This window comes from Haloferula sp. BvORR071 (genome assembly GCF_000739615.1).
Classification (GTDB): Bacteria; Verrucomicrobiota; Verrucomicrobiia; order Verrucomicrobiales; family Akkermansiaceae; genus Haloferula.
In genome coordinates this window covers 1-57,671 of sequence record NZ_BATP01000039.1, presented here as the reverse complement: position 1 = coordinate 57,671, position 57,671 = coordinate 1, and the positions used below count along the sequence as shown (strand labels likewise).

Sequence of the window (57,671 nt, the reverse complement as noted above, 5' to 3'; positions counted from 1 at the left end):
TAGACAAAGAGTCGGGTATTGTTGCGGGTCTGCTGCTGGGCTCCATTGGTGTCCTGGACCAGCGCGCTCTGCATCAGGGCCAGAAGGCGCTTGCCGTCCGGAGTTACCGAAACACCTTCCAAGCCTTGGTTGTTGCGGCGGCCGCTGGCCGGCGGATTCACCGAATCGTAGTTCGGCGTGCCTGCGGGCTTGAAGGGCTGCGCCGCCGTCGGCAGCTGGGTCAGACCGGTGATCTGCTTGTCCGGATTGAAGCGGGCGATGTAGGTGCCGTATTCGTCCCCGATGTAGCCGGAGCCATCCGGGAAGAGGTACAGTGCTTCCGCATCAATGCTCAGCAGCTTGGTTTGCGCACCGCCGGGGCCATTCGCCGCGGTGGCCGTGCCGACCGTCTGGCCGAAGAGCGTGCTGGTGCCATCTGGGTTGAAGCCGGTGGTGAACTTTTCAACACCGTTATCCAGATAGGTGAACTTGGTGGTATCGATGTAGCTCGGTGTAATCTGGGTCTGGGCGACGGGTGCGGCACCGGTGTAGGGCGTGAAGTTGAAGTCCACCCGGTGAACCCGCGCGGCGTAGTTCGAGAAGATCGTGCCGCTGTTGAAGCCGCGGTCCGGCAGCACGTTGAAGGTGCCGTGGAAGCGACCCGCTTCACCATCCCAAGACCAGTCGGTGATGAAGAGCCCGGAAGCCGCGCCCTGAGTTTCACCGAAGCTGTCCAAGCTATCGCCACTCAGGCGGCCTGCGCCAACCAAGCCGTGGTTGATGAAGCGTACGCTGCCCAGGCTGGCCCCGGGTGTCGGGGTGGTATGCGGAGTGAGATAGGTCGCGGAAGTCCCGGGGGCGGGAGGCAGGGTGCCCGGAATCGGAAGACTATAACTGGTCTCCGTGCCATTCAGCGTGCCCGCGGCGGCAAGGTAATCGACGCCTTCAAGCGCCGGGCTCCAGTGCTGGAGGTCAGTGGAGACCTGCAATACGCCGCTCACATCCGTAGCCCCGGTCAGCAGGCTGAAGCCGAGCTCCAATCCGGAGCCGCCCTGCATCAGGGTCAGGACATTGGCTCCGTCGCTGGAGTCATTGGGGTTCAGGCCGAAGAAATACTCCTGGCCGTTGCTGAGGCCGTCGCCATCGCTGTCCGCATTGAAGGATGCCGCCGGATAGCCATGGAGCGCCAGCCAAGCCGGGAAGCCGGTGAGGCTGGAGTTGCTGATACCGCCGGGCGAACCGATCTCCGCAGCATCGTTTTGGGCGATGAAGGCACCATGCGTTCCCGGCACGCTCAGGGCCGAGATGAAGGCCGCATCGATACCCGCCGCGTTGTCGAAGGTTGAGAAAGGCGAGACGTTGTCGGCAACGCTGAAGTAAACGCTGGCGCGCAGTTGGTTGGTCGGATCGTAGAGGTTGACCTGATCGGCGCTCGAGCTGAGGCCGATGTTGAGGCCCGAGTAGTAGCCGACCTGAAGGCCAGCCGGGGGATTTGAGCCGAACCAGGTGCGTTTGAAGGTGCTGATGGTGGCTGGCGCGGTGGTCGGGCTGGTGGCCTCCAGGAAGACCGCCGATTCACCCGGGGCCAGTTCCGGAACACCATTCAGGCCCAATGCTCCGCCCAGTGGGGAAGCAGAGCTATCATCCACCTTCCAGCCGCTGAGGATCACCGGCCGTGCGCCTAGGTTCGTGAGCTCGAACCAGTCGGCAGCAGCGGGGCTGTTGGAGCTCGCCCATGAGGCTACCTCGGAGATGATGATCTCGCCGGTCGTGCCGGGGGAGCCAATCTCGTTCGAGTCACTCGCCGCGACGAAGGCACCGTAGACGCCCGGGACGCTGAGCTGCGAGATGGCAGTACCGTTGAGGGCGGCGGCGTTGTCGAAGGTCGCAAAGACCGGGCCGGGAGAGGACGCCGCGAAGGTGACGTTGTTCCGCAGGGTGCCGCTGGCATCGTAGAGATTCACCGCATCGCCACCCGAGCTGAGACCGAGGCCCACGGAGTCGACGAAGCCGATCTGCAGGCCGGCCGGGGCCGTGCCGTTGAACCAGGTATTGATGAAGCTGGCGGTCTTATCGGCCAGTTGGGAGGCGGTGATGTCGGTGAAGAGGATCACCGACTCGCCCGGCTTGAGCTGGCTCACGCCGACGATCGGACCCGCTGCGGCGAAGGAGTTGGAATTGTCATCGATCTTCCAGCCGCTGATATCGGCCACGGCGTTCGTGGTGTTCGTAAGCTCGATCCAGTCGCAGGCCGCGGGGCTGTTGCTGCTCGCCCAGGCCGCCACTTCGGAAACCACGACAGGCGGGTAGCTCGAGTCCTCCGGCTCGATATTGATCACCGCCAGCGTGTAGGAGGTGGTAGCATCCGGGGTGGCACCCAGCGTGGTGTCGTCCACCGAGATCGTGATGCTGTAGCTGGTCTTGGTCTCGAAATCGAGAATCGTGCCCGGCTTGAGGTAGAGGCTGGAGCCGGTGATCTGGAAGAAGGCGGCATCCGGCCCGCCGATCGTCAGGGTATTGGTGCCCAAGCCGTCGTCGCTCACCACGACGTCACCAACCTTCACCGCGGTGCTGACCGGAGTGTTCTCCTGGACCGCGGTGGTGGCATTGGTGATCGCGATGGCGGTAGGGGCCGCATTCGGGGCGGAGGTCGGCTGATAGACCCAGAGCTCGGGGTGGTTGATGTTGCCGCCGCCGTTCTCGTTCACCACGTAGATGGTGCCGTTGCTGTCCATCGTGACGCCCTCATGCTGCTGGGCAGCGACGGAAAGGGTGTCGGCGGGATCGGCGCTGATATTGAGCACGCTGGAGATGCTGCCGCTGCGGCTGATATTGACGATCCGGGCGTCTTCCTGGCTCAGCACCAGCAGGCGGCGGTCAGGCAGGGTGAAGACATCCGCCACGTCGGTCAGGCCCAGCAGGGCGGGATCAAAGAGATCGACCGAATTCTCGGTGGTCGGCGAGCCATTGGTGGCGGTGCCGGCGGCGAAGTCGACGTCCGTGGCGAAGATGCCGATCGGCGACATTTCCTTCAGCGCGATGAAGCCACCGTTCTGGCGGTCATAGGAGACGCCTTCGGTTCCCAGGTTATCGTTGAAGGTGCCGAGCTTGACTGTCTGGGTGCCGGCGCGGGTGAGCGTGGTCCCGGCATCGTAGTGGAACTTCACGAGCTGGCGGTCACGCTCCTCGGTGAAGACGAAGTAGCCGTTTCCGACGTAGGTGATGCCTTCCGTATCGAAGAACTCCGTGCCCTGCGGGCTGCTGCCCAAGGCGAGGGTCATGGTATCGAGCAACTGCCCGGTCTTGCTGACCCGGGTCACCGAGCGGCCGCCGTCGCCCACGATGTAGAGCGAGTCATTGTCCCAGTTGTAGGCCACGCCGGAGGCCTCTTGGGCCAGCAGGTTGGTATTGGGCGTGCCATCCGGCAGCGCGGTGCTCAAAGGCTCCGGCAGCGGGTAGCGGGCCACGCGCACGTAAGTGGAGAGATCGATCCCCTTGTCGATCCGGCCGGGCGAACCGATGTCCGAGGCATTGGTGGCGGAGGCAAAGCTGCCGAAGTTGCTGCCAGTGGCATTCGTGTACTTCGGGGCGCTGACGCTGGAGCGGGGATCCCAGACCAAGGACTGGGTAGCAGTGCCTCCGGCCGCGGCACCGGCGTGCAGGTTGTTTGCCGGGATCGCATTACCATCGGAGCGGACGAAGCCGCCGGTGCCGTAAGTGAAGCCGAAGACCGTGGTCCCAGCGCTATTGTAGAAGGTCACGCCATCTCCGCCGCCGAGGCCGGGGCTGCCGCCGGGGGACGGGAAGACCCGAACGCTGGCTGGTAGTCCGGCACCCCACCAGGTCCGGAAGTTCGCTTCCGAGGCATGGGTGAAAATGATCGATTCGCCCGCGGCGATCACGGTACCGTTGGGCACCGGATTGGCGTTCGAGAAGCTGTTCCCGCCGGTGTAGTCGGTCCAGCGGTAGCCGCTGATATCCACTGCGGCTGAGCCCATATTGGTGAGTTCCCAGAAGTCTCCCGAGTTGGCGGCAGCTTGGTTGGACTGGACTTCGGTCAGGAGGAGTTGCCCGTGGCTGACGCCTGCAAAGGCGACAAAAGTGAGAATGAGGGTAGGAGGTAGCTTCATGGCGACGGTCGCCATTTAGGCGATCCCGTTGCCGCGTCGCCCTTCCTTGCGTGGCAAAGACGCCACGTGACAATTCCGTTGGATGGCACGCGGGTGGATTCACGGGTGACAGGCCCGGATCGCGCTTGCATGCTCCCGCATGGCCATCGAGCGCTACGAAGACTTCTTTCCGACTGTCGCCCCCACATCCTTCATCGCGGCTAGCGCCGATGTTATCGGCCGCGTCACCCTGGGCGACGAAGGCAGCATCTGGTACAACGCGACCGTCCGCGGCGACATCAACGAGATCGTGATCGGCCCGCGCTCCAATGTGCAGGATAATGCCGTGATCCACGTTTCGGACGACCTCGGCACCTATCTGGGCGAGTTGGTCACGGTCGGTCATTCGGCGATCCTCCATGCTTGCACGGTGAAGGATGAGGCCTTGGTGGGCATGGGATCCATCATCTTGGATGGCGCGGTGATCGGCGAGCGCTCGATCATCGGCGCGGGCTCGCTGGTGACTGGCGGCACCATCATCCCCCCGGGCTCACTGGTGATCGGCTCGCCGGCCAAAGTGGTGCGCACGCTTTCCCTGGACGAGCAGGCGAAGGTGAAGGTCTGGGCAGAGAAGTATCTGGTGCAGTGCGCGAAGTTCCGGGCGCGGGCATAGCGGAGGCGGCTCCCGGAGACCGTGGTCTTGTCGCTCTTGGACCACCTACAACCCCTGTCAGGGGAGAACCTTACACGCGAAACTAAAAGTCATTAAGAATTAATAGTTAGGAAAAGCGAATCGTTAGAGTGAATATTGACTTTTGTTAGAGTTTTGGGTTCAGACTGTAGGGTCGCCATGCACACCCACACCCTACATGAACACACCCCTGACTCCCCTGCGGCTGAGGACAATCCTCATCGCAGCCGCAAGCTCCACCCTCCTGCTTCAAGTCCACGGAGCTGAATTGGCATTCGACCTTCTGCCCGAGGTCGAGAACCAGCAGCTTGGCGCGACCTTCGCCGCGGTAGGCGATATCAACGGTGACGGCGTCACCGACATTGCCATCTCCGATCCCGGCTACGCCACCGAAGGTTTCCCTGCCTCAGGGGCGGCCTTCATCGTGAGTGGCAAGGATGGCACCGCCCTGCGTACCTACCTGCCCGAGTTCTCGGCCTCCTCCCAATACTTCGGAACTACCCTCGCGGCCCTGGATGCTGACGGCGACGGCGTGCTCGATCTTGCGGTCGGCGCCCCGGGATATGCTGGCAGCATTGGTGCCAGCGCGGGCACGGTACGGGTCTTCTCCGGTGCCACCGGCGCATTGATCTCCGCGGGCTTCGGCACCGTGGGCTCGCAGTATGGCGTCTCGCTTGCGAATGCCGGCGACCAGAATGGCGACGGCAAGGAGGACCTCTTCGTGGGGGCCTCGACTTATGTGAATGGCAGCTTCCGTGGCGCTGTTTTCATCCAGTCCGGAGCGGATGGATCGACCCTGCAGACCTTGCAGGACAATGTCACCTTCAGCATGTTCGGCACCTCGGTCGCCGCAGTCGGAGACGTGGATGGAGACGGCAAGCCCGACTTGGCGACGGGCACTCCGTCCTACAGACCCACCGGCGGAACTTTCGTCGGGCGCGTGGTGCTGGTCCGCAGCTCGGACTACACCCCCGTGGCGCAACTCATCGGCACGACTCCGAGCGGCCGCATGGGCAATAACCTGGCATCGGCTGGCGACGCGAATGGCGACGGAATCTCGGACCTGCTGGTAGGTTCCCTGAACGGCGGAACAGCCTTGCTGGTCTCCGGCGCGGATCTCACCACGATTCTCGATCTGTCCGTCAGCGGTCTGCCGGCGTCCCAGTCGATCAACGTCGGCGGTGCCCTCGACTTCGACGACGACGGGGTGCAGGACTACCTGATCGGCTCGCCGGCGCTGAATAGTGTGAATGTGGCGAACGCGGGTGGCGTGCGGATCATCTCCGGCGCGGATAGCAGCGTCCTCTTCGAGCAACTCGCGACCACGGCCGCCACCGGCCTGGGCAGCGGCATGAAGGCGCTGCCGGACTTCGGCTTCGCCTTCGGTGAAAGCTCGCTGATCGATGCGGAAACCGGCGGTCGCGGGATCGGCCACGTCTGGACCACCATCAAGGAGGATGTCCCGCCGCCCCCGGTCGATACCGATGGCGACGGCATTACGGACGACGTGGACAGCGTGGTGAACTCGATCATGGATGCCACGGTGAGCATCCTGGGCGTGAACAGCACGGTGCCGAACCGGGTGGACACAAGTGGCAAGACCCTGGCGGACCGCTATGCCGCGGGCCTGCCGGTGCTCAATCCGAAAAAGCCGGGTCCCTATGTCTCCTCACTGGCGCATCTCACCAACGACTTGGTGAAGGCTGGCCTGCTTACCCCGGTGGAAGGCATTCGCATCGTCGCCTCTGGAGCGGTGGGTGTGGTGCTGACCAAGTTCAAGCGCTGAGTCAGCGACCTGACAGACCAAGGATTCAGAGCGCCCCGGGTGAGAACCCGGGGCGTTTCTTTTTGGCAGACCCGTTAGAGACGGACTTGCTGGCGTGCGGTTTCACCAACAAATCCGGCCAAGGACGGAATTTCCTATCCGAATCATCGCCAGCGTGAGGAATTGTTTCAGAGTGGACCGCCTCACCCCGGCCGGCCTCCCCATGTCGATGCGAATGAAAATCGGAAGCTTTTTTCGAAGGTGGCCAGTCCTGCTCGCCATTCAGATCATGGCGGGATTCGCGATGCCAGGTTGCTCCCTGCCGGGGAATTCCGGGGTCGGTTCGCGGGGACAGGAGCGGACGACGATCCGGCTCGAACGGCGGAATCAGTGCCTGGGCCTGCCGGTGGAGATCCAAGGGATCTCCGGGTGCATGCTGCTGGATACCGGCAGCTACGACACCTACGTGAATGTCCGGCTGGCGGATGAGATGGGGGTGAAGCTCCGCAGGTCCGACCTGAAGATTCAGGGCATCGCGGGATCTCAAGGCGGTGTGATGGAAGGCAGGATCTCCGCCAGCGTGCCCGGCATGGGCAAGGGAGCGTTCCAGAGCCTTTCCGGGAACCACCGTTTCCGCGCCATCCCGAGCGAAGCGGTGCCCGGCATGGGCCGTCATCTGGGAATTCTGGGATTGGAGCAACTCGCGGATGCCAATGCACTGGTCGATTGCGGTACCGGCACTCTCACCATCACGGCTGCAGGAGGAGCGCATCCGACGCCGCCGGGTTGGTTCGATGTGCGACTGGTGAAGCACCACTACGGTGCCTCCGGCTTCATGTGGGCGGTGCCGGTGACCTTGGGCAAGACCGAGGGCTTGATGATCGTGGATACCCTGGCGGAGGTTTCGGTGGTAGGTGAGCGCTTTGCCAAATCCGCCGGGATTGAATTGAGCCATTCCAGCTCCGGAGCTTACGGGGCCGGCGGATGGACCGGGTATTTGAAGAAGGGCACGACCCCGAAACTGGTACTGGGCGGAGCGGTGAACCTGGGGAGGATCGAGGTGATGAGCAGCCCGATGAAGCTCCTTGAGGGTTCTGACCGGAATGCAATGGGGAAGGCGGTACCAGTGGTGGGATTGTTAGGAATAGAGCAGCTGGTAAGGATGAGGGCGCGCTTGGATTGCGCAGGCGGGGTGCTGCAGGTGGCGCGGTGAGGGTTCCACAAAGACCCGCGGCTCCGCTCAATTAGCGAACCTCGATCAAACGCTCTCCGTCCTGAAGCCAAGTTTCAATCTGAGGCAGCAGAGGCACAAACCACTCCAGAAGGGCCTGACGGCTGGTGTTGCCAATCCGCAGCCAGAGGATGACCGGCGCCTCTCCTCCTTGGCTCAAGCGATGGGCGAAGTCCTCGTCCTTGGTGACAAGGATGGCCTGGTTGGCCAAAGCATATTGCCAGATCGCTGAGTCGTTTGCCTCGGCTAAAGCCACGTCTATCACATGCTCCGCAATATGACCCCTGGAGGAAAGCATCCGAGCCAGCGCCGGCGGGAGTTGTGCATCCACAAGAAAGCGCATACTCAACGCGCAAGAAGAACCGGATGATCCGCTTCCGCAGCCGCGTAGGCCAAACAGGCTCGGATGTCGGCAGCTTCGAGGTAGGGATAGTCCTCAAGGATTTCTGCTTCGCGCACTCCCGAAGCGAGCAGATCGAGAACATCCTTCACACGGACACGCAGTCCCCGGATGCAAGGACGCCCACCGCACTGCTCGGGATTGAAGGTAATCCGGTCCATCGGCAGGAGCATAGCGTGAGATCGGCCCGAGGTAAAGGACCGCGTCCGGGGTCTCGGATGTGCGTTGCCTCGCGGTAGTTTGCGTCTTGAATAGCAGCACCATGATGCTCCACCACCTCTCCTTCGCCGTCGCCGATCTGGCGCGTTCCGCGGCCTTCTATGACGCCGCATTGAAGCCCTTGGGGTATGTCCGCGTTTGGGACGACGATGAGGCGGTTGGCTATGGTTACCCGGGAGGCGGAGACAAGTTTGCGATCAAGCAGCGGGATAGCGTCGATGTGCCGGGCGAAGGATTTCATGTCGCCTTCGCCGGGTTGTCGCGCGAGGCGATCGATGCGTTTCATGCGGCGGCATTGGTCCATGGTGGGGCGGACAATGGCGGGACGGGTATTCATCCGGAATATGGGGATGACTACTATGCTGCCTTTGTGATCGATCCGGATGGATATCGGATTGAGGCGGCGTTGCAGCGCGGGGCATGAAAGCTCGACTCACTTCTGAAAGAAGCTTGCCACGAAATGACGCTCGAAGAGCGACACTCCCTCACAGCAGCTCCATCTGCCGGTGATCCTCCGGATCGCGGAAGCGGACACCGACGCCTAACAAGCGCACTCCCCTCCCCTCGCTGCGCTGCCAGGCTTCGGCGAGGAGTTCCTCGAAGATCTCCTTGTCCACCCAGGTATGGGCGCGCTCGGCTGTGGTGCGGGTGAAATCGGCGAACTTCATCTTGAGGACCAGCGAGCGGATCTGGCGGTCTTCGTGGCGCACCAGATCGGCGGCAACCTCCTCAATCATCGGGTGCATCACCGGCCGGAGATCGGCGAGGGAGTGCAGGTTCTCACGGAAGGTGTTTTCGGTGCTGAGGGACTTGCGGATGCGCTCGGTCCTCACCTCGCGGATATCGATACCGCGGCAAAGTTCCCACAGCTCCAGGCCCCAGCGGCCGAAGCGGCGGGCCATCTCGATCTTGTCGAATTGCTGGAGTTCCCCGCAGGTGCGGATGCCGATGCTCTCGAGCTTGCCCGCCATCTTACCGCCGACACCCCAGATGCGGCGCACCGGGAGGGCCTTCATGAAGGCATCCACTTCCTCGGGCTTCACCTCAAACTGACCGTCCGGCTTCCGCCAGTCGCTGGCGATCTTCGCGATCATCTTGTTCGGAGCGATACCCGCGGAGGCGGTGAGGCCGCCGGTCTCCTCCTTGATCTGGGTGCGGATCTCGCGGGCGAGGGCGGCGGCGGAAGTGTTGAGATGCGAGAGGTCGAGATAGGCCTCGTCGAGAGAGAGCGGCTCGATCTTGTCGGTGAAGCGGCCGAAGATCGCACGGACCTGGGCGCTCACGGTGCGGTAGAGGTCGAAGCGGGTGCGGACCAGGATGAGCTGCGGGCAGAGTTCGAGGGCCTTGAAGACCGGCATGGCGGAGCGGCAGCCGTACTTGCGGGCCTCGTAGTTCGCGGTTGTGAGGACGCCGCGGCGCGAACTGCCGCCGACACCGACCGGCTTGCCCTTCAGCGATGGATTCTCCCGCTCCTCGATCGCGGCGTAGAAGCAATCCATGTCGATGTGGACGATCTTGCGCATCGCGGGTCGCGGGGAGCATCGCGGCTTGGCGGTCTTGCCGCAAGGCTTGCGAAGTGGCGCGGCCTCTCCTGAGCCGCAGTTGGAAGACTTACGCAGAAGTGCAGATGCGGCGCTGGGATGCGTCGGCCCTCGGCGGCAGCTTTTCTCAGGCTGACTTCACGGGAGCACTCTGTTTTGAGCCGTGCTATGGGCAGATTCCCTCCGGAATGCAGAGGTGATGGTTTGGGTTCATCTCCCCAGTCGCGGCTCTGGAGAGGCCGCGCCACTTCGGCGACGTGAGATCCGGGGTGGATTCGCACCGCCAGAACGGCGCAGCCGTTCCGCTACCTTAGCCGAGGATCCTCCAATCGTAGTTCACGCCCTTGGTGAACGCATGCAGCATGTTCCCGTTCGCATCGATATGGCGGATGGTCATCACCCCTTCGCTCAACGAGAGGTGGCTGAAGCCATTGACCGCGAAAACCTTCGAGCCCGGACGGATCGTTTCCGGAGTCGGATAGATCCGCGCGCCGCCGCCGCCGGAGAGGACGAAGGAGGTGCGGTGATTCGCGAACTCCATGTGCTGGAGGTCGTGATCGTGGCCGCAGAGGTAGATGTGCACGCCGTGCTTCTCCAGCAGCGGCGCGAGGTCCTGCACCAGCTCCTTGGTATCGCCATGGGCGGCATCGGAATAGACCGGGTGGTGCCCGCAAACGACGGTGAAGGGGGCACGCGGCGAGGCGAGCTGTTCTTCGATCCACTTCATCTGGGCCACGCGCTCCTCCTCCGCCATCCAGCAGGGCCGGTCCTTGTGGATCGCGGCATTGATGGTCTGCCAGTTGGTATCCAGCATCAGCAGGGTGACCTGCGGATTCTCCACGGGAAGATCCAGGCGGTAGTACTTGGACGGGAAGGTCCAGCGGGTCGCGCGGTTCAGCGAGGCGGCGTAGCCGAGTTGGACCTGCTCATTGCCGACGGTGTCGTGGTAATCGTGGTTGCCGAGGATCGGCCAGCAAGGACCTGGGAACTCCGAGCCCGGATAGATCGCCGAGAAACCGGACTGCCAGCGCGGGGATTTCACCCCGCCGGGCATCGCGCCGTAGAAATTGTCGCCTAGCAGCAGCAGGCCATCCGGCTTTTTGCCGAGCTGCGCGGCATAGCGGATCATCGCCCGGCCGACCGCCTTCTGTGCGACATCGCCAGTGCCGAAGTCGCCGAGCGCCAGGAAGTCGAGCGAACCGCCAGCCGGAGCGCCTTGGGCCAAGCCGCGGGTGCTCACATTCAGCCCGCTGAAGACACTGGAGCAGAACAGGGTCTTGAGCGCGCGGCGGCGATTCATTTGGAACTTCATGGTGACGAGGAGCTTTCAGGATATCGTGGCAGGGCCCGGCAGGGCAAGATCCGCTAGAGAGCCCCTGGGGACCCCGGGCGGTCCGGTCGGGGCCGCATATACGGTCGCTCCTTACGGAAGGTTTAGACAGGATTTCACCTTGGAAATGCCCGAAGATGAGGCGAGAAGTGCAACGTGCCTGACTTGGTCCGCGTTGAACCCATCGCCCTGCTTCCCACTCCCGCCGGCTGTGCCGTGTTCCTGGGAGACGGCAAGAAATCGATCGTCTTCTACATCGATCTGGCGATCGGGGCCTCGATCAATGCTGCGCTGGCCGGGGAGACGCCGCCGCGGCCACTGACCCACGACCTCTACCTTTTCACCCTGGAGGCCTTCGGGGCCAAGGTCAGCCGGGCAATCATCGTGGCCCTAGACAAGGAGATCTACTACGCGCGCCTGATCCTGGAGGCGGAAAATGAGATCATGGAGCGCAAGATCGTGGAGCTGGACGCGCGGCCGAGCGACTGCATCGCGATCGCCGTGCGCGCAGGGGCTCCAGTGTTCGTGGTCAGGGACTTGTGGGAGTCGCTGGACGACATGTCCTCAGTCCTGCAGGACATGAAGGACAAGGGAATGGAGCTGGGCGGGGGATTGTGATCGCGATGACACATTCGTCGCAATCCCCAGCATAAAACTCCCCTTGCGCAGCTTCAGAGTGATCCTAGTTTTCGGAACTATGCCCGCCACCAGCCTCCCCCACTACTTGTCCGAGGAGATTCTGCTACACCCCGAAAACCGGGAGTTTCCGCCCTTCGATCTAGTCCGCCTGCTCGGAACCGTCTTCAAGCCGACCCAAGGGTGTCGGGTCTGTATTCTGACGGACTTCGACGAACCCGCGGGGCTGATCGACGATTTCAACTTCCTCAAGGAAGAGGGCTTCCCGGTGCAGAAGAAGGCCCACGAGGCCTTTTACTTGGGCCTGAAGAACGGGGCGATGAAGGAGCTGGGGATGCATGGCGGCGAGATGTTCGCCTACAAGTGCACCCACGGCTCGAACCTCGACTTGGAAGACGCGGTCTGGGACACGAATGGGACCAAGCTTTCGCTGGATCGGGACATCTACCCGCACTACGACCTGATCCTCTGCATCTCGACCTTCTCCGCGACCGCCCCGTTGACGGCCAAGGCGAAGGAATTCGGCTTCCGTGGCGCGACGCTGCACGGGCTGAACGACATCATTCTGGGCTCCGGGCTGGCGGTGGATTACCACGAAGTATCCGCGGATGCCGAGAAGCTGCGCCTGGCGATGAACAAGGCGGACGAAGTGGAGATCGATTTCGAGCTGGAGGACGGCCGAATCCTGACCGCTTGGCTCGGCCTGGGTGGGCAGGAGGCCCAGAAATCGCACGGGCTCTGCCAAGGCAAGAAGCCGGACATCGCGAACCTGCCGGCCGGAGAGGTGTATTTCGTGCCACAGGATGCCCGCGGGCATTTCCCGATGAAGTATGAGGACGGCACGCTGGGCCTGCTGACGGTGGAGAACCGCTGCATCCTGCGCTCCGATCTGATCCAGGGAAACCAAGCGACGATCGACCGCCACAACGCGCGCCTGCTGGACGACCCGATGACAGGGACGCTGGGTGAGCTCGGTTTCGGGACGCAGGTGCTGCCGGTCTCCTACGCGGACATCCAAGATGAGAAGGTGCTGGGCACCTGTCACTTGGCGACCGGCCGCGATGACCATCTCGGCGGGGACATCGTGCCGGAGATGTTCAAAAAGCACGAGAACTCGACCCACGACGACATCCTCTTCGCGCCGCACAAGACGCCGAATTTCAACATCAAGCAGGTGCGGATGAAGCGCGGGACACAGCGGGAGATCCTGATCGAGAATTTCCGCCCGGCGCGCTACCTGATGGATGCGCTGGCTGGTTGAGGAAGGCCGGAGTTTCGAGGCAGGGCAGCACGGAGAATCGACAGATTCACCGGCGCCCTGCCAGATTTCCGCTGATGAAGCGCTTCCAACACGTCGAGCTCGGCGACTTGCCGCCGATCCAGTGCAGTTGCGGGACGACCCGACGGGCCTTCGTGGACCAGCCGGATGCGCCCGCCTCCGCGCACTATCTGGAGGTGAGCGATGAGCCGCTGAGCCACTACCACCTGAAGACCACCGAGATCTACGTGGTGCTGGAGGGCGAGGGCTTCATCGAGCTGGACGGCGAGATGGTGCCGGTGAAGCCGCTGAGCGCAATCATGATCCGCCCGGGCTGCCGTCACCGCGCCGTGGGGAAAATGAAGATTTTGAACATTCCGGTGCCGAAGCACGATGATGCCGACTTCCACTACGACGAGGTGGCGCTGAAACCCGGACAAGTAGCGATCCATTGAGCACGAATCCCAATCCCTACGAAAGCGCGCGCCTGCTCGCGGAATACCTGCTGTTCCACTATGGGACGGCGGCTGAAATCCTGCCGGAAACCGCGCCGGCGGGGATGCGGGAGGCCCTCGATTTCGCGGTGCGGACGACCAAGCACTTCTCGCCCGGAGCGGTGGAGCGGACTCTGGACGTGGGCTGTGCGGTGGGGCGGTCCACCTACGAGCTGTCGCGGGACAGCGCGGAGACGCTGGGGATCGATTACTCGCACAATTTCATCCAGGCTGCGGCGGATCTCGCAAAGGGACCGCTGAACTACGAGCGACTGGACGAGGCGAATCTGCGGACGGTGCTGGAGGCCCGCGTGCCGCAGGGGCTGCCGGTGGGGCGGGTTTCTTTTGAGACCGGGGACGCGATGTCCTTGCGGGCGGACCTAGGGGCTTTCGACCGGGTGCACGCCGCGAACCTGATCTGCCGGCTTTTCCTCCCCGCTATGTTCCTGAAGCGGCTGCCGCAATTGGTCCGGCCAGGCGGAGAGCTGGTGCTGGCGACGCCCTGCACCTGGCTAGGAGAGTTCACCCCGCCGGAGAATTGGCCGGTCGGCAGCACACTAGACTGGCTGGGGGAGGAATTGGGGCGGGATTTCGAGCTGCTGAAGGCGGTGGATGAGCCCTTCCTGATCCGGGAGACGGCACGGAAGTTCCAGTGGACGAGCTCGCTAGTGAGCGTGTGGCGGCGGAAGTAGGCCGCGAATCGCGGATAAGACTATGGAGTGCTGCGGCACGCAGTCCCAAGCGGGAACGGGAGGTCTTTTACTTCCTCAGCAGCGGATGCCCGCCCTTTGCCTCCGTGATGTGCGGCGGGCGGAGGTAGACGGGCTGGGGCGGCAGGGTGCCGAGGCGCTCCTTCTCCTCCGCGAAAAGCCGGAACCACGCTTGGGCGAGATGGGCGGCGTCCGGGTGGCCGGGCAGCACGCGGGCCTCGGTTTCGGGAGAAAGGCCAATCTTGCTGACGGATTCGAGGGCGAAGGCCTTCAGGTTGGGATCCGCGCGGAGTTCTTCTTCCAGTTCGGCCGCGGCACAGAGCTCGGGTTCGACGGCTAACAGGCCGTTTTCGATAACCGCACGCCAAGCGCTGCCGCGGCGGGCGTCGCCGATGGCGAGGGATTTCCCGGTCGCAGCCTCGGGCACGGCTAACAGCGAGCAAAGGCCGACGGCCGGGCAGGCGTGGACCATGGCCACCCCCTGCCCTGCCGCGATGCCGACGCGAGTGCCACTGTAGCTGCCGGGGCCGGTGCCGATCACGACTGTGGCGAGCTTTTCGCCCGCTGCGAGGCAGGCCAAGGCCCGCTGCAGGGGCTCGAAGAGCAGGGCATTATGACTGCGATCACCGGTAAAGGATTCGCCGAAGACGACCTCGCTGCCACGCAGCAGGGCCAGCGAGGCACGGGGTGTGCTACTTTCGATAAAGAGTCGGGCGGCGTCCGGCACGGCTGGAAGCTCTGAAATACTCGACCCTACGGGCAATCTGATTCCCCTGAAAATGAGCGGATGGACGGCTTTCCGGGGCGGGCGGGATTCCCCTTGCAGGCCTCCGCACGACCCGCTTTCTTCCGTGCAAATTCAGCACCCGTAACCCGTCCCGTTCCAACCCCATGACCGACTACGCCAAAGGCCTCGAAGGAGTCATCGCCAATGAATCCGCACTCAGCAACGTGGAGGGTGCCGAAGGCCGCCTGACGTATGTGGGCTACTCGATCGACGATCTCGTCGCCAACTGCTGCTACGAGGAGATCGTTTTCCTCCTGTACAAGGGCCGGCTGCCGAAACAGGACGAGCTGGACGCACTGATGAAGCGCCTGCGCGGCGACCGCGAGCTGCCGGCCGGGGTGATCGAATTCCTGAAAAACGCTCCAAAGGACGCCAGCCCGATGGATGTGATCCGCACGGGCGTCTCGATGCTCGGTCTCTACGACAAGCGCGCGACCATCGGTGAGCCGAACCTGGAAAAGGTCGAGCAAGTCGGCCTCTCGCTGGTGGCAAAAGTTCCGGTGATCGTCGCCGCCTTCCACCGCTTCCGCCAGGGCCTGGAGCTGCTGCCCGCGCGCGAGGATCTCTCCGAGGCGGGAAACTTCATCTGGCAGGCCACTGGCCGGGAGCCGACCGAAAACGAGACCAAGATCCTCGACGTGGCTTACACCATCCATGCCGACCACGGCATGAATGCCTCCACCTTCGCCGCCCGGGTGACCGTCGCCACGCTGTCGGATGTTTACTCCGCGATCACTTCGGCAGTCGGCACGCTCAAGGGTCCGCTGCACGGCGGCGCGAACGAGGGCGTGATCCACATGCTCCAGGAAATCGGCGAGCTCTCGAAGGTGGACGAATACATCGAGGGCAAGCTGGCCCGGAAGGAGAAGGTCATGGGCATCGGTCACCGCGTTTACAAGGTGCTCGATCCGCGCGCTCCGCACCTCCAGCGCCTGGGCAAGCAGCTTGCCACCGAACTCGGTGAGCCGAAGTGGCTGCAGATGTCCGAGCGCATCGCCGAGATCATGCGCGAGCGCAAGGGCCTCAACGCGAACGTCGATTTCTACTCCGCCACGGTGTACTACTCGCTGGGCATCCCGACCGATCTCTTCACGCCGATCTTCGCGATCGCGCGGACTTCCGGTTGGACCGCGCAGGTGCTGGAGCAGTTGCGCGATAGCCGCTTGTATCGTCCGCTGACGCTGTATGTCGGGCCGAAGGGTCCGCTGCCGGTGGCTCCGATTGGGGAGCGGTGATCCGGCTCGCACGAGCTTAAGATCTCTTCGCCCTAAGAGGACGACTTATAAGAGCCCGGCACGAAGTGCCGGGTTTTTCGTGTGGGGTAGCTTGCTGAAGGGACGCCTCATGCGAGGTGTGGCTCCTGTTGGCAGAGTGAAGAATGAGACACATCGCCGACAAGGCCTCCTACCCGTGGTTTTGTTGAGTAGTGAGTCGCACCATCCTTCGCTTTGTTCTGATTCCAACAGGCATCGGCGCGGCATTCTTCGTGGTCATCTACGCCTTGGTGGGCGGGATGAGCACCCCCGTTCCTCCGCACATGAGAGTTCGGTCGGACTTCAATTCGATGCGCTCTGCCATACAGACTTACAGGATCAACGCCGGTCAGTATCCCTCGACCGAGCAAGGCTTAAGCGCATTGGTCACCCGGCCCGAGACGAATCCCCAACCGAAGAAATGGATTCAGGTTTTCGTGAAGATCCCGCCTGATCCATGGGGCCGGGACTACCGATACAAAGCGCTTCCGGAGGATGACAAGCGAGGTTTCGAGATCATCTCGGCGGGGAAGGATGGTGTCTTTGGAACGAAGGATGATTTGTCGTCAGTGGACGATTGGTGAGTCATAGGCGGACAGGAGTGTCCGCTCTCCACAGGGTCGAACGTGACGCGAGCCGTGGGGGCCGAGACAAAAGATTGCTCCCGCGGACTTATTCCGGTGAAGCCATGAAGATCACATGCGGCGTTGCCCTCCTCGTTTGCGTGATCTCAGGGTTTTATCTCTGGCGTCATCCAATCGTCATCCTCAGCCGGCCGACTTCGGAATTTGATTCCATCAGCGCTTCGCTCAAGACCTACAAGATCAATGCAGATCGCTACCCTTCCACCGAGCAGGGACTTGCTGCACTGATCACGCGACCGACCACGGAGCCGTTGCCGAAGAAATGGATCCAGGTTCTGAGAAAACTGCCACCTGATCCGTGGGACTGTGAATATCACTATCGGGCGCTGCCGGAGGGAGACGAACGAGGATTTGAAATTCGCTCCGCAGGTAAGGATGGCGTGTTGGGGACGAAGGATGACATTTCGTCTTTGGACGATTGAGCCGTGAAGCGCCCGTTCAACAAGTATTCGATGCCGCTTACGATCCTCTCGGCCGGGGTGATCGGCCTCCTGGTCGCTGCCAGCCTTGTGCGTAGCGTTTGGGAGGGCAGAAAGATCCGCCGGTTTCACGAGGATCGCATCGAATTGCTGGAGGCCGCGGAGAAATACCGGGCAGCCACAGGATCTTATCCCACGACCGAACAGGGGTTCGAGGCCATGATCCGCCGACGGATCATCCAGAAGGTGCAAATCGATGCATGGGGAAACGATTATCGCTATCGCTTGGTGAAGCGGGAGGGGAAGGAGGAGTCAGATGTCTTCTCGTCCTCTTTGAGATGGTGAGTCCATCCTTGTTCAATCCCGGGAACAAGCTGCTGAAGGCGGGCTCGGATATAAAGGCCATCGCGCTGGCGCTCGAAAAATTCAAGGCGGAGTGCGGCAGGTATCCCGATGAGCCGGAGGGGCTGGGCGACTTGGTCGTTTGCCCTCCGAAGCACCATGATCCGGCGAAATGGCAGCAGTTGCTCAAGGAGTATCCCGTGGATCCTTGGATGACTCGATACTCCTATCGGCTGATTGCGGAGAAATCGCCGGGGTTCGAGATTCGCTCGGCTGGAGAGGATCAGAGGTTTGGAACGAAGGATGACCTGTCGTCGTTGGATGAGTGATGAGAATAGGGGCGGACAGAGTGTCCGCCCTCCTCAGGGCGTTGAGGAGAATCGGCAATGGCGACCGGCGCGCACGCTTATGTCCGCAACCGCTTTGCGGTAGAATATTCTCTCGCACTTTGACCCGGGGTAGCCTCCTGCGTCGGCAACCCCGGACTTTGTTACGCAGTCCCGTTGGGACATTTGAGATTTGAGACAAGCCTAGCGGGGACAGGAATGTCCCGCTCCTTATGCAGGGATGGGGCGGACTCGTGCTTCGATCTTCGCGATGGCCCAGGCGGCGTGTTCGGCGATGAGCGGATCCGGATCCTGCGCGGCGTTTGTTAGGGCGGGCAGATCTCCGGCGCTGCCGGTGTTGCCGAGGACGACGCAGACGTTGCGCAGGAAGCGCGGACGCTTGATGCGTTTGATTGGAGACTTGGCGAAGAGGCTGCGGAATTCGTCGTCGCTGAGGGCGAGGAAGTCGCGGGGCTTCAGGGCGAAGACGGCTTCACGGGCATGGAACCGCGATTCGCGGGAGAGCTTGGCGAAGCGGTTCCAGGGGCAGACTTCGAGGCATTCATCGCAGCCGTAGAGGCGGTCGCCGATAGCTTCGCGGAATTCCTCGGGGATGACCCCCTTGTGCTCGATGGTGAGATAGGAGATGCAGCGCCGGGCATCGACGCGATGCGGGGCGGTGATCGCTTGGGTGGGGCAGGCATTGATGCAGCGGGTGCACTTGCCGCAATGATCGCCGAAGGGTGGGTCGGCGGGGAGTTCCAGCGTTGTTAGAAGCTCAGCGAGGAAGAACCAGGTGCCGATGTCCTTGTGGATCTGCACGGTGGACTTGCCATTCCAGCCGAGGCCGGCGGCGCTGGCGTGGTCGCGTTCGAGGACCGGACCGGTATCGACATAGTAGCGCTGGGTGCCGCCGAGGGCTTGCATGCCCTCGTCCATGCGCTTGAGCATTTTCTCGATGATGTCGTGGTAGTCGTCATTCCACGCGTAGCGGGCGATGCGGTAGCCGTCTGCCGGATTACTACCGGGATAGTAGTTCAGCGCCAGAGTGACTACGGAACGGCAACCGGCGAGCACCTCACGGGGATCGCAGCGGCGCTCGGGAGTGCGCTCCATCCAGCCCATGTCGCCATGGCAGCCGTCGGCGATCCACTCGCGGAAGGATTCGGCGTGCTCCGCCTCCGCCGCCACGGCGATGCGGCAGTCATCGAAGCCGACCTCGCGAGCGAGGGCTTTGATGGCGGCGGCGGGATTCATGTAAGAAGCATGCCTCGCAATACGTGTCCCGCCAAGCGAATGCCGGGCTACAATTGCGGCGGGAACGCGGGTTTGACAGGCCGGGGGCGGCTTCCCTTCCCTGCTGCCATGAATTTCAGAAAGCTGGCCCTCAGCCTCGCAGCACTTCTTACCCTCGGCCTGCCGGCCTCGGCCACGATCATCGGGACCTACAACATCCGCTACGACAACAATGGCGACATCAAGGCCGGGAACAGCTGGGAGCGGCGTGCGCCAATCATCGCGGGGCTAATCAAGTTCCACGACTTCGACCTGCTCGGCACCCAGGAAGGCGAACCGCAGCAGATGGACGATCTCTGCAAGCTGCTGGGCGACTACGGCTGCTCGATGCACGGGCGCGATGACGGCAAGCATGCCGGCGAGCACATCGGGATCTTCTTCAAGAAGGAGAAATTCGAGATGCTGGACGACGGCTTCTTCTGGATCTCCCCCACCCCGGATCAGCCGGGCGTGGGCTGGGATGCGCAACTGCCGCGGATCTGCGGCTGGGCGAAGCTGAAGCGCAAGGCGGACGCGAAGACGGTCTTCGTCTTCAGCACCCACCTCGACCACCGTGGCAAGGAATCGCGCAAGGAAGGTGCGGCGCTGATCTTGAAGAAGATCGAGGAGATTGCGGGGCAGGACCCGGTTTACTTGATGGGTGATTTCAACAGCGACCAACACAGCGAGGCTTACCGGATGTTCCAGGAGTCACCGCGCTTCGCCGATTCCTATGAGATCGCGAAGGTGCGATATGCGCTGAACGGGACGCCAAACAAGTTCGACACCAACGCGATGACCGAGAGCCGGATCGACCACGTCTTCGTGGGCAAGGCGGTGCCGGTGCGGCGCTACGGGGTGCTGACGGATAGCTACCGCGTGCCGAAGACGCCGGATCCGGAGGAGAGCAAGTCCGGGAACTTCCCGAGCGAGGTGACCTTCGAAGGATACGAGGCTCGGCTGCCCTCCGACCACTTCCCGGTGCTGATCGAGACGGTGGATTGAGATTCGAGGCAGGAAGAGGACATCCCCCGGGGGCCTTCCAAGGAGCTTCGCCACTAGAACTGCTTCGTCCGCTCAGAGGACTGAGCGGACTACTTCAGGCCTTCGCCGCGAAATGGTAGCGGGCACTTTCGAGGATGCCGCAGGCGATCTCCTCGGTCTCGAGGCCGGACGTCTCCAGCTCCAGATCCGCAATCTCGTGGTAGAGCGGGCTGCGCTCGATCAGGAGCTGCTCGATCTTCGAGCGCGGATCGGCGATCTGCAGCAGGGGCCGGTCGCGGTTGCGGGAAGTGCGCTGGAGGATGACGTCCACCGGGGCCTGTAGCCAGACCACGTAGCCGAGCTTGGAGAGGGCCTTGCGGTTGCTGCGGCGGCCGACGATGCCGCCGCCGGTGGCGATGATCCGGCGCGGGGTGCCGGGGGCGGATAGTTCCTGAAGAACGGCGCTCTCCATTTCGCGGAAGGCTTGCTCGCCCTTCTGGGCGAAGATCTCCGCAATCGTCATCCCGGTCTTCTCCTCGATCAGATGGTCGGTATCGATCATCGGATAGCCGAGCATGGTCTGGAGCTTGCGGCCGACGGTGGACTTGCCGCTGCCCATCAAGCCGATCAGCACGATGTTCTTCGGCAGGCCGTCGGCGGAATTCATGGCGGGATCGTACACAGGGGAGCGCGGCCCGCAAAGTGCCAAGTATAGGTTTTGTAAATACGACCCCACTGCCTGTTTCAAGGCGGGGCTAAGAGCTTCCCTCCCGTTAGCAATCCCCCATAGTCCCCAATCATGAATGCACGTTTCGCCGCCATTTCGGGTCTCACGCTTGCCGCAGCGGTTGGGATCGGGGCCCTGTGGTGGCTGAAACCAGGGACGGTGGCAGTGCCGGGACCAGCAGCAGGGGTGCCTGCGAAGTCCACGCCCGATCGGGACAAGGAAGCGGCAACCGGCTCGAGGGAGTCCAAGCAAGAACTGGACTGGAGCACCCGCCCGCTCTCGGTGACGGATGTGCAAGAACAACTCACCAAGTCCAAGCTCGATCCCGAACTTGCCCGCCTGATCCTCGAACGCGCCAAGGCCGAGATCAAAAACATCACCGACCGGGCGAGCATCGCCTCAGCCGTCATCGGCTACCTCTGCGCCCAAGGCTACACCGAAGAAGCCTGGAGTCTGATCGATACGGATCCAGGTCTGGCGCGGGACTTGCAGTTGAATTGCTACTTCCTGCAGAGCCCCGCCCCCCTAGACTCCCTACTCGGCCGTCTGGCCACGCTTTCCGACCCCTCGGACCACAGCCGTGCCGTTCATGGTATCCTGGCGGGGAGGCCGGGGGAGATCGCCAATCTCGATTTCAAGAGGGTTCTCAACGGCACGAAGGAGGAGGCGGATCAGGTTGCCATCACGCTCGGCGTGGCGATGGGTGCCGCTCCCTACGCCAAGGCCATCTTCGCCAAGTCGCTGGAGTTGATGAAGGACGGCACCCTGAGCGCCGATCATCTGCTTCGGATTTTGGCCCAAGACAAAAGCGTGGCCCCTTTCGACCGCTGGGAAATCCTGGCCCAAGCCAAGGGCACACTCGGCGAGAACGGCCCCCGTCTCCACGCCGCCATCGTGCCTGCCATGATCAAGGCGGATGCCGGCCGCACGATGAACCTCATCTGCTCGAATCCTGAGACCAAGTATTCCCAAAAGGTGCTTATGGCCGGCTTGGACACCATCTATCAGGCGGATCCCGCCTATGCGGACCAATGGGTCAGCACCCAGCTTCCCAAGGTCGATCCCGCGACGGGCCAGCGACTCATCGTGAGTCTGGCGCAGCTTGCCGCCATGAAGAAAGACTTTACCACCGCTCAACGCTGGGTCGACCAAGTGCTGAACCCGGAGGTCAAGAAGCAGCTCACCGACCAGATCGACGCATTCGCCAAGACCAATGCACCGGCCATGCGATAAGCCGAAGCAATGAGCCCCAGATGATCCGATCCGCCAAACTGGCCGTGATGACAGGGATCCCGGCCGTGGTCGCCGCGGGAATCGGTATCTGGCTCTGCTTCTCTCCCGGCAGCCGATTGCCTGGTGGGGCCTCGACCGGGCAGAACCGCACCCAACGCTTCACGGGATCCACTCCGAAAAACCCCAGCCCGGCAACCGGCGATTGGGAAGGCGTTCCGCTTTCTGCGGACAGTCTCCGGAAGCTGCCCCGCACGACGCTGACCCCGGAGTCCGCGCGCCAACTGCTGGATCGGGCAAAGACCGAGATCACCGGCATCGAAAGCCGCGCCGAATTTTCCGCGGGGGTGCTCTCGACCCTCGCAAAGCAGGGGCATTTGGCAGAGGCATGGGCGCTGGTCGAAGCGGCGCCCGGGATGGTCCGTGAGCGACAGCTCGCCACCCTTTTCCGCGAGGATCCGGCACCGCTGGCTTCGCTGGTGGCGAAGCTGGAAGGACTAAGGAGCCCAAAGGAACGCGGCGAAGCTTTGCAGGCGATCATCGGCTCGCGCCCCCGGGACGCCGCCGGCTTTGACCTCGATCAGATCAGGCTGCAATCGCCCCAAGAGATGAGGGCATTTTCCGACGGGATTTCAGAAGCCATCGCCGGATCGAAACGACAGGACCCCAAAGACTGCGAAACCCCGGAGATCCTCCTCAAGAAGTGCATCGCTCTCGCGGGCAAAGGGACGCTGGATTACGGCCATTTCGTCCACATTCTGAACCTGGACAGCAGCAACGATGGCTTCCTCAAGTGGGAGCTCCTCGCCGGTTTGAAAAATAGTCAGATGACGGCTGACCAAGTCGCGAATCTCCAGTCCTTCGTCGCCGGGCAAATGGTCAATTCGGACGCCGAACGCGCCATGGCCTTCCTCTGCTCGGGAGCCAGCAATCCTGCGGATCCAAGCGTTTTGGCCTCCGCAATTTCCGGCTGGTACGGGCGGGACAGCAGGGCCGCGAGGGCTTGGATCACCGGGCATGCGGAAAACCTCGCCCCAGCCGCCGGGGACGGAATCAAGAGCGGGGTGGCCCAACTCTCTCTGGAGCGGGGCGAATTCTCCACGGCGCGGGAATGGGCCGCGCTCATCGGAGATCGGGCAAGCAGGGAGGCCTTGAAGGAAAAAATCCGCGCTGCGGAAACTACCAGCACCGGAGAAGGACGCTGATCCGCCCAAAAATGCCATTCCCAAGTCTCCCCCGGCGGCACAGGCTGGGGGCGTGTCCGAGACCCGCATCCTATCCGCCCAAGAAGATGATATGAAGGCAGCCGTCCGTGAAGCCGCGGCGCTGCTGGCCAAGGGCGAGATCGTGGCGCTGCCAACCGAGACGGTCTACGGACTGGGCGCGGATGCCTTCAATGCGGACGCGGTGGCCAAGGTTTTCGCGGCCAAGGAGCGTCCGGCCTTCGACCCGCTGATCGTTCACATTTCTTCCTTCAAGGAACTGGCGGAAGTTGCCGTGGTGCCGGAAGACATCGCCGCCACGGTCAAGAGCTTGGCCGGGGCCTTCTGGCCGGGCCCACTGACGATCGTGCTGCCGAAAACCGACAAGGTGCCGGATCTGGTGACCAGCGGGCTGCCGACGGTCGCCGTGCGGCAGAGCGCGAACCTGATTTTCCGCAACGTCGGCAAGGAGCTGGGCCGCCCGATCGCCGCGCCGAGTGCGAACCGCTTCGGCCGGATTTCCCCGACCTCCGCCAGCGCGGTGCTGAAAGAGCTGGAGGGCCGAATCCCCCTCGTCATCGACGGAGGGGCCTGCCGCGAGGGGCTGGAGAGCACGATCATCACGATCGAGAATCGCGGCGGCGAGCAGAAGCCGCTGATCCGGGTGCTACGTGCCGGGCCGGTGACCAAGGAGGAGCTGCAGAAGTTCGGCAAGGTGGTGATCGAGAAGAAATCCGTCACCGAGCGCCCGGATGCTCCCGGCCAACTGGAGAGCCATTACGCGCCGCGGACTCCCCTCCTCATGTTCGACAAGCCGGAGGACTTCCGCCCGGAGCCGGGCAAGAAATACGGCCTGCTGAGCTACCGTGGCGATCCGAAGGCCGGCTACATGGACCTGCACGAGTGGGAAACCGTCGAGGAACTTAGCCCCGGCAGCGGCAAGCTGATGGAGGCAGCAGTCCGCCTTTTCCACGTGATGCGGGTGCTGGATGAGGAGGGACTGGACGCGATCGTGGCCGAGCCGGTGAGCGAAACCGGTCTGGGCGTGGCGATCATGGACCGGCTGAGAAGGGCCTCCGCGAAGTAATCCGCTCAGCCCCCTGAGCGGACTAAGCACTTCTGACTGCCCGCCGGATTTGGCGGACTACTTTTTGAAAGACCGGCGAAGAATCGGCGAAGCCCTTTCCAAGGCACCCTGCACACTTGCGCGTGTTAGCATCCCGCCTATTTTCGGCACGCTGCCATGCGCCGGAAAAGAGTTCTGATCCAGACCCTGCTTGCCCTCGTTCTACTGTGGGGAGCGGTCACCGCCGTACGTGCCTTCGCAGGCTCGAAGCAGATCACCGCGGAAAAGATCGCGGCCGAGGCCAACTCCTCGGGATTCGAGGATTGGTCGCAGAATAATTCGGCCCCGGACTCTGCGCGTGGCCAGCAGCGGGAGAAGAAGATCCGCGAAATGGCGGATCTGGTGAACCGGCTTGATTTCGCGGAACGCGAGAAGGCCCGCGACGACCGCTCGCTGGATCACATGACCCAGCGAATGAGTCACGACGAGAAGATCCTCTTTATCGACCTGACGGTGCGGGAGTCCATGGGCCGCTTCATGGAAGCAATCGACAAGCTGCCACCGGAGAAGCGGAAGCAATTCGTCGAGAAGGCACTGAAGGACATCGAGACCGGCAAGACCGGCGAGGACATGACCCGCTTGCAGGAACTCGGCAAGGATGTGGTGGAGAAGGTTCAATCCGAAGGGATGAAAGCTTACTTCGAGAAGGCCAGCGCTGATACCAAGCTGGACCTGGCTCCGCTGATGGAATCCACGAATGAACTGATGCAGAATCTGCGGGGGCAGGATCTGGGTCCCGGATCGCGATGAGGAAACCCGGCGTCAAATCCCGCGGCTTCACCATGACTGAGATCATGGTCGTGCTGCTGATCATCGTGGTGCTGGCCGCCATCGCATTTCCGATCACCACCTCGGTGATGGCGCGCACGCGCAGCGCGGCCTGCCTCTCGAACTTGCGGCAGATCGGAGTCGCTCTGGAGAGCTACCTGCAAGACCACGCGCAGACGATGCCAAACGTGGCCGCGGGCCGGAAGTCGAAGGCGGAGGATACGCCGGTGCTCGAAACGGAACTCGCTTCCTATCTCGGTGACCCCGAAAGCTATCACTGCCCCGCTGATCACGAGATCTTCGAGAAGAGCGGCAGCAGCTACATCTGGAATAGCACGCAAAGTGGCCGGAACCGCTTCCAGCTCGAGTTCTTCGGCAAGACCGGCGCGGACGTGCGCATCCCGCTGGTGACCGACAAGGAAGACTGGCACCCCGGCGAGACCGGCACGAATTTCCTCTATGCCGACCTTTCCGCTTCCAACAAGGTGAAGTTCGGCGTCAACCGTTAGCTCGATCGAGCCATGCTGAGCGTCACCGGTCTTTGCAAATCCTTCGGCGGCAAACCCGCGCTGCACGATATCTCTTTCCACGTCGAGAAGGGCGAGATCCACGGGCTTCTCGGGCACAATGGTGCCGGCAAGAGTACCACGCTGGGAATCATCCTCGGGATGGTCGAGCCGGACCGGGGCGAGGCGCTGGTGGGCGGTGTCTCGGTGCAGAAGGACCACTCGGGAGCGCTGCGGCAGGTGGGGGCCATCTTCGAGAGCCCGGCCTTCTACGAGTATCTGAGCGGCTGGGACAACCTGAAGATCCTGGCCGGTTATTCCGGCTCCTTCGATGCGAAGGCGGCCCGGGAGGTGATCGCGCGGGTCGGCCTGAGTGACCGGATCCGCGACAAGGTGGGGCACTACTCCCACGGCATGCGGCAGCGACTCGCACTCGCCCAAGCCCTGCTGCCGGAGCCTCAGGTCTTGCTGCTTGATGAGCCGACCGATGGCTTGGATCCCGAGGGTATCAAGTGGTTCCGCGACTTCATCCTGGATCTGCGCAAGGAGCGCGGGATGACCGTGCTCTTCAACTCCCACCTGCTCGCCGAGGTGGAGCAGATGTGCGACCGGGTGACGATCCTGTACAAGGGCCGCTTGGTTCACCGCGGCGACTTGGCTTCGCTCCAAGGAGAGGCTGTCGTCTATGAGGTGGACCTGGAGCCGTGGGAGGGCGCGTGCAGGCTTTTCGAACTGAACGGCGTGAAGGTCGTGGGCCCGGGACGAATCACCCTGCCTCCGGAGCTTGAAGCACCGATCCTGGTGGCAGCACTGGTGGGAGTTGGAATCCGGGTCTCCTCCTTCGCGCCGGTGCGGAGATCGCTGGAGGACCTCTATCTCGAAATCACCGACCGGCACTCGAAAGAGCAGGCCCAGCCCTTCATCCCAAGCGCATGAATTTCCTCAGCCAACTGGGAGGTGAACTCCGCAAGCTCTTCGGCCGCCGCCGGACCTACATGGGCTATGTCGTCTTCCTGGCAATGGAGGCGATCATCCTCTTCGTCTTCAAGCTACCGCGCAGCCAGCGCAGCATGCGCGAGCTGATCGAGACGAATGGGCTTGGCTTCAATGACTATTACAGTTCGCTGACGGTGACTTACTGGATCATGGGCTTCAGCATGTTCCTGCTGGGCTCGATCTACTTCGCGCTGGTCGCGGGAGACATCGTCGCGAAGGAGTCGGAAGATGGAAACCTGCGGCTGGTGCTGGCTCGCCCGGTCTCGCGGTTACGGATCCTGCTGCTGAAGTATGCGGCGGTTTCCATCTACACGATCACCTTCGTTCTCTTCGTCGGCATCACCGGCTACGCGATGGCCGTCGCGGCGCTTGGATGGGATGGAGGGCTCTTCGTCTGGAATTACAAGATGAAGGTCTTCGGGGTCTTCGGCACTTGGAATGAGGGCATGGGCCGGATCTCACTAGCTGCGCTCGGGATCGGGATCAGCATGATCACTCTCTCGTCGATCGCCTTCATGTTCTCCTGCTTCAAGATGAAGCCGGCGTCGGCGGCGATTGTCTCGTTGAGCATTCTTTTCGTGGACTTGGTCCTGCAGGAGTTCCCCTTCTTCAAGCCCTACGAGCAGTACTTCGTGACTTGGCGGATGAGCAACTGGGTCTACCTGCTGGAGATGAATATCTCCTGGGCCAAGCTGGCGGGGTCCTATGCCTTCCTCTTCGGGCTGAACGCGACTCTGTTCTTGATCGGCTACACAGCCTTCCGCCTGCGGGATTTCAAAACCTGACCTGAGCCAAACGGCTGAAAACGCAGCGGGCGGCCGGCATGTTCACCGGGGGTCGCCTTCCCCAGTGGTGCCGACCGCCCGCAGAGAGGGAGATCGTTTCGTCAGTGTGGTTCCCTGAGGAACGAGCACAGGCTGACATGAATTTTCGGCCCCGCGTATTCCCTGATCGCGTAGGGGCCCTCGGATTGGTGATTTCGCCGTTTTCAGGACCGCGCGGGTGGCCGAGGATGGCGGCGATGCGCGAGGACACGCGACGCTGGATCGAAGCGGACAAGAAGCACTGCTGGCACCCCTTCACCCCACAAGGCATTTGGGAGCAAGGAGATCCGCTGGTTTTAACCCGCGGTGAAGGCGCTTGGCTATGGGACTCGGAAGGCCGGAAGTATCTCGACGGGAATTCCTCGATCTGGACGAACATCCACGGCCACCACCAGCCGGCGCTGGACGCGGCGATCACCCGCCAGCTCGCGGCGGTGGCCCACACCTCCTATCTGGGCTTCGCGAACCCGCTGGCCAGCGAGCTGGCGGAGCGGCTCTGCGGGCTCTTCCCCGGTGGCACGCTGGAGCGGGTGTTCTTCTCAGACGACGGCTCCACCGCGATCGAGTGCGCGATGAAGATGGCGATCCAGTATCGCCAGCAGACCGGCGAGCCCGAGCGCATCGGCTTCATCGCCTTCGAGCAGGCCTACCATGGCGACACCATGGGCGCGGCCTCACTGGGTGGTGTCGCGCGTTTCCATGAGCGCTTCCGCAAGCACGGCACGCCGGTGACTTTCGTGACCGGGATAGAGGCCTTGCGACATCTGCCAAGCGAGGCGATCCGGCAGAGTTGCGCAGTGGTGATCGAGCCGCTGATCCAAGGCGTGAATGAGATGCGCCCATGGCCAAAGGGCATGCTGTGCGAGCTGCGCGCATGGTGCGATGCCCATGAGGTCCACCTGATCCTGGATGAGGTGATGACCGGCTTTGGAAGAACCGGGAAGATGTTCGCCTGCCATCACGAGGAGGTGATCCCCGATTTCTTGTGTGTGGCGAAGGGACTCACCGGCGGCTACATGCCGATGGCAGCGACGCTGACCACGGGAGAGGTATATGATGCCTTTCTAGGACCCGCGGAGAACGCCTTCTACTACGGGCATAGTTACACGGCGAATCCACTTGGATGCGCCGTGGCACTGGCGAGTCTGGAGGTTTTCGAGACAGAGCGAACCCTGGAGAAGCTGGAGCCGAAGATCTCGCTGCTGGCGGAGCTGCTGGGAGACTTGAAGCATCCCGCGGTGAAGGCCGTGCGCCAGTGTGGCTTCGTCGCCGGGATCGAGTTGGCGGAGGGCCTGGGCACCAAGGCCTGCCTGGCGATGCGTGAGCATGGCCTGCTGACGCGACCGATCCGCGACACTGTGGTGCTGATGCTACCACTGTGCACCACGGAGGAGGAGATCCGCATGGCCGTCAGCGCGATTGGGGAGGCACTCGCGCGAGTCACAGCCTGAGCTTCGACACGAAGCCCGGCAGATCGAGATCTCCGGGTATTTCGATCCTCGGGAGAGCCAAGAGCGAATCCTGGAACCGCACCGATTCCGAGCGGCAGGTCAGGCCAAACCGATAACCGCAGGCCCCCGTCAGATGCTGCACCACGGGATCGTTGTCCCCATACGGATAGGCAAAGGCGGTGACGGGATGCCCCAGACGGCTCTCCAGAATGGTCCGCGACTTCGCCAACTCGCGCACGACACCTGCCGGCGTGAGCCCGGTAAGGGGCGGGTGGGTGCAGGTGTGGGAGCCGAATTCCACGCCCTCTTCTTGCAAGGCCAGGATCTCATCCCAGTCCATCAACTCCAAGGGTTCCCCGAGGGCCGAGTCCCACTCATTGGTCCCGCCGATCCGACCAGCGACCAGGAAGACGATCGCGGTGAAACCGTAGCGCTTCAAGAGGGGCCACGCATGGGTGGCGAAGTCCCGATAGCCGTCATCGAAGGTCAGCAGGATGGCCCGGCCCGGCAGGGGGCGTCTCGCCTCCGCAGCCAGCCGCCATTCTTCCAAGCTCACGCTGTGGAAGCCCGCCCCGCGCAGGTAGCGCAGTTGCTCCTCAAATGCCTCCGGAGTCACCCGCCAGCGCGAGGTGGTGGCGAAGCCTTCCGGGGCCACACGGTGATACATCAGGACGGGCAACCGCGCCGTCACCACCGCGCTGGCATTGGGAGTGCGGCGGGACTCTTGGCCCTCCCAACTGACGTGGGAGGCCACCGACTCCGGAAGCTCTGGCAAGAGCTCGGCTTCAATGATCTCCGCTTCCCGGACAGGCGTCCCCTCCCCTTCCATTCGGCGCCGGAAAAGCTGCACCCGGTAAAGTGGAGTCCGCAGCTCCTTCACCAGATCCAAAAACTCCACCCGCTCGAAAGCTTCCCCGATCCGCTTCGCTCCGAAAGGCAGTCCCCAGTCGAAACCGGTCCGCTCGGGTTCATCGGCGATGAGATTCGCATGGGCCGAGAGGAAGTGCCCGCCCGGACGGATCGCCTGCGCAATCTTGGCGGCGACGGATTCCAGATCCTCTACTCCACCGACGTAGTAGAGGACCTCGCTGCAGACAATCAGGTCGTAGGATCCGAGGATCGGATCCTTGGTAAGATCGCAATGCTCGAAGCGCACATTCCCAAGGCTGACGCAGCGTTCGGCTGCCCGAGTCAGGGCAATCCGGGAAATGTCGGCGGCGACCAGAGTGTCAACATGACCGGCAAGTCGCTCGGTGAAATGCCCTTCCGCGCACGCGAGTTCCAGCGCCTCTCCGATCGGCTGATCCGGAAGGAGGGAAAGAGTCTCGGCGTATTTCTTCTCCTCGTAGGAATTCGTGTATCCCCAGGGATCCTCTCCTGAAGCGAAAAGGGATTCGAAATGATGCCCGTCATGCCCGGTGCTGCTGCTACCACTGGAGACCTCGCGGGACGCCTTTGCCGAGAGGCGGGGAGGCGAGGTCGGCAAGGGCCATGCAAGATGATCCGGCGCGTAGACGATCTCACGCGGCGCCTCCTCCAAGTCTACTGGACTGAGCACCGGCTGCCCGATTGCCTGCGCCATCTCGAGCAACTCCTGAAACGCCTCTACCGGCAAGCGCGCGTGCCGGGAAGCACTGGTGCCCGTGATTCCGGACGGTTGACGGCCCAAGGTCATACCTACTCTTTCAGGCTCCTCGGCAAGATCATCGCAGCTCGCCGCCAGCCTCGCGCGCAGGGATGCCGATTGATCCATCGGCCTGCCTAGCAGTCCTTCCCGAACCGCCACGCGGCAGAGTTCAAATCCGCCTGCTATTGTCAGGTGGGCTCGCAACTCCGTGGCAGAGAGCAGGCTGGGCGTATTCACAGTGCCGACCACCTGCCCTCCTGCGGTGAGCACAAGCTCCACGGCATCGCCAGCGGCCACGAGGTCGCGCAATCCCCGACTCACCTCGATCATCCGTCGCCCGGCTGGAGCAATCCCCTCAAGACCCATGGCTTCCCCGGTTTCATAGAAAGCTTCCGCGGGCAGCTCCGGACAGCCCCACAGCTCCTGAAGGAAAACCGTCCAGCCGATGGTGTCGTGGCATAGCGACCAAGCCGCGCCCGCTGGCAGTCCATCCGCGAGACAAAGCTCGCCGCGGAATATCGACATCCCAGCTTCCGTCTCTTCGGCGCGGAGATCCTGATACACGGTCTTCTCAAGGAACTTCCCGAGAACCGGCCATGCATATTCGGCGGCGATGGCATCGGCGACAACCTGTGGCGTCACCACTCCATCACAAACCGGAAGCCAGACCCGCCCAATGCGCACCCCCTCCATGAGCACGTCGCAGCGCACCCGCTCCACCCCTCGAGGTGGCGTGAGGCCGTGCAGCGGGCCGGTGACCTCGATTTCGGAGGCGTGGGTCAGGCCGATGGTGAGGGGACGGGGTGAACCCGGCTGCTCTACGATCATGCGCTCCAAGATCCGGCGCGCCCGGCTCGCGAGCAGAGGAACCTTCGCCCTTACTTCCAAGGCGGAGAGATAGCTGAGCACGTTCCCTTCCAGTTCAGCCCACAGCTCTGGCCATGCGGATGCAGCCAGAGCCCTGGGCAGCAGCGCCGCTTCGAAAATGCAGGCCGCCACCAATGCCGGATCAAGCGTGGGATCGATCGCGTCACCCAGCATTTCCAGCAGAGGCCGCGCATCGTTTCCGTGGCCGAGCACCACGGCGGCCGGCCAGGTGGCGAAGATGAATTTCACGGCGGAGAGTTGCCCCACGGGAGATCCCGCGTGATTCCCCGCCGCGGTGTTGTTCACCCGCGGATCAGAACCGTGTCCCCTCTCGATCACCTTCAGGCCATCGGTAAGGAATTGCCTTCCATCGGTGGTCAGGGAGGCGGGACGCATCCGGTAATAGGCCAGGACATCTGGAATCCACCCGAAGCGGGCGCCCGTGCGGGCCACCCGCTGCCACAAGTCCCAGTCCTCGCAAGTCGGCATCGACTCGTCAAAAGCACCCAGCTCTTGCACCAGCGTGCGGCGGATCAGGCAGGCGTGGATCGCGAAACAACAGCGCCTCGCTAGCACCCCAAACAGATCTCCTTGCAGGGAGGGATCTTCGCCCCTCTCCACCAGCGTTCCGTCGGGCAGCACCCGGTTCCACCCACAGTGCACAGCATCGAGGCCGGGATCGGCCGCGAGCACGCCGGTCAAGCGCTTGAGGTGAGAGGGCGACAGCCAGTCATCGGAATCGAGGAACAGCAGCCACTCGCCCTGTGCCAAACTGATTCCGGCATTCCGTGCTGCGCTCACTCCGGCACAGCTCTGGCTGATCACCCGGATCCGCTCGTCGCGGACCGAGAATTCCCGGGCGATTCCCAAGGTGCCATCGCGGGAACCATCATCGATCACAATCGCTTCCCAGTGAGGATGCGTCTGCGCAAGAAGCGATTCGAGGGTGTGGGAAAGCGTCTCCGCCGCGTCATGCGCGGGAATCACGACCGATACATTCATGGGTGCGCTGTGGACTAGCCCGGGGAGGAGCGCGCGGAACGGGAGAAGCGCTAACAGTTCACGAGCCGGATGAAAAGCGCAGGCTGCGCATGGTGGCCTGAGATTGCTTCTTCGCTCTTGGGCAATCGCAATTCAGCGCTAAGCTACATTTCGCCGAACAAGTCCATCTGCGGCGGATTCGGCTCGGGCATCGCGGGCTGGCGGGTGTTTTTCGCCTTCGGGCCCTGCTTCTTCGCATCCGGCTTGGTCGAGTGCAGCTCAAGGTGCGACAGGATCGCCTTTGCCCGCTCGATGATCGGCTTGGGCAGGCCGGCGAGACGGGCTACCTGGATCCCGTAACTCTTGTCCGCCGCACCCGGCAGGATCTTGCGCAGGAAGATGATCTCGTCGTTCCACTCCCGGACCGCCACGTTGAAGTTCGCGACCGCCGGGCGGGTGTTCGCGAGGTCGGTGAGTTCGTGGTAGTGGGTGGCGAAGAGGGTGCGGCAACCGATGATATCGTGCAGGTGCTCGGCCACGGCCCAGGCGATGGAGAGACCGTCGAAGGTCGCGGTGCCGCGGCCGATCTCATCGAGGATCACCAGCGACTTGTCGGTGGCGTGGTTCAGGATGAGAGCGGTCTCGTTCATCTCCACCATGAAGGTGGATTGACCGCGCGAGAGGTCATCGGAAGCACCGACGCGGCAGAAGATGCGGTCGACCATGCCCACCGCGGCACTCTCGGCCGGCACGAAGGCCCCGACCTGCGCCATCAGTGTGATCAAGGCGACTTGGCGGATGTAGGTGGACTTACCAGCCATGTTCGGCCCGGTGAGAATCTGCAGGAGACTATCGGCCGGATCGAAAGTGCTGTCGTTCGGCACGAACTTCTCTTCCACCAGGGTCTGCTCCAGCACGGGGTGGCGGCCGTCCACGATCGAGAGCGAACGAGAATCGTCCAGCAGCGGGCGCACATGCCCGTGCGTCTGCGCCGTCTCCGCCAGACCACAGAGCACGTCGATCTCAGCGATGGCTGCTGCCGTGCGCTGCAAAGGCTCGAGGTGCGCGCAGACTTCCGCGCGGAGTTGCAGGAAGAGTTCCATCTCCAGTTGCTTGGAGCGCTCCTCCGCGCCCAGCACCTTGTTCTCCATCTCTTTCAGCGCCGGGGTGATGTAGCGCTCGCAGTTCGCCATCGTCTGCTTGCGCGTGTAGTCGTCCGGCACTTTGGCCAGCTTCGAGGAAGTGATCTCGATGAAGTAACCGAAGACGTTGTTGAACTTCACCTTCAGCGACTCGATGCCGGTACGCTTGCGCTCGTCTTCCTGGAGCTTGGCGATCCACGACTTGCCATCGCGTGAGAGTGAACGCAGCTCGTCGAGTTCGGTCGAGTGGCCGTCGCGGATCATCCCACCGTCGCGGAGGATCGCGGGTGGTTCATCGACGAGCGAGTTCTTCAGGTGAATGACGAGTTCAGGAAAGGTCTGCGGCTGCGGCAGCGAGGAAGGCGGCGCGGACAGCGAGGCCAAGTCATCCAGCAATTCCGGGATTTGGCCCAGCGAGAAGGCAAGCGATTGCAGGTCACGCGCATTCCCCGCGCTCTGCGACAGGCGGCCGACCGTGCGTTCGATATCACGGATGCCCTGCAGCGACTCGCGGCACTTCGAGAGAATGAAGGGCTCTGCCAGCAGCGCGGCGATGAAGTCGTGGCGCTTGTCCAGAGTCTCGCGATCACGCAGCGGATGGAGGATCCAGTCGCGCAGCAGGCGCGCGCCCATCGGGGTCTTGGTGCGGTCGAGCGCGCCGAGAAGGGTATGCTTCTTGCCAGAGCGCGAGTCGATCAGGTCGAGGTTGCGCTGCGAGGCGGCATCGATCAGCACGTGCCGGGCATTCTCACGCACCCGCAGCGAGCGCAGGTGATCGCAGGGCCGGCGAAGCTGGTGAACCAGATAGTGCAGGATCGCACCGGCCGCAGCCACCGCGGCGTGGGCATCCCCGCAGCCATAGCCATCCAGCGAGTGAACCCCGAAGTGCTCACACAGCATCTGCCGTGCGGGATCCGGCAGGAAGGCGTAGCCATCGTAGGGCTGGGATGCGCCAAGCGCGCCGAAGAGCGCGATCTGCTCATCGGAAATGAGGAGCTCCGAAGGCGTCAGGCGTGCCAGTTCATCATCGAGCAAGCCTTGGTCGGCAAACTCGGCGACCGTGAACTCACCGGTGGAATGATCGACGCAGGCAAGCCCCCTCACCTTTCCGAGATGGAACACCGCGGCGAGGTAGTTCGGCCGCTGGTCATCCAGCAGATGGGTCTCCACGATCGAGCCGGCGGAGATGATCCGTGCAATCTCACGCTCCACGATTTTCCCCGGCTTCGGCTCGCTGGTTTGCTCGGCGATCGCAACCCGCTTGCCGGCCTTCACCAGGCGCGCGATGTAGTTGTCCGCGGCGTGGTAGGGCACCCCGCACATCGGGATCAGGTTGCGCTTGGTCAGGGCGACATTGAGGATCGGCGCGGCGGTCTTCGCGTCCTCAAAAAACATCTCGTAGAAGTCGCCCAGCCGGTAGAGCAGCAGCACGTCGTCAGGCAGCGAGCGGCGCATCGATTGATACTGCGCCATCATCGGGGTGAGCGTCGGTGCGGACATCTGCCCGGGAGTTTGGGGAGCCCCGCGCCCGGAGGCAAGGGGAAGACCTGCCTCCTTTGCGCTGAAAGCGGCAACCCGCGCCCGGTCTTTCCGAATCCAATCCCTACTCCGCGTGGATGTAGCCACGAAATCGCTGATCGCTCTCAACAAAGTGACCGACCCGAACCCTCGCCTGCTGGCCAACTTTAAAGAGATCCTCCACCAAAATATCACCACCCGGAGAAGCGTCCGGCCCCAGCACCAGGATTGAGATACCTTCGTGGTCGAAGTAGGCGCCGTACGATTCGAGGCGCATGACCTCTGCCGTTACCACGTCGCCCTCCTGAATCACGGGCTGAAGTGTCCGTCCCGCAGCCAAAGAAGCAAGTCAGTCCTACTCCATGAAGACCCCGGCTTGCCCTCCGGCTCCCGCTTGATGCCGAGTGGCAGTGGAGCAACGACTGAGAAGCACTCAACGGGAGAACAACATCGGCCCCTGCTCCAGGCTCTGGCGGTATTTCGCCAGTTGTGAGGCATCTAGCACGCCGGCGAGGCTGTTCACCTTGTTATCCACGCTCGCCTTACGCTGCTCCTCCATCTGCTTCATGGTGGCCTCGTGATCGATATTCCCGCCCTCGGGACCACCATCGGCCTTGATGGCCATGACATCCACATTCGAGGTCACCGTCGCGCCACCGATCGCCGCGCCGCCGCCGAGATCCGAGAATTCAATCACCGGCGCTACTCCGGCCATGAGACCGCCGATGGCAAGCGAGCCTGCACCGCCGCCCTCCACATCAGTCCGCGCCTGCTTCTCCAATATATCGTAAACCGCCTGACGCTGGTCATCGCGGAGTTCGACCGCTTGGGTCAGCGAGGCCATCTCGCGCAGGGTCCGCGCCTCGATCTTCTGGTTGCGCTCGGTCTCCTTCATTTCCTCATACTTCTCCGACTGATCCGCGCTGAGCAGGTTCTTCATCACATCCTCCAGCGAGCCCGGGGAATCCGTGGACTTACTCTCGATTTTGATGCCCTTCCCGTCGCCAGCCTTCGTGATGGTGGTCGCCGGGTTGGTCTTCTCGAAGTATTCGCGCAGCTTCGCCTGCTGCCCTGCATCCAGGCCCAGCTTCTCGGTCAGCGCGGCGATCCGCGCCTCGGAGCGCTTCGTGTGCTGCTCCTTAATACCTTCCATCATCTTCGCCAGGTGCTCGTCGGCGATCGCGGAAGAAATGTCCTTCGGCTTGTCCTTCGGGCCGCGGATCTGTGACTTCTGGTTCTCGCCCGACCCGGATGAATCGCCGGCAATCGCGGACCCTCCCGGCGCAGCCGTCCGATCCTCGGCCTTGGCTTCCTTGGCAACCTCAACAGCTGGTTTAGCGGCACCGCCGTCTCCCCTTAGCATCCAACCAGTGGCGATTCCGACGGTGAGTGCGGCCAGTGTGCAGGGGACGATTGCTTTCATCGTGGAGAGAGCGCCACCCGATGGCAGGATTTATCATCAAGTGGCGATTTCCCGGTGAATCATAGGCCTCGTGGACCTTGGACGAACTGGCGCGGGCTCACTCCCTTGACAGTTCGGCACGCTCCACGCTGTATGCGCGTGCGTATGAAGAAACTGATTTTCCCCGCAATCCTCCTCGTTGCCACGGTCTTCGGGCCGGTGCGTGCCGGTGCCGAAGAAAAGGACACCCCGCTCGCCAAGGAGATGGAGAAGCTGAACGACGTCTACAAGAGCTTCAAGAAGGAGACCGACTCCGCAAAGGGCGCTGCCAGCGCACGCGAAGCCCAGGGATTCGTCCTCAAGGGGATCACAATGACCCCCGAGATGCTCGAGAAGATGCCGGCCGGGGAAGAAAAGGAGAAGGCGCTGGCCAAATACAAAGCCCAGATGGGCAAGCTCTACGTCTCGCTCTGCGAAGTGGAATCCGCCTATCTTGCGAAGGACATGCCCGCCGTCGCCAAGCTGGTCGACACCCTCAAAGGCCAGAAGAAGGAAGGCCACGAAGCCTTCATGGAAGAGGAGAAGTAAGCCCCGCCCCTCACGGATTTCCCGAAAATTCCCCGCCCCGGTCGCAGCAGCGCCCGGGGCTTTTTCTTACTCCGGAATCTGCACGATCACTTCATCGCTGCAGAAGCCTGGGCCATCCTTGCCTGCTGGCCGATAAACGGCGACCACCCAAAGCTTCGCGGGGATTTCATCGCTGCCCTTCAAGACACGCGAGTTCCGCGAAGCTCTGGAAATTTTTCCGGAGCGCCAGCTATCAGTCCTCCTTCACGGAGACCGGCGTGCCGACCTTCACCTTGTCGTAAACGATCGGGATCACGGCTCGGGGACCGCGGACGCAGGCATGCGAGGCCGGGCGGCGCGACTTCGGGAGCGGCCCGATGTGGTGGCCCACACCATCCCAGGTCAGGCGCATCCAGTAGGGCATCGGCGAGCCGACGAACTTGCCGCCTTCCGGCACTGCGGCTGGCGTTTCGCCATCCACTTGGTTGCCTTCGGCGTCGAAGGCCTTGCCATAGTTGTTGGAGGCCTTGTCGATCTGCTTCTCAAGGATCTTGTAGTCGCCCGGAGGTGTCGGCCGCGAAGGCACGCCGCTGGAAACCGGGTAGTCGATCACGACCTCATCGCCCTTCATGAAGAAACCGCGCTGCTTCGACAGCGAGATCTCGATGTGCGAGTTCTCCGCATTGGTCTCGGCAAGGAGCTTGTCGTTCTTCCAGACCTGCATGGTCTTGGGGTAGTCCGGCTCGGCTTTGAAATGATCGTAGGTTCCCGGCGGGAAGGGATTGGTCGCCTTGCCTTTCGCATCCACGGGCTTGCCGTCCGGACCCATGGTCACAGACTTGTTGGCGCAGTTGGCGAGAAGCAGGGCGAGCGAGGCCGCAATAATGCTCAGAAGGGACGACGGCTGGTTCATGTGGCTGGCGGGGCGCGGGTGTATATACACCGGATTTCAGCTTTGCAATCCCTTAAGGTCTAACGAGCATCAAGAAGCGGGGAACTCTGATGTCCCACTTTGCCCGGCGCTTGGTGAAGGAATTTCCCCGCGGGCGCGTTTAGCTCGTGCTCATGAGACCTCTGTACCCGACCGCCGCCGCTGTTTTTGCCATCTCGATCGCCTCCGCCGCGGAGCCCTTCCTATCCCCGGTTTTCACCGACAACATGGTGCTCCAGCGCGACCAGCAGGACGCGGTCTGGGGCTGGACCCAGGCGGGCTCGACCGTGAAAGTGAGCATCGCCGGGAAAACTGCGGAGGCGAAGGCCGGGGCCGACGGCAAGTGGCTTGCCACCCTCCCCGCGCTTCCAGCCGGCGGCCCCTACACCCTGAGCGTGGAAGGCCCGGAAAGCGTGACGCTGAAGGATGTCTTGGTAGGTGACGTCTGGATCTGCTCCGGCCAGTCGAACATGGAATGGGTGCTCTCCAATTCGAACAACGCCCAGACAGAAATCGCCGAGGCCAATTTCCCCCAGATCCGCCATCTCCTCATTCCTCACGTCACCTCCGCCGACCCAAAGGCTAGCTTCTCCAGTGACGGTTGGCAGGTTTGCTCTCCAAAAACCGCCGGGAGTTTCACCGCCGTGGGCTACTTCTTCGGCCGTGAGCTTCACAAGGAACTGGGCGTGCCAATCGGCCTGCTCCACACGTCTTGGGGCGGCACCATTGCCGAAGCATGGACCAGCAAGGAGGCCCTGACCCCGCTCCAGGACTTCAACCAGGCGATGGAAGACCTTGAACGGCAGTCCAAATCCTCCTCCGGCGAGGCTGCCCTCCAAGAGGAATGGTACGCGAAGAATGACCCAGATGCCAAGAAGTGGTCCGCTGCGGAGTTTGCCGACAGCTCTTGGCCGGAAATGACCCAACCAGCCGCGTGGAGCGGCTCGAATGTGGCCGAACTGGCCAATTTCGACGGTGTGGCGTGGTTCCGCCGCAGCGTCGACATTCCTGCCGCCGCCGCGGGTAAGGAGGCTGTCCTCAACCTCGGCCCGATCGATGATGAGGACACCGCGTGGGTGAACGGCCGCCAAGTCGGCGCGACCGACGGCTTCATGAAGGGTCGCTCCTACAAGATTCCCGCCGGTGTGCTGAAGGCCGGGGCCAACTCGATTGCCGTGCGGGTGCTCGACATCAATGGCAACGGCGGTTTCACCGGCTCTCCTGATTCGATGAAGCTGACCATGGACGGCCAGTCCCCGGTCTCCCTCGCCGGAGCTTGGCATTACAAGACCAGCGCCGATCTCCAGAAGGTTCCCGCCTTTCCGAAGCGCATGGGCCAGAACCCGAACATCCCGACGGTCCTCTACAATTCGATGATCTCCCCGCTGCTGCCCTTTGGCATCAAGGGTGCGATCTGGTATCAGGGTGAGAGCAACGCTTCCCGCGCAGCCCAGTACCGCACGCTCCTGCCGGCGATGATCGGCGACTGGCGCAAGCGCTTCGGCCAGGGTGACTTCCCCTTCTACATCGTCCAACTGGCGAACTTCACCAAGATCCTGCCCGAGCCCGGTGAGTCCGAGTGGGCTGAACTCCGCGAGGCCCAGTCTCTGACCGCCAAGAAGGTGCCGCACAGCGGGATCGCCACGATCATCGACATCGGCGAGGCCAACGACATCCACCCGCGCAACAAGCAGGACGTGGGCAAGCGTCTGGCTTTGCAGGCCTTGGCCAAGACCTACGGCAAGCAGGTCGTGGCCGCCGGTCCGGAATTCAAGGAAGCCAAGGTCGAAGGCAGCGCGATGCGCCTGAGCTTCGACAGCATCGGAGGCGGTCTGGTCGCGAAGAGCGGCGAGCTGGCGAGCTTCGCCATCGCCGGTGAGGACAAAAAGTTCGTCTGGGCGGACGCCAAGATCGATGGGAACACGGTGGTTGTGTCCTCCCCGCAGGTCAGCGCCCCGGTGGCAGTGCGCTACGCCTGGGCCTCCAACCCGGTGGCGACCCTCTTCAACAAGGAGGGCCTGCCCGCCGAGCCCTTCCGGACCGACAACTGGCCCGGGATCACCGAGGGGAAGAAATAAGCCAAGCCACGCACTAGCTCCCGCCTCGCTTTCGAGTCCGCACAGGAAACTGTGCGGACTCATTTTTTGTGGCGCTCACACGTAGGGAGAGCCCGCCATGGTGGCGTTCAGGCCGAGGCTGCCCTTGTCGATGATCGCGAGGAAGACCGCTTGTGCCGCCTCCGGATCTTGCCCCTGCCGGAAGGTCCGGTGTGCTTGGATGAAGGCCACGCTCCAAGTCGCCAGAAGCAAACTCGCGGCCAGTTGGGCCTCAGGATCGTCGCCGGGCCGTCCGGCACCAGCGGATAGCGCGAGCGCTACGACTTGCGCAAACTCATCGCGGATCGCCCGGGCGCGGGCCTTGAGGGTTTCGCTGGCTTCGACCGCCTCTACAAAGGCTCGGCTCCGTGAAGAGAACTCGATCGCCGGACTTCGCTCCGCCACCAGGCGATGGGCGAGCAGGCGGTAGGCTTCGAGAGGAGCGACGCCGGGATCGCGCTGCTGCAAGGCTTCGCGCAGGATCTCACGACCCTCTTCGTCGCGGTCGAAGAACATGTCCTCCTTGCGGACGAAGTGGTTGAAGACCGTCATCCGCCCGACGTCGGCGGCGGCGGCGATCTCGTCCACCGTCACCTGGTCGAAGCCGCGCTCGATGAAGAGGCGGGTGGCGGCGTCGGAGATGGCCTGCCGGGTGGCTTGGCGCTTGCGGGAGCGGCGGTCGGAGGATGCTGGCATGCTCAGATTTCTGGACTCAGTATATATTTCTGTTGACCCGGTGCTGCAAGCCGCCAAAAATATACTCAGTCCAATTTTGGATAGAGTATATGAAAATGCAATTTGATGTGGTCGTGGTGGGTGCGGGGCCGGTCGGGCTTCTGACTGCCATCGAACTGGCACTCGGAGGCGCAAAGGTCCTCGTGCTGGAGCGGCTGGCCGCCCCAAACACGGCCATGAAGGCGAAGTCGATCGGCCCCCTCGCCGCCGAAGCCTTGCTGCGTCGCGGAATGGCCGTGGCCATCGCTGCCGAGGAAGAGCGGAGCTTTGCGGTGATCCAGCAGTTCATTGAGCGGAACGTAGCCGACAGCCGCGGGCGCGGGTCGAAGCTTAGCGGCCATTTCGCCGGGCTGCCGATCCGGAAGGATGGACAGCGTGAGCCGGAACGGCGCACCCGGGCCGTGGACCAGCAGGGCCTCGAAGCCATGCTGGCGGAGCGAGCCCGGGCTCTCGGGGTCGAGCTGCGCCGTGGCTGTGAGGTCCGCGGGTTCAGGCAAGATGGGGATGGCATTGAGGTGGAGCTGTCTCCGGGCAGCAGCATCCGCTGCGGGTGGCTGGTGGGCTGCGATGGCGGTCGCAGCTTCATCCGTAAGAGCGCCGGTTTCGATTTTCCCGGGACCCCGCCGACCACGACCTTCTATCAGGTGATCGCCGACATCGATCATCCGGAGCTGCTCTTGCCCAATGGCTGGAATCGCACGGCGGGCGGGGTGTTCTCCTACGGCCCGATCCCCGGGCGGTTGGTCCTGATCGACTTCAGTGGCCCGCCTGAGGATCGCGAGGCCCCGGTCACACGAGAGGAGGTTGAATCCGTGCTGCGCCGCGTCAGTGCCAAGGAGGTCCGGGTGAAGGCGCTGAGCAGCGGCAGCCGCTGGGGGGACAACACGCGGCTGGTCGACACCTATCGCAAGGGCCGGGTGCTTCTCGCCGGGGATGCAGCGCATGTCCATTCGCCCTTCGGCGGGCAAGGCCTGAGCTTGGGGCTGGTGGACGCTTCCAACCTCGGCTGGAAGCTCGCCGCGGTGGTTCGTGGCGAGATGCCTGAAAGCTTCCTCGATACCTATACAGCCGAGCGGCGGCCGGTGGCGGAGGCCGTGCTGGCCAATACCCTGGCCCAGATCGCGATCCTCAGGCCCGATCCACAAACGGGTGCGCTGCGGGAGCTGTTCGCGAAGCTCATGCAATTCAATGAGGTCAACGGGTTCATCGGCGAGATGACGAGTGGCCTCGCCATCCGCTACGATCTGGGATCGGAGCTGGATGAGGTGGGACGACTGATGGGCAACCGAGCGATCACTCCCGAGAGCTCACTCTACGATCTGATGCAGGACGGCATGGGAGTCCTTCTCGACGCCACGCCTAACAGACTGGCTTCCCGGCTTGCTACCGACACCACGCAGAGGATCCGTTGCATCGACGTCGACAAGGGCCCCTCGATGCTGATCCGTCCGGATGCCTGCCTTGCGTGGGTCGGAGAGAAGGGTGCGAGCGATGGACTGGAGGAAGCGCTGTGCCGCTGGTTCAGTCCTGCACCGTGATTACTGCGGCGAATCCAAGGCATCCGCCCGCTGCCGCAGCGATCTTGCCGCATCCGCGTTCTTCTTGCCCTGCTCCCAGATCCCAGCGAGGCGGCGCATGGCGGCGGCTTGCTCCTTCTTCTGGTCCGCCTTGTAGCTGCGGATGGCTGCGCGCAGGCGTTCTTCGGCGGCGGGCACTTGGCCGCCTTCCAGAAGCGATTCCGCGAACTCGCTGAGAAAGACCGGATCCTTGGCGGCGCCGCCGGTGCCCGCGAGGGTCTCCGCTTCGCGGAAGAGGCGGGAGGCGCTTGAGTGGGTCTCCGGATCGCGGCGAGTGGCCACAGCGAGCTTCACCGCGAGATCGGGATCGGATTGATTGAAGAAGACCGCTTTCTCCAGCAGCAGACGGGCCTCGCGCGGCTGGTCGGCGGCCAGGAATTCATCGGCGAGGGTGAGGAACTCGGAGGGACTGCCACCGCGGATTTTGAGCGTCTCCGCGGCATGGGGAAGGGCCTCCGGGATTCTGCCCTGGTTCCGGTAGAGCTTGGCGAGGGATTGATGGGCGAGGGCCTGCCGCGGATCGATGGCAAGGACCTCCTTCAAGGTCTTCTCGCCATCGGCCTGGCGCTCGGCGGCGAGTTGGAGGATGCCGAGGCGGGTGTGGAGTTCCAGCGAGGAAGGATCGGCCGCGACATGCTTGGCGAGCATCTCCATCGCCTCCGGCAAGCGGCCGGTATTGCGGAAGTGCTCGCTGGCGGTGCGGGCCAGCACCGGGTTGTCCGGCGAGGCTTGGACCGCCTGCTTCAAGAGCTCATCCATCCGGGCGCGACCGGCGGCATTGTCCTTCGGAAAGAGGGTCCGCGCCATGTCCACCGCGGCGAGAGTCGCGGCATCGCCGAGCCCGGGCTGGGCCAGTTCCTCGAAGATCGCGCGCGATTTCTCGCGCTGCTCCATGGACTCGTAGATGCGGAAGAGGCGCTTCTCGATGGCGAGGCTGCGGGGGAAGCGCAGGGCGGCCTTTTCCAAGGTCTCGGCAGCGATCTTTCCGGCGAAGTCGTCATTCGGGGAGACATCGCGCAAGAAGTCGGCGTAGGCGATCTGGGCGTCGAGGCGTTCCGGCGCGGCCTTCGCGAAGTCGCGGTAGAAGGTGGATGCCGCTGCGACGTCCCCAGCGGCCTGGCGCATTTGCGCGACGCGGGTCATGAGGGGAAAGGCGGTAGGATCCGCCGCCTGGGCTTTCTCAATCGCGGCATTGGCGGCCAGACGGTCGCCGCGTTGGCCAGCGAGGATGCCCAGCGCGAAGTCGAGCTTCGGGTCCGCCTTGGCGAGTGCCGGAACGGCGAGAATGAGAAGCACGGCGGGTTTCATGCGCTGTGCGAACCCAAGCCGAATACTGGGTGGAGGTCAAACGCGGGGGCATCCCACGAGCAAGTCTACCAGATCCAATGAGGCAAGTGGCTTGGGTTCAAAGGCAGAGGAACCACGGATTAACACGGATGGACACAGATGAAAGGCAGGAGAATCAGGGCCGGGTGATGCGGAGGCGCAGGAACTTCAGCGGATCTGCTGACGGCGCGAGGCTGGCTTTGATCACGCGGGTCACGCCGTCGTCCGAGATGATCTGCTCGCTGACAGTGGCGGGCACCCATTCACCGAGACCTTCGCTTTGGACCACGGTGTAGGTGATGTCCGTGGCCGCGAGGTTGCGGCGATAGGTGAGGGCGAGGATGCCGTCTGCATAGGAGAGCTGCGGCCCGAGCTGGTAGTCCGAAAGCGCGGGATCGGTGTTCATCCCGTACTCGAGGAGATTGTTCATGCCGTCGCCCTCGGAGTCGACGTCGTCGGCAGAGATCAGCGGGTTGTTCGCCTCGGCCGCGAATTTGCCGAAGCGCCAGGCATCCATGGGCAGGTCTTCGATCGTGACCGTGGCGGGAGGCGAGGCGATGTAGTAGCTGCCGCCTTTCACCAAGCCGAGCTGCACGGTCTCCGGGCCCTCCGCGATGGTATCGGCCAAGGGCGTCACCGCGATGGTCGCGGAACTCGCGCCGGCCGGGATGGTCACGCTGTCACCGATAAGGGCGTAGTCGCTGCCGCGGGTGGCACTGCCAGCGGACGCAAGGCTCACGGTCAAGGGCGCTGCCGTGGAGGCCAAGGCGCGGCTCACGGTAAACTGGCCGGGAAGGAGGCCCGATTCCTTCGCCAACAGAGTCGTCGCGGACATGGAGACCGAGGCATCGGGATTATCGATCGCGGCGATCTCGGCGGCGGAAAGTGAACGGTTGAAGAGAGCGACCTCATCGATCCAGCCATTGAAGGTGCGGCTGCTGCCGCTGGTGTCCTGGCCGATGCAGGTCAGGCCGTTGAATTCCTCAATGGCGTGAGAAATCCCGTTGGTCGCGGAGACCAAGCCGGTGCCGGGATCCATGTAGATCTTCGCCTGGCCCGGCTCGACCACCAAGGCCACGAAGGTCCACTGGCCATCGGGCGGAATGAGACCGGAATTCCAGTTGTAGCTGCCGCCCGTGTCATTCCAGGTATAGCGGAGTTCGTTGCTATTCCCGAAGGTCAGGCCGGCAACGGTATTTCCGGCGCGGCTGAAGACGATGCCGGAGAAGGAGGCCGCATTGCCGCTGCGCTTTACCCATGCGGTGATGGTGACCGTATTCGAGTTCAGGTTGAGCGCGGGGATCGTGACGCGCGAACCGTTGCCGTTGAACTTGTAGGCGGTGTTGTTGGCCTCAAGGGAAGGAAAGGCCGCGGGCCGAGGCCCCGCTTGATTCACGGTCAAGGAGCCAACAAAGGTGCCGTTGTTAGATCCCACGGAATCGACGGCGGTCGGGCCCGCGGTTTCGTTCAAGCGCCAGTAAGCCAAGGGGCCTTGCACTTCGACCGCGCGCCGGAAGCCGGTGCCGGCGGGCTTCGTCGCCAGGGTCGCCGGATCACTGGTGAGGGTGGTGGTGCCATCGGAGATGATCACGCGATAGCTGCCGGCGTCCGCGGCATCGACCTGCGGGAGGGTAAGCGTGGCGGAAGTCGCACCGGGGATATCGGTCTCGCCGCGCTGCCACTGGAAGCTGAGCGGCTTGGCGCTGGCGACGGTGGCGGAGAAGTTCACGGTCGAGCCCTCATACACCGTGCGCGACTGCGGCTGTGTGGTGATCTGGAAGCCGCTGCCAATGCTGGCGAGGCTGACGTTGTCGAACTTCCACCAATGGGGATTCGGATTCGTGCTCGGCCGTGCTAGGGTAAAGAGGCCGACATACATCTTGGCAGCAAATGGCGTAGCCATGGTGCGGGTGCCGACCTCCGTCCAAGTAAGGCCATCGGTAGAAAGGGAAGCAGTGAAAAGCGTTCCGGCGCGCTGCAGCTTGAACCAGGTGTAGTTGCTACCGAGGTTTGCACCCACGACCGGGCCACCGGCATTCTGGTCGTCGCTCGATTGCAGGCGGGTGGAGTTGCCGTTCTCCTTGTAGAGAGCCACGAAGCGGCTGCCGAGTTCCGAACCCGGACTGGGCGAGAGGTTCTCGCGGAACATGATCCCGCCATTCCACGAGGTGTCGAAGCCAACGGCATCGAACTGCGAGCCATTTGCGGAGCCGGTCACCGGCTTGCCCGCGACATGGGCGATGATCGTTTCATCGCCGCTGATCTCCTGCCATGCCATGTTCATGCCATCGCCCACGAGCGACCAGGTGCCGGCATCGTAGCCCGCGGCGGACTGGAAGGCGTGCTGGCCGATGGCCGAGAAATTCCATGGCGAAAGCACCGGCTGCACCGCGGTGACATCAATGGGTGGGGAATCGATGGAGAAGGCCGAGCCTGCACCATAAACCAGCCGCGCCTTGAGATGATTCGCACCGCCGCCGAGGAGGGCGGGAGTATTGAAGGGTGAACTGGTCCCCGTCCTGGTCGCCCAGACCGTGTCCTTGTTGAAGAAGCGCACGGAGTTCAGGGTCTGGCCATTCGCACTCACATTCGCCGCCAAGGGCGCAGCGGAGGCTGGAATGATGGCGCCCGGGGATGGTGAGGTCAGCGTGACCGAAGGCTCGCCTCCGGACGGCAACCGCGCCCAGCAGGCTTCCTTCATCAAGGTCTTCGCGAGGCCCGGACCCTCCCATGAGAGACTGAGCTGATCGTTGTCGCCGGAAGTGGAGGAATTCTTGAAATACTGCAACTCCACGGCGTGAAGCCCGGCCTTCAGGCCAAGCGTGCCGCCCGCCTCCGAGCCACCGGAGTGCACGCCATCGTTGGTGATCACGGGACTGCCATCGATGAGCAGCTTGCTGCCATCACAGGAAGCGAGGGAGAACATCCACAGGCCGTCCGCCGGGACATTCACGTAGCCGCTGAACTGGCAGGCATAGGAGGTGTGCTTCTTCCTCACGGTGAGGTCCGGCATATTCACCGCACCCTGCATCTTGAGCGTGGAGCCCGCCAGCGAAGCGAAATCGGGAAGCGCCGACAAACTAGTTTCATAGTACTTGTAGCCCAGGCCCGGAACCGTGCCGCCGGGAGTGACAGCATCCGCAAGCACGGCCGCAGCGGCACTCACGACTGCCGGCGTGGACTGGCGGTCGAAGATATCGGTGATGGTCAGGCGCACGGTGCTGCCCTGCCCCGGTGTGGTGACGACACACTCGCGGACATCCGGATCGATCTTCGCCAGCGTGAAGGCCGGCGTGCCCGAAGTATCCGGCGAAGGGAAGACCTCCACCTTGTAGGAAAATTGCGGCGCACTGGTGGCTGGCAGATTCCACTTCACGTGGACCTGTCCGGAGCTGCCCTCCGCCGTGACGTTGTCCACCACCAGCGGATCGAAAGTCGGATTGGCAGGCGTGCTCAGGGTGTAAGTCATCTCCACCGCACCCGGGCCCATGTTGCCGGTATAGGTCGTGCCGCTGCAGGTCTCGAAGAAACCCACGGTGCCATCCTCCATCGTTCCCGAGGTCCCCTTCTCGGTGGCCTGGCGGGTCGAAGGGCGGAAAGTGGTCGCTGGCTTCCAGCTGCCCTTGCGATAGTAGATGTTCTTGAACTCCGCGCGGCGCGGGTTGGCATTGCCGTGGCTGAAGTCCTCCAGGAAGCCCGACATCGTGCCGTCGAACTTGGTCGCGGCGAAGGGAACATTCATTGTGGCGATGTGGTTCCACTGGCCGGTGACGCCATCACGCAACCATTGGCCGACCTTGCCTTGATTCGCGGGATTCCCGGTCGGCCGCCAGACCCGCATGGCGGAGGCGTACCAGACATTGGTGTTCATGTTGGCAAGGCCGGTGGTGGTCTCGATCTTGCCCGAGGCGCCCTCACCCACCGAGGGGACGTCGTAGAAGGGCGGATTCCACCATCCGGGAACCACGGCATCCCCCGCGCTCACCGGATTGCTGACCGGCCAGAAGCTCCAGATGTAGCCGTTGTTCCGCGGCGTGGAGGAGCCGGTGGCCACGGCGGAATCGTAGGTCGTGCCGGAATAGAAGAAGACGCTGTGGCCGGACTCATCCTGGACGTTGTTGTAGTAGCGGGCGTTATAAGTGCTCTGGGCCCAATAGGGATAGCGGACCTCCTGATAGAGGATGTCGGAGCCTGCCTCGGTGTTGAAGTTGTAATACTCGGCGGCTGCCTTCCCCACGAGCAAGAGAGAGGAGAGGGCAAGGCCTAGGGAGGAGACACACGAAAGCTTGGATTTCATGCAATTTTTGAGTTTTAACGCCGAAACTCGCGAGAAGTCGCAGAAATCTTTCGCTTGTAAAGGCCGCAGGTGGGTCGGTGCGTGAATGTCACGAGGGCGAGCGGCCGGGGATTCCCTTCGCTGGACCTTCTTTTGACGATCACGGCAGGGGTGGGAGATAGGCTCCTTCGTGAAGATCCTCTGCTTCCTGCAGAGCATCGTCCCCATCAGGAACAGATGGGGGCACTGGGAACTCGGTGCCAGCGGGTGGCACAGGTGCTGCGAAAGCAGAAATGCAATCCACTACGACTATGTCCAACGTACCTGCCTATCCCAAAAGCCCCTTGCTGGAATCCAACGCGGCGAGCGAGGCCCCCCGCCCTTCCATGGCAGCGGCGGACCCGCGCCCTTTCGTGCCAGCACGCGACCCCCGCCCCTTCGTTGCAGCAAGCGAACGAGACGAAGACAAGCAGCCCGGCAGCGAGCTGCGGATAGGAATCGATGAAGGGCTGTGGCACGCACGCCTCGGGGATATGATCGAGATTGCACCCGTGACGACCGTGATGGCAGTGGGCTGCGTGGGAATAGGGGCGGGCCTCGCGCTGCGGTGGCTTATTGCCCGATAAAGTTGCAACTTGCGGAGCAAGGCGGCTGATGGCGCGGAGAAAAGGCCGATTCCGTGAGGGACCTTTCCCCGGCTTCGTTCCTCGTGCCGGGCTATTATGAGCCGTCCCGTTGGGACGAAAAACCCCCGAGGGAAACGCCTTGGGTGAGTGTCATTCGAGGCTGTCTGAAAATCCGGATAGCAGGAACCTTCCTTAGGAAGCTACGATGAGGGTGAGGCGGGGATCTGACGATGCGGCTTGTGGCCGCCGAAGTGCGAAGGTCATAGACACCGCTACAGGTAAGGGAGCAGGTCGCTTCAGGGATCGAATTGCAGCCAGTCCAGGTTCATCAGGCCGCCCTTGCCGGGGTTGACGAAGACGACGACCAGATCGACGGAGCCTTTGACGGCGAGCGGGGATTTGAACTCGCGCCAGTTTGCCCAGGCTCCGGTATTCGGAACGTCCACCTTCGCGATCAGGGGACCATTGGCCGAGCCGTCGTGGAGTTCGATGCTGCCACCGACATTGCCGCTGGAGGCGCGGAAGGTCACGCCGCTGCTGGTGTCGAGTTGCACCCGGCCGAAGGAGATCCGGTGGCCGTGGTCGATTGAACCGACAAACTGGGCTTGGGAGCCTTCGCCACCCAGGATCTTCGCTCCTTCGACCTTGCCGGACTCGGCTTGAAGACGGCGCGGCAGCAGATGCAGCGTGGCGGTGGTCGCGAGCGGTCCCGCGGGTGACTTGCCGGTATCGGTATAGGTGGCCTCAATCACGCCGCCCTCCAGCGCCGTGTCCTTCGGCACCTTCAGTTCACCGCTCAAGCCGCGCATCAGCGATGGCGTGGCCTTGCCGGGCTCCAGCGAGAGGATCCAGCGGACGATGATATTGGCTTCATCGAGATTGATCTGCGGGTGCGGCAGCATACCGACCTCACCCCAGACGCCGGAGGAGCCCTTGATCACGCGCTGCACGGCGGGCTCCACGGCATCCGTCTTGCCGCGATAGCGGCTGGCGATATCGAGCAAGGGCGGGCCGACCAGCTTCTGGTCGACCGAGTGGCAGTTGAAGCAGTCATTCTGCTTCATGAGTGCCAGGCCGGTCTCCACGCCGGCATCCTTGTTAGAGGACTTCCATGCGGCATTGACCAAGGTGCGGTAATCCATTTCGGCGGCCTTCTGGCCACTATCGCCGTCCTCCGTATCATGAACCGCGAGCTGGTAACGGAGTGCCTGACCCGGATCGATGAAGCTGCCTTCCACAGGTTCCAGAAAGCGGACTTCCGGCAAGTGGTTGCCCACGGTCGCGGCGACGGTGGTCTCCGCGAGAGCTCCCTGCGGATCGGCGACCTTCAGCTTGATGCTGTAGTTGCCGGGTTGGGGGATGGTGACGCTGGCCTTCACTCCGGAGCCCACCACTTTACCACCCGGCTCCACGCTCCATTGGTAGCGCAGCGGCTGGCCTTCGCGGTCATAGGACTCCTCCGCGGAGAGGGCGACGGTGAGCGGCTCGGGGCCGCTGGTATTCTCCGCCTTGATCTTCGCCACCGGATCGAGGTTGCCGGACTGGAAGGAGATCTTCACCAGCTGCGCGTCCTTGTTCGCGCCCCAAGTCTCACCGTAGTCCATCACGTAGAGCGCACCATCGGGACCGAAGCACATGTCCACCGGGCGCTTGATCTGGAAGCGCCCGCTCTTGTCATCGGCGCCCTGGGCCAGGCGAATGACATTCGTGAAGGGCTCCATCTCCTTCAGGCCGCCCTTGTCATCGAGCCGCAGCCAGAACATCCCCGGCCGCTGCCAGTCATAGAAAATAATACTGCGGTCATAGTAGGCCGGGAAGCCGCCGCTCTTCGCGAACTCCGGCTTGTAATGGAAGACGGGGCCGCCGCAGGCCGTCCGACCGCCGCCACCGAGCAAGGGGAAATCCTTCGTCGGCCGGCCGGGATACCAGATCATGGGCGGCTGGACCGGCGGCAGCTTCTTGAGGCCGGTGTTGTTCGGGCTGTTGTTGAGCGGAGCCGCAGGATCGAAGGCCGCGCCCGCCTTGTTCGCAACGAAGTCGAACTCGTGGTAGAGTTCCTTGCCGCGCGAGTAGGGCCAGCCGTAGTTCCCCGGCCGGGCGACGCGGTTCAGGGTATCGAAGCCGTTCGGCCCGCGGTCGGCACGGGTCTCGCCGGAATCGGGGCCGACATCGCCGACGTAGAGCACGCCGGTGGCCGCATCGATGGAGAAGCGCCAGGGATTGCGGAAGCCCATGGCGTAGATCTCCGGGCGGGTGCCCTGCGTGTCTTTCGGGAAGAGGTTGCCATTGGGGATCTCGTAGCTGCCGTCGTCCTTCGGAAGGATCCGCAGGATCTTGCCGCGCAGGTCATTGGTATTCGCGGCGGATTTCTGGGAGTCCCAGGGGCTGCGGCCGTCGCGTTCATCCAGCGGCGAGAAGCCGTCCGAGCCGAAGGGGTTGGTATTGTCGCCAGTTGAGATGTAGAGGCAGCCGTCCGGACCGAAGCGCAGGGCGCCGGCGTGGTGGCAGCACTCCTTGCGCTGCTCGGCGTAGGTCAGCAGGTCCTTGCGACTCGCCATGTCGAGCTGGTCGTCCTTCACCTCGAAGCGGCTGAGGATCTGGCCCTCGAAATCCGGGGGCGAGTGGAGGAGATAGATCCGGTGGTTGGATGCGAACTTCGGATCGAGGGTCATGCCGAGCAGACCGTTCTCCATTGCGTTGGTGACCTTCAGCGATCCGACTTCCTTCATCGCGCGGGTCTTCGGGTCGAAGACTTTCACCTTCCCCGCGATCTCGTTGAAGAAGATCCGCCCGTCCGGCGCGAATTGCATCTGCATCGGCTGCGGCATTCCCTCGAGCAGGGACTCCACCTTGAAGCGATAGTCGGGTGGGGCTTCAGCGGCGGGCGCCGAACCCAGCAAGGGCAGCAGAAGGAGGAACAGCGCGGGATGTTTGGTCATGATCGACCGGCGGAACGGGAGGCTTGGCCTGCCCCTTTCAGCGATCCCCGATAGTGGGGACAAGGTGGAGTGCGGAAATATTTCCCGGGTTGGGAAAGAACTTGCGGGAGGGGAGATCCAATCGTGTTTAGCTGATTTCCAGATCTCAAATCCCCCAGCCCGCTGGCAGGCCCGGGAGCACTCCTGCGGCAGAATGTCACAAAGAAGACGGAAGATTCGCCCATCAAACGCGTATCACGGGCCAACTTTTCGCCATCCCCATTTTATGAGAACGCTGAGAATACCCCGCTGGCTGATGCCTGCCGTGGCTGCGGCTGCCGCCCTCCTGCCCGCGATGGCCGGAGCGCAGCAGACCACCGCCGCCATCTGGAAATACACGACCGACAAACCCGCGAAGGGCTGGGAGGCCCCGGGATTTGACGACGCTGCCTGGAAATCCGGCCCCGGTGGCTTCGGCGGCAAGGAAGGCGAGAAGCGCGCCCCGGGCGGGGTGGTGAACACCGAGTGGACGACCAACGACATCTGGCTCCGCCGCGGCTTCGAGCTGAAGGAGGTGCCAACGAATGCGGCGCTCTTCATCCACCACGATGACGAAGCGGAGGTCTATCTGAACGGCAAGGAGATCCGGAAGTTCGAGAAATACTCGACCTCCTACTTCTTCGTCCTGCTGGATGCTGCGGAACGCTCCGCACTCAAGACGGGAGAGAATCTGATCGCGGTGCACTGTCATCAGGGAAGCGGCGGCCAATACATCGATGCGCATGTGGTCGACTTTGATTCCCCGCCGGACCTGCGCAGTCTGGTGGGCAGCGATGGTGCGGTGCGCTCGCCGCTGATCACGCCGTGGGGTGAGAAGGTCACCGCGGAGAATGCCTGGCGCGAGTATCCGCGGCCGCAGCTCCAGCGGAAGGAGTGGACCAATCTCAATGGCAAGTGGGACTATGCGATCACCAACCTGCGGGTGAAGGCTCCGCAGACTTGGGCCGGCAAGATCCTGGTGCCCTACCCGATCGAATCGAAGCTCTCCGGCGTGAGCCGCATGTTGCAGCCGCATGAGGCGCTGTGGTATCGCCGTCCGATCGAGGCGAAGGCCAAGGAAGGGAAGCGCACCTTCATCCGCTTCGAGGCGGTGGACTATAAGACCACGGTCTGGTGCAACGAACAGGAGCTCGGCACCCACACCGGCGGCAACTTGCCTTTCAGCTACGACATCACGGACACGCTGAAGGACAGCGACAACACCATCACGGTGCGGGTGGAAGACGCGACCGGCGGCGCGCAGCTGCGCGGCAAGCAGGTGCTCGATCCCGGCGGCATCTTCTACACCCGCAACTCGGGCATTTGGCAGACGGTGTGGCTGGAGGAAGTGCCGGAAAAGCGCATCGAGGATCTGGCGATCACGACTGACATCGCGACCGGCGAGATCAAGATCGTGCCGAAGCTCATCGGCCTGGACTCCGCAAATACTTCCCTGCACGCGGAGGTGCTGGATGGCGGCAAGGTGGTGGCGGAATCGAAGGGCGGCCTGATCAAGATGAAGGTGCCGAATCCCAAGCTGTGGTCGCCGGACAGCCCCTTCCTCTACGACATCAAGGTGAGCATCCCCGGTGGCGATGAGGTCACCAGCTACACGGGCATCCGCAAGGTCGGCCGTGCGCAGGACAAGGATGGCAACTGGCGCTTCACGCTGAATGACAAGCCGATCTTCCACTGGGGTCCGCTGGACCAGGGTTGGTGGCCTGATGGCTTGCTGGCACCGCCGTCCGACGAGGCAATCGCATTCGAGATCAAGTGGCTGAAGGACGCGGGCTTCAACATGATCCGCAAGCACATCAAGGTGGAGCCGCGCCGCTACTACTACCACTGCGACCAGATCGGCATGCTGGTCTGGCAGGACCAGGTGAGCGGTGGCGAGAGCCCGCCGTGGACGAAGTTCGATCTCAATCCGAAGGATGCGGAGTGGAACGAGGACGACCATCTGCAATGGATGGCGGAGCTTGATGCGATGATCACGACCTTGGGGAACTTCCCCAGCATCGTGGTGTGGACGCCCTTCAACGAAGCGTGGGGCCAGCACCGCACCATGGAAGTGGGCGAATGGCTGGTGAAGCGCGACCCGACCCGCCTGGTGAACATCGCGAGCGGCGGCAACTTCTGGCCGGTGGGTGCGATCGCGGATCTGCACCACTATCCCGATCCGGGCTATCCGACGAACGATCCCCGCTACAAGGACTTCATCAAGGTGGTCGGTGAATTCGGCGGCCACGGCTGGCCGGTGAAGGATCACCTCTGGGATGAGAGCAAGGGCAATTGGGGCTACGGTGGCCTGCCGAAGAGCATCGAGGAATATCGCCAGCGCTACGAGAAGTCGATCCAGGTGCTGACCGAGCTCAAGGCCAAGGGCGTCTCCGGCGGGGTCTACACCCAGACCACGGATGTGGAGGAAGAGATCAACGGTCTGATGACCTACGACCGCAAAGTGCAGAAGATCTCTGCGGAGGATCTGAAGAAGATCCACGCGCCGCTGACGGCGGAGTGATTCAACGGCTTACAATAGCCTCAATGCAAAACGGCATTTCCCTTGCGGGAAATGCCGTTTCTTTTGCCGGGTTCTTCAGAAATTGAACACCAGACCGAGATTCGGGCCGCTGCTCACCACATCGTAGACGAAGCCGCTTTGATGATAGTCGACGGAGATCGCGCGGTAAGCCAGAGCAAGCGAGGTGCAATCGTTGAGACGGTAGCTGACCCCGGCGACGGCCTGCCAGTATTCCTCCGAAGAGACATCGAAGCTGCCGTAGTTGCCGCTGGCGAAGATGGTCCAGCAGTCGCCGAGTTGCTGGCGATAGCGGAGGCCGATGAAGGGATCCAGCCACTCCTGCGAACCGGAGGCCGAGCGGATCTTCACCGGCAAATTCGGGGTGATAAGGTCCAGGTCTGCATCGATGCTGCTCAGCGCGACACCGCCGACCAGATCGAGGCTGCTCGTCTCGCTACCATAAAACTCGAAGCCCAGCGAGAGCGAGGCCGTGACCTGATCCTCGCCCAGCCGGAGGTAGGACTGGCCGATGCCTCCTGGCGCTGAGGCGGAGACCTTCATCCAGATCGCATCCGCCGTGATCGACCACGGCCCCTTGCGCGCTTCGAAGGCGCCGCTCAGGCCGGCATCAAGTTGATCGAAGACGTCGCTGAAGGACATGTCCACATTGGCGGTGGGCAAACCAGCAACGCCGATGTTGCCGTCCAAGCCCATCATCGGGGCGTAGAGCGCCAGGGTGAATTCCCAGTCGGAAGAGTCCGTGCCGGATTGGGCGGACGCCAGTGTGGTGAGAAGAGACAGGGAAGCGAGAGCTGCTTTCATGAGTGCAGGAACTTGGATTCAGCTTAGCGGGCCGGATGGATACGGGTGATCTTCGAGCCTTGCAGCCCGAGCCCGCCCATGAGGCCAGTCTGATTAAAGAAGAAAGCGTAGGTGCCTTTGTCAATCGTGGTGGTGGAGAGCGAGCTGGCCTTGCCCTTGTCCACGATCACGAGGCTGGGACTGCTGCCAATTTCCCAGCCCTCAGCACGGTTGATATTCACGAAGGCCTCGCGGTCCATCAGGAAGAGGGCGTAGCCGTATTTCTGGACCCCGGCTTGCAGGCCATAGGACAGGCCGCCGGTCTGATAGAAGTCGTGGATGCTGCCATCGGGACGGACCAGGGCGCCGTTGCCACCCATGCCACCCAGCATGAAGCCGCCCTTGGTTATCGCCGGGAAGACCAGGATCCCCTTGGCGTGGGCGCCGAGCTGGCGGGCCTTCGGGTTCTGTTGATAGAGAGACCGCAGGGCGACGCGCGAGTCCGTGGCGATCTGCGAGGCGCTGGAACCACTGCTGGTCGGGCCGGTGGCACATTGGCTCAGGGTCAGGGCGGCGATGGCGAGTCCGACGGCGGTCTTGAGGGAAGAGAGGATCTGTTTCACGTGAGTGCTTATTGTCAGAGAGATCAGGAGAGTCGAGTCATGCGTTGGGCAGCGCGACAAGGAAATAGATAGAGGGAACGGAGTGGCGGGAGCCGAAACACCGGGCTGACTGCGTCCCCCCGGACCGCGGCCTGGCGACTTCGAGCTGCCTCCGTTCCCTCTGGCGGGTGCGGATATGATGAGGGTGAACCGAGCTTCTCAGGGTTCCGCAGTGGCAGCGTTATCTTCAGTGGGAATCGGCGCAGGCCCGAAGATCCCGCTGAAGACCGCCTGCATCGCGGTTTCCATGAAGAGCGGCTTGGCGGATTCCGAGGCGAGCTTCTCCAGACGCGCTTGCAAGGCCTTCACCTTCTCGGGTTGCTCCGTGGCAAGGTTGGTCGTCTCGTTGGGATCCTTCGAGAGATCGAACAGCTCGACCGAAGATGGCAACATGTTCTTCCACACCAACTTCCAAGGGCCTTGGCGGATTGCACCGCGGAAGGGCTCGACATTGTAGAGCATCTCCTCGCGTCCCGAGGGCTTGCCTGCCGAGATCGCGGGCCAGACATCGATGCCATCGAGCGGCTTGCACTTGGCGGTGGAGGCCTGCGCGAGCTTCGCGAGGGTCGGCAGCATGTCCACCACGTGGATGGTTTCCGTCGTTTCACCGGCAGTCACATGGCCGGGCCAATTGGCGAAGGCCGGGACGCGGGTGCCGCCTTCGTAAAGCGTGCCCTTGCCAGCCTTGAGTGGACCGTTGTCACAGGGCACGGTCTTGACCTTGCTCTCGCCGGTCATCGCCGCATCGCGGGTGCCGCCGTTGTCGCCGTGGAAGACGATCAGGGTGTCCTTGCGCATGCCCTTCTTGTCCAGCGCGGCGAGCACCTTGCCGATCTCGTCATCCATGCAAGTGATCTGGCCGGCGTAGGCGCGCTTGGTTTCATCGGCGATGCCCTTGTAGCGCTCGAGGTATTCCGGCGGTGCCTGATAGGGCGCGTGCGGCGCGGTGAAGGCGAGGTAGAGGAAGAGCGGCTTCGTGGTATCGTGGCCATCGATCAGCTTCACCGCATCCGCGCCTAAGAGTTGGGTCACGTAGCCCTCCTCCTTCACCGGCTGGTTGTCGCGCTGCCAGTCGAGCACATCGTGGGCGGAGTGAGTGAAGTAATCGATCTCCCCGAGCACCGCGCCGTAGTGGTAGTCGAAACCGCGCTGGCGGGGCCAGTACTTGCGGTCCGCGTGCCCCAGGTGCCACTTGCCGATCATGGCGGTGCGGTAGCCGGCTCCCTTGAGGACCTCCGGAAGGGTCACTTCATCCGTGGCCAAGCCATAGGTGCCCTTGCTGGGGATCACGATCGTCTGCAAGCCGTAGCGGCAGGGGTAGCGGCCGGTCATCAGGGCGGCACGGGTGGGGGTGCACATCGGTTGCACGTAGAAGCGTTCGAGACGCGCACCTTCCGCCGCCAGCTTGTCGAGATTCGGGGTCTTGATGTCGGCCGAGCCATGGAAGCCGACATCCTTCCAGCCGAGGTCATCGGCAACGATGTAGAGAATGTTCGGGGCCTTCTCCGCGGCATGGAGCGATGAGCCAAGAGCGGAGAAAGCGAGAACGCAAAGCGGCGCGAGCCAGCGCCGCAGGGGAAGGAACTTACGGATCATAGAGAGGGGAAAGACACTACAAGGCTGCCAAAACGCCTCCTTCCCCTGCTATCCGTTTTGCGCATAAATCCCGCCGTGGCCCGCTCTGTCACAGTCCCCCCCGGCTTCCGCCATCTGCATCGGATCATGACCGAACCGGACGAATTTGCCGACGCGGCCTCCGGCATCCAGCTCACCGTGGACTTCCAGAAGCGCCAAGAGCGCGCGTCCAGCGTCGAGCATTTCCAGAGCCCGGATTGG

General features: G+C 63.0%; 46 protein-coding genes (1 of these 46 running past the window's edge). 26 read left to right on the top strand and 20 right to left on the bottom strand.

All coding sequences use genetic code 11. The features are described from left to right. Window positions 1–4,109, bottom strand: the 5' portion of a protein-coding gene (locus BV071_RS33395; RefSeq protein WP_265594706.1) for a lamin tail domain-containing protein. The gene continues 694 nt to the left of window position 1, outside the view; the window shows 4,109 of its 4,803 coding nt (coding positions 1–4,109); its start codon is at window positions 4,107–4,109; its stop codon lies off the left edge, out of view. Between the two features lie 139 nt (window positions 4,110–4,248). On the opposite strand from BV071_RS33395, the gene BV071_RS20905 reads away from it, so the two are divergent. From BV071_RS20905 to BV071_RS20895, 3 genes are all read left to right on the top strand, one after another. After that, window positions 4,249–4,761 carry a gamma carbonic anhydrase family protein gene (locus BV071_RS20905; protein ID WP_035611477.1) on the top strand — a complete coding sequence of 171 codons (513 nt, stop codon included), beginning with the start codon at window positions 4,249–4,251 and terminating at the stop codon, window positions 4,759–4,761. Window positions 4,762–4,957: 196 nt separating this feature from the next. After that, window positions 4,958–6,565: an FG-GAP-like repeat-containing protein gene (locus tag BV071_RS20900; protein ID WP_035611475.1), complete on the top strand. Its 1,608-nt coding sequence runs from the start codon at window positions 4,958–4,960 to the stop codon at window positions 6,563–6,565. Between the two features lie 283 nt (window positions 6,566–6,848). Next, a complete protein-coding gene (locus tag BV071_RS20895; RefSeq protein WP_265594705.1) occupies window positions 6,849–7,757 on the top strand; it encodes a pepsin/retropepsin-like aspartic protease family protein in 909 nt (302 codons plus the stop codon). A 31-nt stretch (window positions 7,758–7,788) separates the two neighbouring features. Here BV071_RS20895 and BV071_RS20890 read toward each other — a convergent pair whose 3' ends face one another. Both BV071_RS20890 and BV071_RS20885 read right to left on the bottom strand, forming a co-directional pair. Next, window positions 7,789–8,118 carry a DUF5615 family PIN-like protein gene (locus tag BV071_RS20890; RefSeq protein WP_035611471.1) on the bottom strand — a complete coding sequence of 110 codons (330 nt, stop codon included), beginning with the start codon at window positions 8,116–8,118 and terminating at the stop codon, window positions 7,789–7,791. Window positions 8,119–8,120: 2 nt separating this feature from the next. Beyond that, window positions 8,121–8,336, bottom strand: coding sequence for a DUF433 domain-containing protein (locus tag BV071_RS20885; RefSeq protein ID WP_075090979.1), 216 nt, complete (start codon window positions 8,334–8,336; stop codon window positions 8,121–8,123). Window positions 8,337–8,440: 104 nt separating this feature from the next. On the opposite strand from BV071_RS20885, the gene BV071_RS20880 reads away from it, so the two are divergent. Then, window positions 8,441–8,818, top strand: coding sequence for a VOC family protein (locus BV071_RS20880; RefSeq protein ID WP_035611853.1), 378 nt, complete (start codon window positions 8,441–8,443; stop codon window positions 8,816–8,818). Between the two features lie 61 nt (window positions 8,819–8,879). On the opposite strand, the gene dinB is transcribed toward BV071_RS20880, so the two are convergent. Together dinB and BV071_RS20870 are read right to left on the bottom strand one after the other, a co-directional pair. Beyond that, a complete protein-coding gene (gene dinB, locus BV071_RS20875) occupies window positions 8,880–9,917 on the bottom strand; it encodes a DNA polymerase IV (protein ID WP_035611461.1) in 1,038 nt (345 codons plus the stop codon). A gap of 328 nt (window positions 9,918–10,245) precedes the next feature. After that, window positions 10,246–11,247 (bottom strand): metallophosphoesterase, encoded by a 1,002-nt coding sequence (locus BV071_RS20870; protein ID WP_035611459.1) that lies wholly within the window; start codon window positions 11,245–11,247, stop codon window positions 10,246–10,248. 174 nt (window positions 11,248–11,421) lie between these two features. On the opposite strand from BV071_RS20870, the gene BV071_RS20865 reads away from it, so the two are divergent. From BV071_RS20865 to BV071_RS20850, 4 genes are all read left to right on the top strand, one after another. Beyond that, the gene (locus BV071_RS20865; protein ID WP_035611458.1) at window positions 11,422–11,883 is read left to right on the top strand and encodes a bifunctional nuclease family protein; all 462 of its coding nucleotides are present in this window, start codon (window positions 11,422–11,424) and stop codon (window positions 11,881–11,883) included. Between the two features lie 79 nt (window positions 11,884–11,962). Further along, a complete protein-coding gene (locus BV071_RS20860) occupies window positions 11,963–13,162 on the top strand; it encodes a hypothetical protein (protein WP_265594703.1) in 1,200 nt (399 codons plus the stop codon). Between the two features lie 74 nt (window positions 13,163–13,236). Continuing rightward, window positions 13,237–13,614, top strand: coding sequence for a cupin domain-containing protein (locus BV071_RS20855; protein WP_052573687.1), 378 nt, complete (start codon window positions 13,237–13,239; stop codon window positions 13,612–13,614). Beyond that, window positions 13,611–14,345: a methyltransferase domain-containing protein gene (locus BV071_RS20850; protein WP_035611457.1), complete on the top strand. Its 735-nt coding sequence runs from the start codon at window positions 13,611–13,613 to the stop codon at window positions 14,343–14,345. Before BV071_RS20855 ends, BV071_RS20850 begins: the two co-directional genes overlap by 4 nt. A 67-nt stretch (window positions 14,346–14,412) precedes the next feature. On the opposite strand, the gene tsaB is transcribed toward BV071_RS20850, so the two are convergent. Then, window positions 14,413–15,090, bottom strand: coding sequence for a tRNA (adenosine(37)-N6)-threonylcarbamoyltransferase complex dimerization subunit type 1 TsaB (gene tsaB, locus BV071_RS33390; protein ID WP_052573686.1), 678 nt, complete (start codon window positions 15,088–15,090; stop codon window positions 14,413–14,415). A 164-nt stretch (window positions 15,091–15,254) separates the two neighbouring features. Here tsaB and BV071_RS20840 point away from each other — a divergent pair, with 164 nt between their 5' ends. The 5 genes from BV071_RS20840 (at window position 15,255) to BV071_RS20820 (ending at window position 18,137) form a co-directional block, all read left to right on the top strand. After that, complete coding sequence (locus tag BV071_RS20840) at window positions 15,255–16,385, top strand: citrate/2-methylcitrate synthase (RefSeq protein ID WP_035611456.1); 1,131 nt, start codon at window positions 15,255–15,257, stop codon at window positions 16,383–16,385. 302 nt (window positions 16,386–16,687) lie between these two features. Beyond that, a complete protein-coding gene (locus BV071_RS20835; protein WP_265594702.1) occupies window positions 16,688–16,987 on the top strand; it encodes a type II secretion system protein GspG in 300 nt (99 codons plus the stop codon). Window positions 16,988–17,091: 104 nt separating this feature from the next. Next, complete coding sequence (locus tag BV071_RS20830) at window positions 17,092–17,469, top strand: type II secretion system protein GspG (RefSeq protein WP_052573684.1); 378 nt, start codon at window positions 17,092–17,094, stop codon at window positions 17,467–17,469. 3 nt (window positions 17,470–17,472) lie between these two features. Continuing rightward, complete coding sequence (locus tag BV071_RS20825; RefSeq protein ID WP_035611454.1) at window positions 17,473–17,811, top strand: type II secretion system protein GspG; 339 nt, start codon at window positions 17,473–17,475, stop codon at window positions 17,809–17,811. Further along, window positions 17,805–18,137 carry a type II secretion system protein GspG gene (locus BV071_RS20820; protein ID WP_052573683.1) on the top strand — a complete coding sequence of 111 codons (333 nt, stop codon included), beginning with the start codon at window positions 17,805–17,807 and terminating at the stop codon, window positions 18,135–18,137. The genes BV071_RS20825 and BV071_RS20820 overlap by 7 nt, the downstream gene beginning before the upstream one ends. Window positions 18,138–18,365: 228 nt before the next feature. On the opposite strand, the gene queG is transcribed toward BV071_RS20820, so the two are convergent. After that, window positions 18,366–19,391 carry a tRNA epoxyqueuosine(34) reductase QueG gene (gene queG / locus BV071_RS20815; RefSeq protein ID WP_035611453.1) on the bottom strand — a complete coding sequence of 342 codons (1,026 nt, stop codon included), beginning with the start codon at window positions 19,389–19,391 and terminating at the stop codon, window positions 18,366–18,368. A gap of 108 nt (window positions 19,392–19,499) precedes the next feature. Here queG and BV071_RS20810 point away from each other — a divergent pair, with 108 nt between their 5' ends. Next, a complete protein-coding gene (locus tag BV071_RS20810; RefSeq protein WP_035611451.1) occupies window positions 19,500–20,414 on the top strand; it encodes an endonuclease/exonuclease/phosphatase family protein in 915 nt (304 codons plus the stop codon). Between the two features lie 94 nt (window positions 20,415–20,508). Here BV071_RS20810 and BV071_RS20805 read toward each other — a convergent pair whose 3' ends face one another. Further along, on the bottom strand, window positions 20,509–21,060 hold the full coding sequence (locus BV071_RS20805) for a shikimate kinase (protein WP_035611839.1): 552 nt from the start codon (window positions 21,058–21,060) through the stop codon (window positions 20,509–20,511). Between the two features lie 132 nt (window positions 21,061–21,192). On the opposite strand from BV071_RS20805, the gene BV071_RS20800 reads away from it, so the two are divergent. From BV071_RS20800 to bioA, 8 genes are all read left to right on the top strand, one after another. Next, window positions 21,193–22,353: a hypothetical protein gene (locus BV071_RS20800; RefSeq protein WP_035611449.1), complete on the top strand. Its 1,161-nt coding sequence runs from the start codon at window positions 21,193–21,195 to the stop codon at window positions 22,351–22,353. 20 nt (window positions 22,354–22,373) lie between these two features. Further along, complete coding sequence (locus tag BV071_RS20795) at window positions 22,374–23,555, top strand: hypothetical protein (RefSeq protein ID WP_035611447.1); 1,182 nt, start codon at window positions 22,374–22,376, stop codon at window positions 23,553–23,555. A gap of 52 nt (window positions 23,556–23,607) precedes the next feature. Further along, a complete protein-coding gene (locus tag BV071_RS20790; protein ID WP_265594701.1) occupies window positions 23,608–24,639 on the top strand; it encodes an L-threonylcarbamoyladenylate synthase in 1,032 nt (343 codons plus the stop codon). Window positions 24,640–24,795: 156 nt separating this feature from the next. Further along, window positions 24,796–25,428 carry a hypothetical protein gene (locus BV071_RS20785; RefSeq protein WP_035611443.1) on the top strand — a complete coding sequence of 211 codons (633 nt, stop codon included), beginning with the start codon at window positions 24,796–24,798 and terminating at the stop codon, window positions 25,426–25,428. Then, entirely contained in the window at window positions 25,425–25,955 is a 531-nt protein-coding gene (locus BV071_RS20780) for a type II secretion system protein (protein ID WP_035611441.1), read from the top strand. Before BV071_RS20785 ends, BV071_RS20780 begins: the two co-directional genes overlap by 4 nt. Before the next feature lie 12 nt (window positions 25,956–25,967). Continuing rightward, window positions 25,968–26,888 (top strand): ABC transporter ATP-binding protein, encoded by a 921-nt coding sequence (locus tag BV071_RS20775; protein WP_035611439.1) that lies wholly within the window; start codon window positions 25,968–25,970, stop codon window positions 26,886–26,888. Then, on the top strand, window positions 26,885–27,733 hold the full coding sequence (locus BV071_RS20770) for an ABC transporter permease subunit (protein WP_035611437.1): 849 nt from the start codon (window positions 26,885–26,887) through the stop codon (window positions 27,731–27,733). Before BV071_RS20775 ends, BV071_RS20770 begins: the two co-directional genes overlap by 4 nt. Window positions 27,734–27,969: 236 nt before the next feature. Continuing rightward, a complete protein-coding gene (gene bioA / locus BV071_RS20765; RefSeq protein ID WP_035611838.1) occupies window positions 27,970–29,223 on the top strand; it encodes an adenosylmethionine--8-amino-7-oxononanoate transaminase in 1,254 nt (417 codons plus the stop codon). On the opposite strand, the gene BV071_RS20760 is transcribed toward bioA, so the two are convergent. The 4 genes from BV071_RS20760 to BV071_RS20745 all read right to left on the bottom strand — a co-directional run bounded on the left by BV071_RS20760 (window position 29,213) and on the right by BV071_RS20745 (window position 36,781). Next, on the bottom strand, window positions 29,213–32,719 hold the full coding sequence (locus tag BV071_RS20760) for a trifunctional glycosyltransferase/class I SAM-dependent methyltransferase/polysaccharide deacetylase (protein ID WP_035611435.1): 3,507 nt from the start codon (window positions 32,717–32,719) through the stop codon (window positions 29,213–29,215). The two genes, bioA and BV071_RS20760, sit on opposite strands and share 11 nt — an antisense overlap. Window positions 32,720–32,862: 143 nt before the next feature. Continuing rightward, complete coding sequence (mutS, locus tag BV071_RS20755) at window positions 32,863–35,340, bottom strand: DNA mismatch repair protein MutS (protein ID WP_265594700.1); 2,478 nt, start codon at window positions 35,338–35,340, stop codon at window positions 32,863–32,865. Between the two features lie 103 nt (window positions 35,341–35,443). Then, a complete protein-coding gene (locus tag BV071_RS20750; protein WP_035611434.1) occupies window positions 35,444–35,671 on the bottom strand; it encodes a S1 RNA-binding domain-containing protein in 228 nt (75 codons plus the stop codon). 120 nt (window positions 35,672–35,791) lie between these two features. Next, the gene (locus BV071_RS20745) at window positions 35,792–36,781 is read right to left on the bottom strand and encodes a hypothetical protein (RefSeq protein WP_035611433.1); all 990 of its coding nucleotides are present in this window, start codon (window positions 36,779–36,781) and stop codon (window positions 35,792–35,794) included. A gap of 144 nt (window positions 36,782–36,925) precedes the next feature. On the opposite strand from BV071_RS20745, the gene BV071_RS20740 reads away from it, so the two are divergent. Continuing rightward, window positions 36,926–37,348 carry a cytochrome b562 gene (locus tag BV071_RS20740; RefSeq protein WP_035611431.1) on the top strand — a complete coding sequence of 141 codons (423 nt, stop codon included), beginning with the start codon at window positions 36,926–36,928 and terminating at the stop codon, window positions 37,346–37,348. Between the two features lie 232 nt (window positions 37,349–37,580). Here BV071_RS20740 and BV071_RS33385 read toward each other — a convergent pair whose 3' ends face one another. Continuing rightward, window positions 37,581–38,240: a L,D-transpeptidase gene (locus BV071_RS33385; RefSeq protein ID WP_052573682.1), complete on the bottom strand. Its 660-nt coding sequence runs from the start codon at window positions 38,238–38,240 to the stop codon at window positions 37,581–37,583. Window positions 38,241–38,392: 152 nt separating this feature from the next. Between BV071_RS33385 and BV071_RS20730 the strand changes: the two genes are divergently transcribed. Continuing rightward, a complete protein-coding gene (locus BV071_RS20730) occupies window positions 38,393–40,336 on the top strand; it encodes a sialate O-acetylesterase (protein WP_035611429.1) in 1,944 nt (647 codons plus the stop codon). A gap of 75 nt (window positions 40,337–40,411) precedes the next feature. Here the strand turns inward: BV071_RS20730 and BV071_RS20725 are convergent, their stop codons facing one another. Then, a complete protein-coding gene (locus BV071_RS20725) occupies window positions 40,412–41,050 on the bottom strand; it encodes a TetR/AcrR family transcriptional regulator (RefSeq protein WP_035611428.1) in 639 nt (212 codons plus the stop codon). Between the two features lie 89 nt (window positions 41,051–41,139). On the opposite strand from BV071_RS20725, the gene BV071_RS20720 reads away from it, so the two are divergent. Beyond that, window positions 41,140–42,627 carry an FAD-dependent oxidoreductase gene (locus tag BV071_RS20720; protein WP_052573681.1) on the top strand — a complete coding sequence of 496 codons (1,488 nt, stop codon included), beginning with the start codon at window positions 41,140–41,142 and terminating at the stop codon, window positions 42,625–42,627. On the opposite strand, the gene BV071_RS20715 is transcribed toward BV071_RS20720, so the two are convergent. The 3 genes from BV071_RS20715 to BV071_RS20700 all read right to left on the bottom strand — a co-directional run bounded on the left by BV071_RS20715 (window position 42,628) and on the right by BV071_RS20700 (window position 51,833). After that, a complete protein-coding gene (locus tag BV071_RS20715) occupies window positions 42,628–43,974 on the bottom strand; it encodes a tetratricopeptide repeat protein (RefSeq protein ID WP_035611426.1) in 1,347 nt (448 codons plus the stop codon). A 154-nt stretch (window positions 43,975–44,128) separates the two neighbouring features. Continuing rightward, window positions 44,129–48,289, bottom strand: a complete 4,161-nt coding sequence (locus tag BV071_RS20710) for a LamG-like jellyroll fold domain-containing protein (protein WP_035611424.1) — start codon at window positions 48,287–48,289, stop codon at window positions 44,129–44,131. Between the two features lie 901 nt (window positions 48,290–49,190). Continuing rightward, the gene (locus BV071_RS20700) at window positions 49,191–51,833 is read right to left on the bottom strand and encodes a PQQ-dependent sugar dehydrogenase (RefSeq protein ID WP_035611420.1); all 2,643 of its coding nucleotides are present in this window, start codon (window positions 51,831–51,833) and stop codon (window positions 49,191–49,193) included. 265 nt (window positions 51,834–52,098) lie between these two features. On the opposite strand from BV071_RS20700, the gene BV071_RS20695 reads away from it, so the two are divergent. Beyond that, window positions 52,099–54,372, top strand: a complete 2,274-nt coding sequence (locus BV071_RS20695; RefSeq protein ID WP_035611418.1) for a glycoside hydrolase family 2 — start codon at window positions 52,099–52,101, stop codon at window positions 54,370–54,372. 75 nt (window positions 54,373–54,447) lie between these two features. Here BV071_RS20695 and BV071_RS20690 read toward each other — a convergent pair whose 3' ends face one another. The 3 genes from BV071_RS20690 to BV071_RS20680 form a co-directional block, all read right to left on the bottom strand. Next, window positions 54,448–55,194 carry a hypothetical protein gene (locus BV071_RS20690; protein ID WP_035611416.1) on the bottom strand — a complete coding sequence of 249 codons (747 nt, stop codon included), beginning with the start codon at window positions 55,192–55,194 and terminating at the stop codon, window positions 54,448–54,450. A 23-nt stretch (window positions 55,195–55,217) separates the two neighbouring features. Then, window positions 55,218–55,796 (bottom strand): YSC84-related protein, encoded by a 579-nt coding sequence (locus tag BV071_RS20685; protein WP_052573680.1) that lies wholly within the window; start codon window positions 55,794–55,796, stop codon window positions 55,218–55,220. Window positions 55,797–55,994: 198 nt separating this feature from the next. Beyond that, window positions 55,995–57,431: an arylsulfatase gene (locus BV071_RS20680; RefSeq protein WP_035611414.1), complete on the bottom strand. Its 1,437-nt coding sequence runs from the start codon at window positions 57,429–57,431 to the stop codon at window positions 55,995–55,997. Window positions 57,432–57,671 lie beyond the last annotated feature (240 nt).

What these genes read in the sequence shown, in the direction of transcription:
- BV071_RS20780 (WP_035611441.1), top strand. Translation starts at nt 25,425, where the DNA reads ATGAGGAAACCCGGCGTCAAATCCCGCGGCTTCACCATGACTGAGATC.
- BV071_RS20725 (WP_035611428.1), bottom strand. Translation starts at nt 41,050, where the DNA reads ATGCCAGCATCCTCCGACCGCCGCTCCCGCAAGCGCCAAGCCACCCGG.
- BV071_RS20715 (WP_035611426.1), bottom strand. Translation starts at nt 43,974, where the DNA reads ATGAAACCCGCCGTGCTTCTCATTCTCGCCGTTCCGGCACTCGCCAAG.
- BV071_RS20820 (WP_052573683.1), top strand. Translation starts at nt 17,805, where the DNA reads ATGGTGAGTCCATCCTTGTTCAATCCCGGGAACAAGCTGCTGAAGGCG.
- BV071_RS20700 (WP_035611420.1), bottom strand. Translation starts at nt 51,833, where the DNA reads ATGACCAAACATCCCGCGCTGTTCCTCCTTCTGCTGCCCTTGCTGGGT.
- BV071_RS20710 (WP_035611424.1), bottom strand. Translation starts at nt 48,289, where the DNA reads ATGAAATCCAAGCTTTCGTGTGTCTCCTCCCTAGGCCTTGCCCTCTCC.
- BV071_RS20890 (WP_035611471.1), bottom strand. Translation starts at nt 8,118, where the DNA reads ATGCGCTTTCTTGTGGATGCACAACTCCCGCCGGCGCTGGCTCGGATG.
- BV071_RS20775 (WP_035611439.1), top strand. Translation starts at nt 25,968, where the DNA reads ATGCTGAGCGTCACCGGTCTTTGCAAATCCTTCGGCGGCAAACCCGCG.
- BV071_RS33385 (WP_052573682.1), bottom strand. Translation starts at nt 38,240, where the DNA reads ATGAACCAGCCGTCGTCCCTTCTGAGCATTATTGCGGCCTCGCTCGCC.
- BV071_RS20905 (WP_035611477.1), top strand. Translation starts at nt 4,249, where the DNA reads ATGGCCATCGAGCGCTACGAAGACTTCTTTCCGACTGTCGCCCCCACA.
- BV071_RS20880 (WP_035611853.1), top strand. Translation starts at nt 8,441, where the DNA reads ATGCTCCACCACCTCTCCTTCGCCGTCGCCGATCTGGCGCGTTCCGCG.
- BV071_RS20740 (WP_035611431.1), top strand. Translation starts at nt 36,926, where the DNA reads ATGAAGAAACTGATTTTCCCCGCAATCCTCCTCGTTGCCACGGTCTTC.
- BV071_RS20860 (WP_265594703.1), top strand. Translation starts at nt 11,963, where the DNA reads ATGCCCGCCACCAGCCTCCCCCACTACTTGTCCGAGGAGATTCTGCTA.
- BV071_RS20745 (WP_035611433.1), bottom strand. Translation starts at nt 36,781, where the DNA reads ATGAAAGCAATCGTCCCCTGCACACTGGCCGCACTCACCGTCGGAATC.
- BV071_RS20830 (WP_052573684.1), top strand. Translation starts at nt 17,092, where the DNA reads ATGAAGATCACATGCGGCGTTGCCCTCCTCGTTTGCGTGATCTCAGGG.
- BV071_RS20695 (WP_035611418.1), top strand. Translation starts at nt 52,099, where the DNA reads ATGAGAACGCTGAGAATACCCCGCTGGCTGATGCCTGCCGTGGCTGCG.
- BV071_RS20870 (WP_035611459.1), bottom strand. Translation starts at nt 11,247, where the DNA reads ATGAAGTTCCAAATGAATCGCCGCCGCGCGCTCAAGACCCTGTTCTGC.
- BV071_RS20840 (WP_035611456.1), top strand. Translation starts at nt 15,255, where the DNA reads ATGACCGACTACGCCAAAGGCCTCGAAGGAGTCATCGCCAATGAATCC.
- BV071_RS20885 (WP_075090979.1), bottom strand. Translation starts at nt 8,336, where the DNA reads ATGGACCGGATTACCTTCAATCCCGAGCAGTGCGGTGGGCGTCCTTGC.
- BV071_RS20795 (WP_035611447.1), top strand. Translation starts at nt 22,374, where the DNA reads ATGATCCGATCCGCCAAACTGGCCGTGATGACAGGGATCCCGGCCGTG.
- BV071_RS20785 (WP_035611443.1), top strand. Translation starts at nt 24,796, where the DNA reads ATGCGCCGGAAAAGAGTTCTGATCCAGACCCTGCTTGCCCTCGTTCTA.
- BV071_RS20680 (WP_035611414.1), bottom strand. Translation starts at nt 57,431, where the DNA reads ATGATCCGTAAGTTCCTTCCCCTGCGGCGCTGGCTCGCGCCGCTTTGC.
- mutS (WP_265594700.1), bottom strand. Translation starts at nt 35,340, where the DNA reads ATGTCCGCACCGACGCTCACCCCGATGATGGCGCAGTATCAATCGATG.
- BV071_RS20835 (WP_265594702.1), top strand. Translation starts at nt 16,688, where the DNA reads ATGAGAGTTCGGTCGGACTTCAATTCGATGCGCTCTGCCATACAGACT.
- BV071_RS20770 (WP_035611437.1), top strand. Translation starts at nt 26,885, where the DNA reads ATGAATTTCCTCAGCCAACTGGGAGGTGAACTCCGCAAGCTCTTCGGC.
- BV071_RS20805 (WP_035611839.1), bottom strand. Translation starts at nt 21,060, where the DNA reads ATGAATTCCGCCGACGGCCTGCCGAAGAACATCGTGCTGATCGGCTTG.
- BV071_RS20690 (WP_035611416.1), bottom strand. Translation starts at nt 55,194, where the DNA reads ATGAAAGCAGCTCTCGCTTCCCTGTCTCTTCTCACCACACTGGCGTCC.
- BV071_RS20730 (WP_035611429.1), top strand. Translation starts at nt 38,393, where the DNA reads ATGAGACCTCTGTACCCGACCGCCGCCGCTGTTTTTGCCATCTCGATC.
- dinB (WP_035611461.1), bottom strand. Translation starts at nt 9,917, where the DNA reads ATGCGCAAGATCGTCCACATCGACATGGATTGCTTCTACGCCGCGATC.
- bioA (WP_035611838.1), top strand. Translation starts at nt 27,970, where the DNA reads ATGCGCGAGGACACGCGACGCTGGATCGAAGCGGACAAGAAGCACTGC.
- BV071_RS20720 (WP_052573681.1), top strand. Translation starts at nt 41,140, where the DNA reads ATGAAAATGCAATTTGATGTGGTCGTGGTGGGTGCGGGGCCGGTCGGG.
- BV071_RS20895 (WP_265594705.1), top strand. Translation starts at nt 6,849, where the DNA reads ATGCCAGGTTGCTCCCTGCCGGGGAATTCCGGGGTCGGTTCGCGGGGA.
- BV071_RS20855 (WP_052573687.1), top strand. Translation starts at nt 13,237, where the DNA reads ATGAAGCGCTTCCAACACGTCGAGCTCGGCGACTTGCCGCCGATCCAG.
- BV071_RS20810 (WP_035611451.1), top strand. Translation starts at nt 19,500, where the DNA reads ATGAATTTCAGAAAGCTGGCCCTCAGCCTCGCAGCACTTCTTACCCTC.
- queG (WP_035611453.1), bottom strand. Translation starts at nt 19,391, where the DNA reads ATGAATCCCGCCGCCGCCATCAAAGCCCTCGCTCGCGAGGTCGGCTTC.
- BV071_RS20760 (WP_035611435.1), bottom strand. Translation starts at nt 32,719, where the DNA reads ATGAATGTATCGGTCGTGATTCCCGCGCATGACGCGGCGGAGACGCTT.
- BV071_RS20900 (WP_035611475.1), top strand. Translation starts at nt 4,958, where the DNA reads ATGAACACACCCCTGACTCCCCTGCGGCTGAGGACAATCCTCATCGCA.
- BV071_RS20800 (WP_035611449.1), top strand. Translation starts at nt 21,193, where the DNA reads ATGAATGCACGTTTCGCCGCCATTTCGGGTCTCACGCTTGCCGCAGCG.